45 protein-coding genes (2 of these 45 only partly in view) are annotated in these 57,671 nt (G+C 36.4%); 10 read left to right on the top strand and 35 right to left on the bottom strand.

Annotated elements, in window-relative coordinates:
* Positions 1 to 1,557, bottom strand: the 5' portion of a protein-coding gene (locus ODE14_RS01305; RefSeq protein WP_263602653.1) for a phage tail sheath family protein. Its footprint begins 165 nt before the window's first position; the window shows 1,557 of its 1,722 coding nt (coding positions 1-1,557); the start codon lies at positions 1,555 to 1,557; its stop codon lies beyond the left edge, outside the window.
* A gap of 137 nt (positions 1,558 to 1,694) precedes the next feature.
* Positions 1,695 to 2,282: a DUF4255 domain-containing protein gene (locus ODE14_RS01300; RefSeq protein WP_263602652.1), complete on the bottom strand. Its 588-nt coding sequence runs from the start codon at positions 2,280 to 2,282 to the stop codon at positions 1,695 to 1,697.
* A gap of 436 nt (positions 2,283 to 2,718) precedes the next feature.
* On the opposite strand from ODE14_RS01300, the gene ODE14_RS01295 reads away from it, so the two are divergent.
* The 3 genes from ODE14_RS01295 to ODE14_RS01285 all read left to right on the top strand — a co-directional run bounded on the left by ODE14_RS01295 (position 2,719) and on the right by ODE14_RS01285 (position 5,437).
* On the top strand, positions 2,719 to 3,039 hold the full coding sequence (locus ODE14_RS01295) for a hypothetical protein (RefSeq protein WP_248394071.1): 321 nt from the start codon (positions 2,719 to 2,721) through the stop codon (positions 3,037 to 3,039).
* Between the two features lie 41 nt (positions 3,040 to 3,080).
* Positions 3,081 to 4,556, top strand: coding sequence for a contractile injection system tape measure protein (locus ODE14_RS01290; RefSeq protein ID WP_263602651.1), 1,476 nt, complete (start codon positions 3,081 to 3,083; stop codon positions 4,554 to 4,556).
* Between the two features lie 434 nt (positions 4,557 to 4,990).
* Positions 4,991 to 5,437 (top strand): hypothetical protein, encoded by a 447-nt coding sequence (locus ODE14_RS01285; protein WP_263602650.1) that lies wholly within the window; start codon positions 4,991 to 4,993, stop codon positions 5,435 to 5,437.
* Between the two features lie 69 nt (positions 5,438 to 5,506).
* Here the strand turns inward: ODE14_RS01285 and ODE14_RS01280 are convergent, their stop codons facing one another.
* Both ODE14_RS01280 and ODE14_RS01275 read right to left on the bottom strand, forming a co-directional pair.
* Complete coding sequence (locus ODE14_RS01280) at positions 5,507 to 5,821, bottom strand: hypothetical protein (protein ID WP_248394075.1); 315 nt, start codon at positions 5,819 to 5,821, stop codon at positions 5,507 to 5,509.
* Positions 5,822 to 5,898: 77 nt separating this feature from the next.
* On the bottom strand, positions 5,899 to 7,335 hold the full coding sequence (locus ODE14_RS01275; RefSeq protein ID WP_263602649.1) for an NADP-dependent isocitrate dehydrogenase: 1,437 nt from the start codon (positions 7,333 to 7,335) through the stop codon (positions 5,899 to 5,901).
* 84 nt (positions 7,336 to 7,419) lie between these two features.
* On the opposite strand from ODE14_RS01275, the gene ODE14_RS01270 reads away from it, so the two are divergent.
* Positions 7,420 to 8,337: a LysR family transcriptional regulator gene (locus tag ODE14_RS01270; RefSeq protein ID WP_248394078.1), complete on the top strand. Its 918-nt coding sequence runs from the start codon at positions 7,420 to 7,422 to the stop codon at positions 8,335 to 8,337.
* Between the two features lie 256 nt (positions 8,338 to 8,593).
* On the opposite strand, the gene ODE14_RS01265 is transcribed toward ODE14_RS01270, so the two are convergent.
* The 7 genes from ODE14_RS01265 to ODE14_RS01235 form a co-directional block, all read right to left on the bottom strand.
* Positions 8,594 to 8,896 carry a hypothetical protein gene (locus ODE14_RS01265; RefSeq protein WP_263602648.1) on the bottom strand — a complete coding sequence of 101 codons (303 nt, stop codon included), beginning with the start codon at positions 8,894 to 8,896 and terminating at the stop codon, positions 8,594 to 8,596.
* 96 nt (positions 8,897 to 8,992) lie between these two features.
* Positions 8,993 to 9,469 carry a hypothetical protein gene (locus tag ODE14_RS01260; protein WP_248394082.1) on the bottom strand — a complete coding sequence of 159 codons (477 nt, stop codon included), beginning with the start codon at positions 9,467 to 9,469 and terminating at the stop codon, positions 8,993 to 8,995.
* Between the two features lie 4 nt (positions 9,470 to 9,473).
* Positions 9,474 to 20,168, bottom strand: a complete 10,695-nt coding sequence (locus tag ODE14_RS01255) for a polymorphic toxin-type HINT domain-containing protein (RefSeq protein ID WP_263602647.1) — start codon at positions 20,166 to 20,168, stop codon at positions 9,474 to 9,476.
* Positions 20,169 to 20,178: 10 nt separating this feature from the next.
* Entirely contained in the window at positions 20,179 to 21,558 is a 1,380-nt protein-coding gene (locus ODE14_RS01250; protein ID WP_263602646.1) for a T9SS type A sorting domain-containing protein, read from the bottom strand.
* Positions 21,559 to 22,044: 486 nt separating this feature from the next.
* Positions 22,045 to 22,962, bottom strand: coding sequence for a helix-turn-helix domain-containing protein (locus tag ODE14_RS01245; RefSeq protein ID WP_263602645.1), 918 nt, complete (start codon positions 22,960 to 22,962; stop codon positions 22,045 to 22,047).
* 9 nt (positions 22,963 to 22,971) lie between these two features.
* Positions 22,972 to 23,865 carry an SDR family oxidoreductase gene (locus tag ODE14_RS01240; protein WP_263602644.1) on the bottom strand — a complete coding sequence of 298 codons (894 nt, stop codon included), beginning with the start codon at positions 23,863 to 23,865 and terminating at the stop codon, positions 22,972 to 22,974.
* A gap of 158 nt (positions 23,866 to 24,023) precedes the next feature.
* On the bottom strand, positions 24,024 to 25,487 hold the full coding sequence (locus tag ODE14_RS01235; RefSeq protein WP_263602643.1) for an OmpA family protein: 1,464 nt from the start codon (positions 25,485 to 25,487) through the stop codon (positions 24,024 to 24,026).
* Positions 25,488 to 26,148: 661 nt separating this feature from the next.
* On the opposite strand from ODE14_RS01235, the gene ODE14_RS01230 reads away from it, so the two are divergent.
* The 3 genes from ODE14_RS01230 (at position 26,149) to ODE14_RS01220 (ending at position 27,997) form a co-directional block, all read left to right on the top strand.
* Positions 26,149 to 26,706 carry a hypothetical protein gene (locus ODE14_RS01230; RefSeq protein ID WP_263602642.1) on the top strand — a complete coding sequence of 186 codons (558 nt, stop codon included), beginning with the start codon at positions 26,149 to 26,151 and terminating at the stop codon, positions 26,704 to 26,706.
* 82 nt (positions 26,707 to 26,788) lie between these two features.
* Positions 26,789 to 27,511, top strand: coding sequence for an ABC transporter ATP-binding protein (locus ODE14_RS01225; protein ID WP_263602641.1), 723 nt, complete (start codon positions 26,789 to 26,791; stop codon positions 27,509 to 27,511).
* 48 nt (positions 27,512 to 27,559) lie between these two features.
* A complete protein-coding gene (locus tag ODE14_RS01220; RefSeq protein WP_263602640.1) occupies positions 27,560 to 27,997 on the top strand; it encodes a hypothetical protein in 438 nt (145 codons plus the stop codon).
* 29 nt (positions 27,998 to 28,026) lie between these two features.
* On the opposite strand, the gene ODE14_RS01215 is transcribed toward ODE14_RS01220, so the two are convergent.
* The 19 genes from ODE14_RS01215 to ODE14_RS01125 all read right to left on the bottom strand — a co-directional run bounded on the left by ODE14_RS01215 (position 28,027) and on the right by ODE14_RS01125 (position 49,185).
* Positions 28,027 to 28,824: a patatin-like phospholipase family protein gene (locus ODE14_RS01215; RefSeq protein WP_248394096.1), complete on the bottom strand. Its 798-nt coding sequence runs from the start codon at positions 28,822 to 28,824 to the stop codon at positions 28,027 to 28,029.
* Between the two features lie 226 nt (positions 28,825 to 29,050).
* Positions 29,051 to 29,665: a PH domain-containing protein gene (locus ODE14_RS01210; RefSeq protein ID WP_263602639.1), complete on the bottom strand. Its 615-nt coding sequence runs from the start codon at positions 29,663 to 29,665 to the stop codon at positions 29,051 to 29,053.
* A gap of 395 nt (positions 29,666 to 30,060) precedes the next feature.
* The gene (gene lpdA / locus ODE14_RS01205; protein ID WP_263602638.1) at positions 30,061 to 31,449 is read right to left on the bottom strand and encodes a dihydrolipoyl dehydrogenase; all 1,389 of its coding nucleotides are present in this window, start codon (positions 31,447 to 31,449) and stop codon (positions 30,061 to 30,063) included.
* Between the two features lie 170 nt (positions 31,450 to 31,619).
* Positions 31,620 to 31,892, bottom strand: a complete 273-nt coding sequence (locus ODE14_RS01200; protein WP_263602637.1) for a hypothetical protein — start codon at positions 31,890 to 31,892, stop codon at positions 31,620 to 31,622.
* A gap of 98 nt (positions 31,893 to 31,990) precedes the next feature.
* Positions 31,991 to 33,304 (bottom strand): PQQ-dependent sugar dehydrogenase, encoded by a 1,314-nt coding sequence (locus ODE14_RS01195; RefSeq protein ID WP_263602636.1) that lies wholly within the window; start codon positions 33,302 to 33,304, stop codon positions 31,991 to 31,993.
* A gap of 323 nt (positions 33,305 to 33,627) precedes the next feature.
* Complete coding sequence (locus tag ODE14_RS01190) at positions 33,628 to 33,966, bottom strand: nuclear transport factor 2 family protein (protein WP_263602635.1); 339 nt, start codon at positions 33,964 to 33,966, stop codon at positions 33,628 to 33,630.
* A gap of 163 nt (positions 33,967 to 34,129) precedes the next feature.
* Positions 34,130 to 35,221 (bottom strand): DUF5700 domain-containing putative Zn-dependent protease, encoded by a 1,092-nt coding sequence (locus tag ODE14_RS01185; RefSeq protein ID WP_263602634.1) that lies wholly within the window; start codon positions 35,219 to 35,221, stop codon positions 34,130 to 34,132.
* 55 nt (positions 35,222 to 35,276) lie between these two features.
* The gene (locus ODE14_RS01180; protein ID WP_263602633.1) at positions 35,277 to 37,940 is read right to left on the bottom strand and encodes a glycoside hydrolase family 3 protein; all 2,664 of its coding nucleotides are present in this window, start codon (positions 37,938 to 37,940) and stop codon (positions 35,277 to 35,279) included.
* Between the two features lie 249 nt (positions 37,941 to 38,189).
* Complete coding sequence (locus ODE14_RS01175) at positions 38,190 to 39,632, bottom strand: alpha-L-fucosidase (RefSeq protein ID WP_263602632.1); 1,443 nt, start codon at positions 39,630 to 39,632, stop codon at positions 38,190 to 38,192.
* Positions 39,633 to 39,966: 334 nt separating this feature from the next.
* On the bottom strand, positions 39,967 to 40,863 hold the full coding sequence (locus ODE14_RS01170) for a TIGR01777 family oxidoreductase (protein ID WP_263602631.1): 897 nt from the start codon (positions 40,861 to 40,863) through the stop codon (positions 39,967 to 39,969).
* Between the two features lie 416 nt (positions 40,864 to 41,279).
* Positions 41,280 to 41,765, bottom strand: a complete 486-nt coding sequence (locus ODE14_RS01165; protein WP_263602630.1) for an SRPBCC family protein — start codon at positions 41,763 to 41,765, stop codon at positions 41,280 to 41,282.
* Positions 41,758 to 42,165: a hypothetical protein gene (locus tag ODE14_RS01160; RefSeq protein WP_263602629.1), complete on the bottom strand. Its 408-nt coding sequence runs from the start codon at positions 42,163 to 42,165 to the stop codon at positions 41,758 to 41,760. Before ODE14_RS01160 ends, ODE14_RS01165 begins: the two co-directional genes overlap by 8 nt.
* Before the next feature lie 78 nt (positions 42,166 to 42,243).
* Positions 42,244 to 42,648 carry a hypothetical protein gene (locus tag ODE14_RS01155; RefSeq protein WP_263602628.1) on the bottom strand — a complete coding sequence of 135 codons (405 nt, stop codon included), beginning with the start codon at positions 42,646 to 42,648 and terminating at the stop codon, positions 42,244 to 42,246.
* A gap of 6 nt (positions 42,649 to 42,654) precedes the next feature.
* Positions 42,655 to 42,999 carry a hypothetical protein gene (locus ODE14_RS01150; RefSeq protein WP_263602627.1) on the bottom strand — a complete coding sequence of 115 codons (345 nt, stop codon included), beginning with the start codon at positions 42,997 to 42,999 and terminating at the stop codon, positions 42,655 to 42,657.
* A gap of 122 nt (positions 43,000 to 43,121) precedes the next feature.
* On the bottom strand, positions 43,122 to 43,625 hold the full coding sequence (locus tag ODE14_RS01145; RefSeq protein ID WP_066439641.1) for a GbsR/MarR family transcriptional regulator: 504 nt from the start codon (positions 43,623 to 43,625) through the stop codon (positions 43,122 to 43,124).
* A gap of 153 nt (positions 43,626 to 43,778) precedes the next feature.
* Positions 43,779 to 45,392, bottom strand: a complete 1,614-nt coding sequence (locus ODE14_RS01140) for a DUF4139 domain-containing protein (protein ID WP_248394125.1) — start codon at positions 45,390 to 45,392, stop codon at positions 43,779 to 43,781.
* 6 nt (positions 45,393 to 45,398) lie between these two features.
* Positions 45,399 to 47,387, bottom strand: coding sequence for a vWA domain-containing protein (locus tag ODE14_RS01135; RefSeq protein ID WP_263602626.1), 1,989 nt, complete (start codon positions 47,385 to 47,387; stop codon positions 45,399 to 45,401).
* Positions 47,388 to 47,548: 161 nt separating this feature from the next.
* Positions 47,549 to 48,655 (bottom strand): hypothetical protein, encoded by a 1,107-nt coding sequence (locus tag ODE14_RS01130; protein ID WP_263602625.1) that lies wholly within the window; start codon positions 48,653 to 48,655, stop codon positions 47,549 to 47,551.
* 11 nt (positions 48,656 to 48,666) lie between these two features.
* Entirely contained in the window at positions 48,667 to 49,185 is a 519-nt protein-coding gene (locus ODE14_RS01125; RefSeq protein WP_263602624.1) for an RNA polymerase sigma factor, read from the bottom strand.
* Between the two features lie 530 nt (positions 49,186 to 49,715).
* On the opposite strand from ODE14_RS01125, the gene ODE14_RS01120 reads away from it, so the two are divergent.
* Complete coding sequence (locus ODE14_RS01120; RefSeq protein WP_263602623.1) at positions 49,716 to 50,906, top strand: aminopeptidase C; 1,191 nt, start codon at positions 49,716 to 49,718, stop codon at positions 50,904 to 50,906.
* A 270-nt stretch (positions 50,907 to 51,176) separates the two neighbouring features.
* Here ODE14_RS01120 and ODE14_RS01115 read toward each other — a convergent pair whose 3' ends face one another.
* The gene (locus ODE14_RS01115; protein ID WP_263602622.1) at positions 51,177 to 52,238 is read right to left on the bottom strand and encodes an NADH:flavin oxidoreductase; all 1,062 of its coding nucleotides are present in this window, start codon (positions 52,236 to 52,238) and stop codon (positions 51,177 to 51,179) included.
* A 347-nt stretch (positions 52,239 to 52,585) separates the two neighbouring features.
* On the opposite strand from ODE14_RS01115, the gene ODE14_RS01110 reads away from it, so the two are divergent.
* Positions 52,586 to 52,975, top strand: a complete 390-nt coding sequence (locus ODE14_RS01110; protein WP_263602621.1) for a winged helix-turn-helix transcriptional regulator — start codon at positions 52,586 to 52,588, stop codon at positions 52,973 to 52,975.
* 12 nt (positions 52,976 to 52,987) lie between these two features.
* Here the strand turns inward: ODE14_RS01110 and ODE14_RS01105 are convergent, their stop codons facing one another.
* Together ODE14_RS01105 and ODE14_RS01100 are read right to left on the bottom strand one after the other, a co-directional pair.
* Positions 52,988 to 53,329, bottom strand: a complete 342-nt coding sequence (locus ODE14_RS01105; protein ID WP_263602620.1) for a hypothetical protein — start codon at positions 53,327 to 53,329, stop codon at positions 52,988 to 52,990.
* 83 nt (positions 53,330 to 53,412) lie between these two features.
* A complete protein-coding gene (locus tag ODE14_RS01100) occupies positions 53,413 to 55,845 on the bottom strand; it encodes a thiamine pyrophosphate-dependent enzyme (protein ID WP_263602619.1) in 2,433 nt (810 codons plus the stop codon).
* Positions 55,846 to 55,982: 137 nt separating this feature from the next.
* On the opposite strand from ODE14_RS01100, the gene ODE14_RS01095 reads away from it, so the two are divergent.
* Positions 55,983 to 56,276 carry a hypothetical protein gene (locus tag ODE14_RS01095; RefSeq protein WP_248394144.1) on the top strand — a complete coding sequence of 98 codons (294 nt, stop codon included), beginning with the start codon at positions 55,983 to 55,985 and terminating at the stop codon, positions 56,274 to 56,276.
* A 1-nt stretch (position 56,277) separates the two neighbouring features.
* Here the strand turns inward: ODE14_RS01095 and ODE14_RS01090 are convergent, their stop codons facing one another.
* Entirely contained in the window at positions 56,278 to 57,255 is a 978-nt protein-coding gene (locus ODE14_RS01090; protein ID WP_263602618.1) for a polyprenyl synthetase family protein, read from the bottom strand.
* Between the two features lie 188 nt (positions 57,256 to 57,443).
* On the bottom strand, positions 57,444 to 57,671 hold the 3' end of the coding sequence (locus tag ODE14_RS01085; RefSeq protein ID WP_263602617.1) for a hypothetical protein. It continues 651 nt past the right edge of the window; only the last 228 of its 879 coding nucleotides appear in the window; its start codon lies off the right edge, out of view; it ends in the stop codon at positions 57,444 to 57,446.

The following is a 57,671-nucleotide window of genomic DNA, read 5'->3' as shown; positions in this document are numbered from 1 at the left end:
GTTAAGGAAATTTTCGATCATTGTTTCAGCACGCAACCAGGTTTGGGAAATATTAGGTTCATTAATGAATTTTCCGTCTGTTAATGCTCTGTCTATTGAGAGTTTAATCATATCATAATAGCGACGTACGTTGATATATTTCCAGATATTTTCTTGGTCGTCTTCGGTTTTTTCTTTTGCATCCATCGTTCTTGCTCCCCAAACCAATGTTCCTTTTCCTGTGAAAGCTCTGATAGCATTTACTGATCCTGCATCATTGACATTCATATCTGATTGTTCATGATCCGAAACTTTTTCCGTGGGCCCCAGAACATAATTAAGGCTCACGTTGGCCGGTGCCTTCCAGACCCCTCTGGTTGCGTCTATTCTGCCATAGACACCTGCCATTGCTGCGGACGGCGGCAGGACAACCTTTAACGATGAGATTTCTTTTTTAATCTGATGATAAAGTACCGAATTGGACGATTCTAAGTTTTTCAGGGTTTTCCCGTTTGCAGCGCCTACCTCATCTTTTACGGCAAGAATCGCGTCTATTAATGCATCAAACTCTCCACTGAAAACAGGAGTACCTGCTTCCAGATCATCCGGGATCACAAAATCATCTATTGTTCCGTCATAGATAGCTTCCAGAACGGCTTTTGCTTCTTCAATAGCTTCTATTAAATCTGCTTTTGCATCTAAAGGCTGGCCGGAAGTTTCATCTGCAGTTTCATTAATTTCCTCTGCGATAGCGATAGCCTGGCTTAATAAATCAGCCAATACTAAAGCGTCAACCGATACGCTTTCTATTTCTTCGCTTGCCATGGCTTTTAATTCCTCTAAAGCTGCGATTTCACCGGCATAAAAAACGGCACTGGCCTGTCCTTCACTTTGTAAACCCGTATGCACAATAGGCGTATCGGTTTCATCAAAAGTATAATTTAAAATCGTGGTTAAATGAGGGAAATAAGCTGCAGCATGAGTTGTAAGTACTATATTATTTCTAAGATTAGCAATGGTATTACGATTATTGGATTGAGTTACAGAATTTCCGTAGTAGGTATCTATTATGACAAACCAGTTTTTTGCAGTGGATGTAATTTTGGCAATCGTCTGATTATAGATCGTATAAAAATCGGCTTCGGGTAATGATACGGCATCAGGGAAAACAATAAGTCTGGGTTCGTCTGAATGATTAACCCTATTCAGGCCTGCAATTAAATCAGCAAGCTCAACTGTTCCGGATGTATAATTTCCTGCTGACAGAATCTCACAAGGCCCGCCTCCGTTGGCAAAATACATCTGAAGGGAATAATACATTAAAAACTGTGCATCCGGTGTTATGATTTCTACACCTTTATCTTCTGTATCTCTAAGGAGGATACTTTCCTTTTTTGCTTTTCCAAAATGTTTTTCATATTCCAAAAGAGAACTGATATTCCTGGGACCGGTATGCTCTTCAGGAATCATTTCGGTATATCCAATAAATACCGGAATCGCTGTATCTATTAATGAAACCGAATTGGGAAGCCTGGTAATTTCTTCAACTGAAATACCTGGTGTAGTTGGATTTTGCATGTTTAAAAATTTAAGTTAAAGGTTATTAGTTTTTGGTTAGTTTTTTTTGCTGTGTTTATCGGTCATTATCCATATTATTTAGTTTAACATAGGTCACGCAATTTTTTTAATTATAAACATTACGGACAACCTATTGATTATTCTACTTTAATGCTTTTGATATTTACTTCGTCAATTAAATTAACATTCGTTTCTCCAATTGCTTCAATTTTTACAACGCTTACCTTGTACAATGCAGAGGGCATTACTTTTCCTCCCAGCAATCCCCAAATATAACTCAGCTGTTCAAAAGGAATAGAGTGCAGTTCAATTCTGAACCTGAAATTTTTATTCACATTGGAATCCGTATATTCCAGCACATTATTGGTTTGAAATATTTCGATAACTTTTGAGATATCCGATAAAGATTTGTCATAAGCATTACGGTTGGCGGCAACCATAAGATACAGGTTCAGATAAGCCGGCGGGTTTTGCTTTTTCATATCATACAAAAGAGGATCTTCACTTACAGTAGTTCTCGTATACCATGATCTGTTTTTCAATGTTGATTCTTCTTCAACATTCAGGAGTGTGATCACTACTTTATCATCAAGACCCGAGGTATCATCTTCATGTTTTGCTATATCATCTACTATGGCAATATCTCCGCTGTTCTGACCGTCTTTTAAACCATTTACCGGATCATTGAGCTTATTTTTTAAAATTGTCAATACTTCTTTAATCATAATTTTGCTCTTTATTATTACGCTGCAAACATACAATCCCACTCTGTTAAAAGACAAATATTTTGAGGGGTCAAACCTGTCTTTGCAGTAAATATTTTTTTGATTTTTTCATTATTTTTTTAAAAACAACAAATATAAAACATTAAAAATCAATATATTAAATATTTGAACTTAAAATAAAAAATGAAATAACAGATTGTCTAAATCCAGTTGCAGTGAAATTTTTTGATTTGATTTTCATCATTTCTTTGAAAGCAGAGTACACGAATTTCTATTAATCTTCTTTTAACGCAGAATACACGAAGTTTTTTTAAAAGAATATTTGTTTTTCAAGCTTTCCTTTTTACTGCAAAGACAGAACAGAGAGGTCCCAGAATTCGAAAAATGGGATTTCTTCTTCTAATTTTGACCCCAATAATCTAAAAACTTAAATCATATGAATATCAGAAAAATCTTTGGCAAGCGCAATGAAATCATTGGCGGCCATTTTAATGAATTGCGTGCAAAAATAGGCATGGCGAATCAGGATGAGGAAGCAATTTTTTCTTTACGGGAAGAAATATGCAATGCCTGCCCCTTGAAAAACGGCAACAACTGCAATGCCATGAAATGGATGAATCCAGAAACCCTTGAAGTTGCAGATGCTCCCAAAGACCATTTCATAAGAGGCTGCGGATGCAGGCTGAGCGCAAAACAAAGATCAAAGCTGAGCCTTTGCCCGGCAGGTTTCTGGGGTGGAGAATTTGACAGGAAATAAAGCGTTGAAAATTAAAACATGGCCTAATTAAATCTATCGAAGTGAATCATAATCATATTATTCAGAAAGTTTTTATTGAAATTACCGTGAGCAATAAAGAAAAAGCACATCATATAAAAGATGATATCAACAGCTTTTTGTCTATTGATGTTTTCCCGGAAATAGAAAAATACATCAATAATTTAGAGGCTCAACTGCAAGGTCATACAGTGCAGATTCCCCGGCTGAAACTGGATCTTGATGTAAAAAACAGTTCGCTTGATTCTGAATTAAAGAATAAAATTACAGAACTTTTTAAAGAGCAACTTTCAGAAATAATTCGGCCAGGTGATGTATCTGATGAAAAAACAGAACATCGGTCCAAGCCATATTGGGTTAATAATGAAGAAAAGATGCTACAAACTTTTATCTATTTTTTAGAGAATGGATTGATGCCATGGTGGAATTCTGGGAAAGAAAGTATGGACTTACTGGAAACAACTGTTTTTGCCGATCTTATTGCTACTCCGGGTTTTCAAAAAAATATAATTTCCGTTTTGCCTAAACAATATGTACAGGAACGGATCATCAATCAGCTTTCGAATGAACAGATTGCTCAATTATGTTTAACCATTTTAGAAAACAAAGATTTACAGATTAATCTAGATGTTGTGAAGAGCCATTATCTATCAAGTCTGAATCCCGCTGAAAGAACTTTTATATGGCGCCTGGTTTTCCTTGCATTGATAAAATATCTGCACTCCTCAGAGGCTTATCTCCGGGAATATCTTTCAGAGCATGTTTCAAAAGAAAATCCGGAATTGTTCAGGAAAAAAATAAGCCATAAAACCCGTAAAACTTTAGCCCAAATCTTTCCTTTTATTGAAGAAAATAAAATTTTTGAAGGGGGTCAAAATCAGGAAGACAACAAAAACACTGAAATTATTTCAAATATCCTTAAAGATGATGAGGAAAATATCTTAAAAACACCCAGAACAAAAGATCAGAAGCCTAAAGAAATTGGTAATGACGGAATTCCAGATGACGGACAGTATGTGCAGAATGCAGGACTTGTCCTGATACACCCTTTCATTAAAACTTTCTTTGAACATTGTGATCTTCTGAACAAAGAAACCCAGGAACTCACTGATCCTGAACTGTGTGCACATTTGCTTCATTATGTTGCTACCGGAAATATCAACGCTCCTGAATACGAAATGATATTTGAAAAATTTTTATGCAATATACCGATGCATCAAAGTATCAACAGGCATATCAAACTTTCCAGGAAGCATAAAAATGAGGCCAGAAATGTTATAGAAAGTGTGCTTCACAACTGGAGTCCGATGAAAAAATCATCCCCGGCACTATTACAAAATGAGTTTTTTCAACGGCCGGGCAAACTTGTTGTTACCGACTATGATTATACGCTTACGGTAGAACGAAAAACTCAGGATATTTTGATGGACAAACTTAGCTGGGGAATTGGTTTTGTAAAATTACCGTGGAAGGAAAAATTTATGCTGGTAAATTGGTAATTTTTAAGTTCAAAAAGCTTTGACCTTTGGAGTTAAATTTTCCCACGGATCGCAAGGATCTTCACAGGGAAAATAACACATGAGTCACAGAGAATTTTTTGATAATCTTGAAAATATTTCAGGACATATTAGAAAAATCAAAGATTTTAAACTTTGTATACTTTTTTTAACATCAACCATTAACACCTTTACACAGCATAAATTTCTTTTGCTGCTTTTGTGGTTAAAAATTAAACCACGGATTGACGCAGATTTTCACAGAAACGTTAACATATGAGTTACAGAGATTTTTTTTGATAATCTTCTGTGGCTCATGTGTTCAAAACTTTGACCTTTTTGCGGTTACATCTAAATTGGCCGAATAAACTTTTATATAAAACAGAATAGATTAAAAGAAAATGGCGAATATTCCGTTTAATTCTTAAATTAGTCTCATGAAAAGGAATCTTTATCTCATCATCATATCATTTTCTCTTGTCAGCTGCTATACCTATCAGGTAAAAAAACAACCTGATCCGATGGCAGCAAGTAAAGATGCGTCTAAAAACAACGGAAAGCAGGGAAGCATGCCTCCTCAGAATATGACCTCGCAGCAACCGGCACCTCCGGCACCTGTAAATGTTCAGGAGAAACTGGCAGCCGGCAAAAATGTGAAAATAGATGTTGACGGCAAAAAATACAAAGTAATTGTGGACAAATGGGAAAGAGACAGTCTTGTCGCGCATCCTGTTCATAATGCAAAAAAGACACTGAAATTCCATAAGAATCAGATCAACGCAGAAAAGATTGCAGAAAAACGTTTTTCACAACCGATCGCGGATATCATTACCGTAGTTGCTTATGCCGGAATTGGAGTTGCGATCTACTCTCTTCTGCAATAATGCAAAATATAATAATAACAACAGACCCATATTTTAATGGGTCTGTGTTGTTTTAAGGCTTATATAAAATTATGTTTTTTCGCAGAATGATATTGTGATCTCTGCATTGATACGAATCTTTCGGTTTTTGGCTTTACCAGCATCAATTAATTCTTCAATTTTTGCTTTGTCATTTTTTAATTTCGGGATTCGTTTCTGAGAATTCTCATCATCGACTCCAAATCTTTCCAAAGAACGCCAGTTGTTTAAATTGTGATAATTTATTTTGAAACTGTAAATCTTGGAAAGTATTTCTTTAGCATCTTCTGGAGAAAATACGCCCTTGATCAGAAAAAATGTATTGTCTGTTTTGATGTTTGTATTTTTAATCGTGTTTGTTTTCATCTTATTTAGAAATGAAATTGTAATAAAAATTTTTAAATCAACAATAAAATCCTCAACTATCTCTGAGATGTTCTATATTACTGCCCCTGCGCTAAAGAATAAGCCACTTTCCCGTCAAAAGAATATAGATTTTCGGTTTTTATGACATCAATATCTTCCTCTATAGCTCTGGTGAGTAACGTGGCAATATCAATTTTACTGATTTCCAGGCTTTGCTGAGGCCTGAATCTGCAGCGCCAGTGATCGGTACAGAAAGTCTCTTTGAAACCATCCGGCCAGACTTTGATTCCCCTGTTAGTAATTACATTAAGTTTTATGCCTCCTATTTCCAGGCGCTGTAATTTACCGGCCAGCTCATTGGCATCCGTACCGTTCCAGTGTACAAAAAGATCCACTCCGTCCAGTACTTTTTTAGCTTTGGCTCTGCGTCTGTACTTCGGAAGGTTAAGGGTATAATTATTCAGGTGCTGAACGGATTTTAACACTGATGGTTTTTTACCAAGATTAAGCACAACCGCTTGTGCAAACTCCTGTGTTCCTACTTTTTTTATACTTATCCCTTCTTTAAATATATCAGCGGTATGAATTCCGTCTTCCAATGTTTTCAGCCATGCGTTATGCACTTTTTCAGCCACCTGGTTTTGTCCGATGTGATTCAGCATCATAATCGCTGCCTGAATAAGTCCGGAAGGATTCGCTACATTCTGTCCGGCTATAGCAGGAGCAGACCCGTGAATCGCTTCAAACATGGCACATTCTTCTCCTATATTTGCTGAGCCTGCAAGACCGACTGAACCTGTAAGCTGTGCTGCAATATCACTTAAAACATCACCATACAGATTAGGCATTACCACCACATCAAACAGTTCCGGTGTATCTGCCATTTTCGCAGCTCCGATATCAATAATCCAATGTTCATTTTCTATTTCAGGGTATTCAGCCGCGATTTCATTAAAAACCTGATGGAACAATCCGTCGGTCTGCTTCATAATATTATCTTTGGTGAAGCATGTTACTTTTTTTCTGTTCTGCTGTTTGGCATATTCAAAAGCATAACGGATGATTTTTTCGCATCCCGGTCTGCTTATCAGTTTTAAACATTGTACTACCTCATCCGTCTGCTGATGCTCAATTCCTGCATATAAATCTTCTTCGTTCTCTCTTACGATCACAATATCCATTACGGGATGTTTGGTTTGTATAAAGGGATAAAAGCTTGCACAAGGCCTTACATTGGCATACAAGCCCAGAAATTTTCTGGTGCTGACGTTAAGGCTCTTGTATCCGCCACCCTGAGGGGTTGTGATGGGTGCTTTCAGGAATATTTTATTACGCCTGATTATTTCCCAGGATTCATCGCTGATACCTGATGTGTGTCCTTCAAGGTAAATTTTTTCTCCGATTTCAATTTCATTAATTTCAATTCTCGCACCTGCTGCTAAAATGATCTTTAGCGTTGCATTCATAATTTCGGGACCGATGCCGTCACCTTTGGCTACTGTAATTGTTGTCATAATACTTTTTTTACATGACAAAGTTGTGCATTTTAATTCATTTATTTTTATTTATATTTGTAATTGATAACATAAAATAATTTTATGAATTATACGCTTAATCAGCTTCAGATTTTTTTAAAAGTTGTACAAACAGGAAGCGTAACCAAAGCGGCGGAAGCGTTATTTCTGACACAGCCTGCAGTTTCAATCCAGCTGAAAAATTTCCAGGATCAGTTTAATATTCCCTTAACGGAAGTTGTCGGCAGAAAGCTTTATGTAACCGACTTCGGTAAAGAGATTGCGCATGCAGCGGAAGAAATTGTGAACCAGATTCATTCCATCAACTATAAAACGTTGGCATATCAGGGACAGGTAACCGGAAGGCTGAAAATTTCGGTTGTTTCCACCGGAAAATATGTAATGCCTTATTTTCTTTCGGGTTTTATCCGTCAGCATCCCGGAATTGAACTTGTAATGGATGTTACCAATAAGGAAAAAGTGATTGAAAGCCTGGAAAACAATGAGGTAGATTTTGCCCTTGTATCAATCTTGCCAAGTGCATTAAATATTGAACGGATGGATCTCCTTCAGAATAAACTTTACCTTGTAGGGAATTCCCAAAACAGCGAGCAAACCATCACGCTGGAAGATTTTGAGAGCATTCCTTTAATTTTCAGGGAAAAAGGATCCGGAACGCGAACAACTATGGAAGGCTTTATCAAACATAAAAACATCTCTGTTTTAAAAAAAATGGAACTCACATCCAACGAGGCCGTAAAACAGGCATTACTTGCAGGATTGGGCTATTCTATCATGCCGCTTATCGGAATCAGAAATGAACTGTACAATCAGGAGCTGAAAATCATTCCCATCAAGGGTCTTCCCATAAAGACCATGTGGAGTCTGATCTGGATGCGTGGTAAAAAACATTCCCCGGTTTCTGAACTGTATTTACAGTATCTTCAAAAAGCCAAGGCAGAGATTATTGAGGAAAGGTTTAGCTGGTGTGAGCAGTATTAGGATGTTTGCAAGTTTCTTGAATAAATACAAATCGGGCTGCCTTTTCAAGGCAGCCCGATTGTTTAATGTTGAATTGGTGTAACCTTTTCAGTATTACGATAATTTATTATTAATTCATTTCCTGAACATAAAAGCTAATTGTATCCAGTTTAATATTAAATGCTCTTGATTCACCGGTTGTTGTAACAGCATTTTTTGCATTTGGAAAATATATACTGTCGTTTTTAATGATAAAAACTCGTTGGAGAATTTCCCATTAAATTTCAGATTCTTTTCCGCAAGAGGTTATTACAAAATACGGATTCGTTATTACACCACCTTTTGATTCTACATTGCATTTACAATCTTTTTTCAAATTATAGCATTCTGCAAGCGGTGGTGAATACCAGTCAACAGTATCACCTTCTGCATTTACAACAGGTGGTGTTTTATAATGGTAAACATTCTCGAATTTATTTCTAACATCTAACGGAAGATCTTTATAGGTTATTCCTTTTTTTTCCGGCTGCGAGCAGCTGTAAAGAAAAAATAGCAAACATATTGTGAATAGTGGCTTCATACTTCTGTAAGTTTTTTTAACAATCAATGCTATATAAAAACTCCCTTACAAATGCAAGGGAGAAATATTTAATAAAAATTATTTTTAATATAATTTCTATTTGTTAACTTTTTTCGTTGCTTGTATAGCATCTCTTTCAAGTTCTTTTTTGTAAATAAATTTTTGAGAAAAATCATCTTTCATAACAAGATAATGTGACTGGAGTTCCCAAATATCTATTTCATTTTTATAGAAATCAAGGCTTTCAATATAAAAGTTATGCTCCGAATCAATTTTAAACCATTCAGTTACTGTTTTATCAGAATCATCATAGATATATAAAATATCAGAATTATTTTTAGAATTATTCCAAAATTTAATTATTCTTCGATAAATACTTTTGTCACTTTCTATAGTAAGCATAATCTTTTCTATTAATAATTTATCAAGATTAAGATATTCGTATGGATGTATATATCTTGGTGTAGATCCAAATAAGAAATCTTCATTATCATCAAAATAAAAATCGGGATCAAGTTCTACTGTAAAGGTAGTAGAATCACCATATAATGTATATTCTATATTAATTCGCATATCTCTATTGTTTTTTACCTAAATTTCCTCCAGTAGATCTGGTTTCAAATGCTTTATTAAATGATTTCATGAATTTTTGGGCAGTTGCTTTATTCACTGTACCTTTTTCAACTAATCCTCCCAAATGTTCAGTTAATTCACCTTTATTCCACGAAGGTAATGAACTTAGGTCAATTCCAGGAATTTTAGCATTAGCTAAGCCTGGATTTTTTGTAATATTTGATACAGGATTTCCAATCTTTTTTAATTGTGCAGAAAAAGTTTCTATATCATTTATATTATTAGCAAATAATTTTCTAATGAAATCACAATTATTATGTACTAAAACAGCCTGATCTGAAACAAAATAGTTATGATTATCTTTTACCTCAAAATTATACACTTCTTCATCCCTTACATATAATTCTGTTGATAGTATCTTTAATTTAGAACCATCTTTTAAAAATAAATGATCACCCTTTTTTATTTTGCTTGCTGCCACCCAATTTTTATTAATATAAAATGGATGAGTAGGTGTACATTCAATAATTACTCCATCTGCAGTAATCTTGATTATTTCAGATGTGTTATTATTAAATAGTGTTACAACTTCTTTTAGTTCATTTAATTGTTTAGTTTCATTATATGACCATACCCTATCTCCAACAACTACTTCTTCAATTGGTTTAAATCCTTTCTCAGTAGATATTAATGTACCTTTAACAAAACAAAAACTCTCTAAAGTTTTCATGCCCTTTACAATGCTTGAATAGTTAGTTCCTATTTTTGGAACAATTTCTTCTTCCATTTTTGATGCCATTTTCATTTCTCCTTGAGGTGCATGTATCGCAGCAACCGGATCCCATATCATAGATTGGTCAAATATAAAGAACTCTATATTTCCTAAAAATTTGTCCGAAGCTTTACCATTATTTAGAACTCTTGCGCCCATGGTGTAAGGAGCAGCTTTACGGGTAACATTATCGACAGCAATCAATACTTTTGCAAATTGCATTGCTAATTTTTCTTTATAGCTACTTTGGCTTCCCTTACTTTGTTTACCATTTGGATCTATATAAACGATAGGGTTTTGATACGTATAAATATAAGGATTCAAATTTCCCAAATAGAAAACTCCACCGTTATGCTGACCATCTCCATAAAATTCACTTTCCATAGAAGGATTATAAACAGCCAAAGGATCAACACCATACCAAACACTTACTCTTGGATTATAATATCTTGCACCATAATAATAAAGTCCAGTTTCTGAATCTAATTCTTTAGCATTGAATTTATATGGATTATCATATACGCCGGACTGCTGCTCCATCATAGTCTCTCCGAATGGCAAATTCAGGAAAAATTGTGTTGTTTCAGAGTTATCATCTGTAACAAAGCTTGCTGTCCCCAAATGATCGGTATGAAGATAATATAATCCCGGCTGTCCTCCCATTCCTGGAGGCGCCTTTGCAGTTCCTAATTCGGACGAAACCGCTCCATCAATTTCCATTTTCTGTAAATAATTCCTGAAATCTTTCGCAGGATCAATTTCCTTCACATCTTTATTCGGAGCCTTTATGGTTGTTGGAATAAAGATATCATTATGAGGTTCGATACGGCTTGCAAAACGGGTTGTACCTTCAAAATAATTTTTGGTGTACTGTCCATCGGAAGTTACCACTACATAAGGGTTGGGATACAATTTGTAATGATCAATACCTATACTTCCCGGATCTACCAAGGCTCCGTTCTGATACAATTGTGAACCTCCGGTTAGACTGTATTTAATCGTTCTTTCCCCTTTATCGTCATACATATAATACTGGTAAAGCCCATTATCTGGATCTGATAAAGCTTTCAATCGGTCCTGCTCATCCCATGACATTTCATGTATTCTGTACTCATCCTTATGCATGATGGTATTTCCATTACTATCATACTTAAAATCCTGTGTATTGCCAAAATAGCTGTCACCGATCTTTTGAATCATGTGAGTACCATCAATATACTTATATTGGTTATAGTATGTATTTCTCTGGTTTACTACCTGGTCCACTGAATGTTCCTGGTTCTTTTCCAAAATACCTCCGGCATCATTATACTCCATATGCAGTTTGAATCCTGAATTACTTTGTGCATATGGTGAAGTACCTGGTGTGATTGGGTTTCCTGCCTTATCGACCAATCTGGAACTTCCTTCTGTCCCAATAAGCCGGTTTAAGGTATCATAATTATAATTGAATACATACTGTCCTCCCATTCCGTTTGGCGAAACGTCTGAATGATTTTCCAGCTTGGCAATATTACCTCTGTAATCATATCGGTAGCTATTGGACAAAAATCCAATTCCCGAAGCATTTGCAAGAGTAGAAAAATTTAATCTTCTGTTTGTAGGTACGTATCCAAATCTGTTCACCACTCCATTTCCGTACGTCACTTTTGTTTTCTGCTCATACAAATCGTAGGTGATTTCTTTAATATAATCCTGATAATCATTTCTGACAGATTTTAAATTTCCTCCCATGTTATATCCATAGTATACATTTTCACCATCAGGATACGTAATTTGTTTAATACGGTTCCAGCTGTCATAATTAAAAAATGTCTGGAAGTTCATCGTTGGGATATTATACCCAAAAACAGTCCTATTTTCAGAAACGATCTCACCCATCTTTCCATAGCTATAAACGGTATATCCTGTACCATCACTCTTTGTATACATTCTTCCTGAGTTGTTTCCATAACCTCCATTTAAATATCCGTAATGAACATTATTTGGATTTGCAGAACCGTCAGGAAGATTTGGTAATTCAATATCCGTAATTCTGTTGTAATCATATACATAATGAATATAATGCGTACTGATATTAGGATCATTGGAAAGGTTAGGCGTTGAAAGTATGATAAGGTTACCAGCCTGATCATATTGATATTCGGTTTGCCCTTTATCTGGGTGATTCATTCCAATTCTTCTCCCTGCCATATCATAATCATAATAGGTAGATATATCTTGCGGATCTGTTACCGTTACAAGCTCTCCCGAAGGGCTGTACTTGTATGATGTAGTTAGTGGAACATTACCCAAATAATCTATTTTATTAATAATTTGTCCTTCAATATTAGCAAGGGTTTCAGACTTCATTGTATCAAATTCTTCTATCGTTCTAAAGAAGCTTCCATATATTTGATAGCTTGTATATTGAACCTGATTATCTTCATCAATTACCTGAATTACTCTATCCTGATTATCATAAACACTCGTAGAAGAATACATTGCCAATGATAAATTGATATTGTTGTTGGTAGAACTGATGTTTTCCACAACAGGCTGGTATTGCCTGATCGTTCTTCCGAATTTGTCAAAAATAGGGCGTCCTGATACCGACCTCATTTCAACTCCATCTATTTCCACATCCTTTTTAACCTGAATAATTCTTCCCAACATATCTGCATAGGTTTCCGTTTTAATAGGATTGGTTGGTGTTTCTGCTACATAATGAGAAGTAGATGCTCTAAAAATCTTAACATTGGTATTGGTATTCGGAATACCAAAATTTTCATAATAATAATTGTAGTTAATCGTCGCATGATTTGTCCCATAATCGTACGGACTGGTCACACTGATTACTCGTCCACAGCCATCATAAGCATAAGTCATTGTATTACCCGTCATATCAATGCTCTTTTTAACAACATCAAACTGTGGAATGTATTCTGCAGTAGAAGTCAATCCAAAATTATTGGTAACGCTTGTTACATATTTTGCTGTCGCACTATAGTCATACTGATAATTTAAAGTGTATCGTTGTCCAAATTCATTGGGAGGGTATTGTACACTCAAGATATTTCCGTAAGAATCATACGCATAATCCGTCTGAATGTCATTCGTTCCGTCAAAAACAGAAACCGTACCTATCTTACCCGTATTAGCATTGATGTTTGAAGTCTTTCTTTGTCTTAATAAAGTGGAATTTCCTGTTCCTTCATAAACTAAAATTTCCTTAGGTATTTTCATAAGATTATTATTCAGCCCACTCCAATAATCTATTACAGAATTATACGCTCTTGTAGGGCTCGTGTACTGAAACTTCTTAAGATGCCCTTTTGTACTGTAGAACATTTCTTCAGTAGTCTGAATACTACCTCCTGTTTCGTATGCTATTTTATCTTTTTTAGCAAGAAGTACAGTTGCCATTCTTCTTCCTTCTTTTCCGCCCGTATCATACACGCTTGGATTCAAAATCGCATTATTAATATCAATCTCCGAAACACCGTTGATAAACTTGTAAAGCTTGTATGTATTGAAATGTTCAGAAAGTAAATTTCCTGATCCATCAAACTTTTGACTGCTTCTTAACAAACCGTTGAAAAAATAGCTGCTGTTGTAATACGTATCCACAGTTTTTCTGTACGCATTATTGGCATCAAGCATTTCTTCGGAAATTACCGTCTCAAACCCAAAATTATCTCTTTCACGTCTGTCATATCTGGAATTCTCAAAGGTGTACCTTGTCACCATGTCTTTAGATGCATCTGTATTGGTATAATTGGTGTCAAAAAGATCCGGATTCAGCACTTTTACCTCTTTTACTACCAGTTTTGCACGAGAATCCTGGTAATTCGGTGCGGTAAACTGATAATCTATTGTGTATTTTCCCTGCGTAATTTTGCTGGTTACCTGCTTCAGTTTATTGGTTCTTCCAATTCTTGAATAGTTTACCGTGAAAGCATTTCCGCCATTATCCATTACCAGATCGGCATAGCCGTCACCGTTCATATCTTTGAAGATCTTTTTCACCTCGGAAACATTGATCCCGAAATTGGCATTGGCCCCCGCTCCTGCTTTGATGTACAAGATCAGGATCGGAAGGATCGGAACAATGGTAATCGGCCCGATATTCACCATCAGATTCCCTCCGAAAGATAATGATCCGTTGTAAGATTGGTTCTCTTCTGTAAAGTCTATTGCAGAATTGGATCTTAACAAAGGTCTCGCAATATCAAATTTATTTCCTAAGTTATAACGTACTGCAGTCGTTTTATTTGTACTGTTAATTTCCAGGATATCAATAAGGCCGTCGCCGTTGATATCTTCATACAATACATCAGAAGATCCTTTCGATGCAGATGCTCCCGCACTTGCACTGATCCCGAATCCGAAACTTGACAAAGATTGCAGATTGGCAGAAAGACCTCCTCCAATGGATACATTGACTCCACCTACAGGGTGAGATCTGTAAGAGATAAGATTTTCGAATTTATCATTTCCGGAGAAATTTTTACCTAAGTTCAGACTGTAAGTTATCCCGGAAGTACCTCCGTTTCTTACTCTGTCCGGCAGTCCGTCACCGTTGATATCCAGATAATATTCCTTGGCATAATCCGTAGAATTAAAATATTTATTAATTCCGGCACTCACTGAAATCCCCGCAGACCATGTCAATGACATATCCGGTTTCGCAGATGAGGTTGATGGCCCGAAAGCATCGATTCTTCCACCTACGGAATAGGCATTATAAGAGAATCCTACGGAATTCATTTCCTGTAAGCTGAAAGAATCTGTCGGATATCCGAAAACAGGGTTGCTTTCCGTATCTTTCAGTCCTCCCGTACTGTTGGTCATCTGTCTTGATTCCGCGTACACCATATCTGGGTACCCGTCACCATTCATATCCATGAAATCCTGTGTAACCACACTTCCCGGATAAAGAAGCTCCGTAATAGAGTTGGCAGAATTCGTATTAATTTGCGAAATAGCAACTCCGTCCGTAGTATTTCTTGACGTACTGCGTGTTTTCTTATCAATCGCCTTCATCGTAGTGTCCACAGAAATCTGTGCCGAACCCATTGATTGAATTGGCGCAGGAAATGGATCCGGATTAGGATTATTAAAATAAGCAGGCTGTGTATCATCATCTTTAAAAGACAATGGTGTTGTAAACTGCTCTAGTGCTGTACCGATCCATCTTGGTACAAAACGGTTTCTCTGCCTCAATAGATACGGCTTCATCGGTGAAATGACTACTGCCGTTGCGTTTCCATTACTTGGATTCGCCATATTGTTTGCAATACATTCAGCTAAAAGCTGCTGTTGATTCTGATTCGGATATAGCTGTGAACAAGTGCTGTATAAAGGCTGCAAAGGCGGATTATCCGAAAGTGCTTCCGGAGTAATCATGGCACCATAGTTATCTATTGTTCCCTGGATGGCAGGATAAGCCTGATCCTGATTGTATAAAAACTGGCCCCAGTTATTGAAAAATTTAACTTTCGAGCTGTACATCGCCGAGTTTATCGATGTATGTGGTGTATCAGTAATTAAAATATCATTATCATAATAGATATTAAATGGTTTATTCTGGAAATAAGCAGAATATTTCTTATATAAAGCATATTCGGCATCAGTATTACAATATACCTGAATCGTAATCAACCATGGTTTTAAAAGAGTACTTGTTGTAGATCCGGTATAAAATGTTGCCGGAGAAATTCCGGAAACAGGCTGATTTAAGATCATATCCTGCTCTTCTACAGAATTATTGGTATTATCTACAATAACCTTTCTTTTGGCAACTGTTGTATTTCCTCTTTTAATGATATAGTAGAAAGAACCAACGCCTAATGTAGAAAAATTGGTAATATTCTTTTTGATCTGTGCCTTATAATCATGAGATCCTGAAAGACTAATATAATTTTTTACATTGAATTTTTCAGAAAACTGAGTAATTACATAAGACGGATATTGCGGTACCGTATTAAAATCTACAAATGTTATAGCATTCGGATTCGTTGGTGTAGGCGTATTTGCTGTATAAGTAACCCCAATTTTTCCCTGCCAGTTGCTGGTTAGGGATGCAACATGAGAATCTGATTCTACCACAAATCTCAGATAGACCGGTTCACCGGGGTTTACCGTAATAAATTGTGAAACGGCATTGGTTGTAAATGCAACATCGCTTTGAGGACGGGATTCAGAATAAATTTCCTGTGTGGTATTGGCATTAATATTATCCTTGTAGATCTTGAATTTAAAATCACTTACAGAATACGCAAAACTTACTGGGGCTACATCAATTTCAGCAGTACCTGGCGTATCCAGATAAATTGGCGCCATTTCATTGTTTAAGAAGAAATTATCAGAATAGCTTCCATTATTAACCATAAACAAATCCTGAGAATAGTCGGAACTATTAACAATCTCATTTCCGTTTGCATCAATATAAGTGATCTTTGGATTGGAATTGATTTCTACATTATAATCCTTATTCTTATGAAGCCTTATGTATACTTTTTCGCCACTTTTTACATACAGACGATTGGTATTATTGATTCCAAAGTGATCCACATTGTTAGGCAGCATACTCTGGATCTGGGAATAATAATCATTATATCTCTCAATATAAATTGATGCGCTAGAGGGACCATTAGAATCCAGCTCCGTCATATAAATTCTACCATGTTTTGTTACACCTGTAACGATCGGATTAAGAATCTCAACAGAATACAATGTTTTGAAATTCGGATTTGTAGTTCCAACAAAATAAGGTCCTATACTGATATTATCCGTAAATTTAATATATCCGTCTTTAGGTGCCACCCATACTTTTACTACGTCAACAACAGGGGTCATTGGTTCCTGTAACGGTGGATCGGTTTTAGGATTAAACGGAGGATCAATGGCTTTCGCCTTTACGATCATGTTTTCCGTGTACTCACTATGCTTGGTCATTTCCGGTTTCCCCGTAGACGTATTAAACTTGTTAAACCAGACTTCACCGTTGTGAACAATATCCATCAAACCATCAGAATTTCCATCTGTAAGGTAAGTAGATGTTGTACTGGAAGCCTTAGAGGTGATCATACTTCTGCTCTTGATAAAAAGTCCCATGTCCCATCCGGAACTGCTTGTTTTACTTTTTGTAAAAGAGAAGTTGCTGTTGAAGTTCAATAACTCTGTAGGCTGTCCGAAAGATAACGCACCATTGGACAGTGATCCCTGGCTGAAATACAGTCCGGAATTGTTCTTATAGATCATATCCTGGATTCCGTCGCCATTGAAATCAATCAGCTGCTGCATGGTTTTAGCTTCCGTATCTGAAAATCCGAAAGGAAGACCGAACATGATATGTCCGTAAGCATCATTGGAAGGATAATATAAGTTTAATCCTGCTGCAGCCCTGAAATTGAATCCTGTTTCCGTCGCACTGTTTCCACTGATTCTTGAAGGGGTTAATAATCCCTGAACCAAACCACCAAAAACATTGATTGAATTGTTAACAGGTACCGTTACGTTTCCTCCAAAGATAGAACCGTCTGCAACATCGTCATAATACTGGAAATCGTAATCTCCTAAAAGACTGTATTTACCCGGCGAATCTCCCCCGTCAAGATATAATCTTTTCAACCTTGTTTTAGAAAACTGTCCGGTTTCGTATTCCATACCATAAGTACGGATTAGCTGCCCCTGATAATTTACAGTAATATTTCTTAATAAATAAGGTTCTACTCTTTTTACGCCCTGCTTTGCATTGATGTTCAGATCAGTTCTGCTAAGTCCCGTTTCCGCATTAAAATTAACAGTATAGTCACCATTCTTCCCATAAGAAATCTGTCTGATATGAAAATAAACACCTCCATTCAGGTTACTGTTATTATTATTGGTTCCGAAATTTACCTGAGAATAATAATAGGTGAAATTCATAGAATTCCCATGAACATCTTCAATTCTTCTCAACGCCCAATGCACAATCTGATTGGCAGAATTTTTAATCACGAACTGATCTCCACCTCCGTAATAACTCTTCGTACCATCTGTTGAGGTAACTTTCCATGAATAATTGGTAGGATTATCTCCTATTCTTTCTATGATAGAAAAGTCATGGTTTTTTCTTAAGTAAAATTTCTTTACACCTGTATTTCCCGGCGTTGCATATGAAGTTCTCGGCTGTTTATCTGTTGTAAAAGCCGTATTGGTTTCGCTTACATCATTATGCCTGTGAGGAAGATAATTGTTAGGATACACCAACATTTCGCCATCCATTGAGTACAGTTCGGTTTCGGTAGTGCCGTCAAACTGCGGAGCTCCCCATCTTGTATCAATGCTGATGGCAGAAAGTCCCTGCACATCCCATCCTTCACCCATCCAGCCATTGCTGCCTCCACTGCTGTAACCAATCGACAAAGAGGGCTGGAGACCGCCCAATCCTGATGGTACCGTAATCGGATAGTTCATATTGGCATCTCCTTTCTGACTAGCTGTCGGAGGACTCATCAGCTGAATGGCAGCCATAGGATCTCCTGCCTTTAGCCCGCTGATACTTGTTGGAGTAAAAGCATTCAGCTGCGGGGATTCCGGAGTGGAAATAACCCCGTTGATATAATCCGTATCTCCGTCCCCTTCTACGGTAACCGTTTTGGCTTTGGTATCCACCATCGCAGATTTGTCCATCGCCCATTGCTTTTTAGCATAATCGAAATGGAAAATTTTGATGTCTTTCGGTGAGATCAGTCCTAAACGTTTTTCGTCGTAAGGAATCGTAATCTTTATTTTTTTGTTTAATTTCCCTGAGATTAAAGATATTCTGTACGCAGAATTATTTGCCGTAACATTTTTCAGTCCCTGTGAAGTTGAAGGAAAATCTTTAGCTCTCAGTTTTAAAACCTCAAAATAGGCTGATTCCGAAGTTTCTTTTTCAATCTTGATATTGATTCCCTCATAATCTACACTAAATTCCTGATCTTTTGAAACAGAAATTCCTTTGGCATTATAATAGGAATTATTTACTGTTCTGAAAGATGTAGTTTCTGCAGGAATTTTATAACTTCCGGTAGTTCCGTTTGCCGTAATTAAAAAGCTTCCTTTTGCTTTATCAGTTTCTGTTAGCTGAATTACTTTTTCAAATTCTCCGTTTTTAACAGAAACAGATTCATTATTAATCGTGGCAGATGCTCCGGTAACGTTATTTCCTTTTACATATAATTTATCTCCTGAAAGAACAGAACTTACCACCACATGGTCATAAGATCTCTTTTCTTTATCGAAAACGATTTTCAGGTTTTTAATTTTATATTTCACTCCGTCAGACGGCGAAGTAAATAAAATCGTATTCTGTCCGTTTTTAATAAGCGCAGCGCTCAGTACTTCTTTTTGATGGCTCCATTTTGCACTTGGCACAACAATGTCTCCCCCTATGGCTACGTTATTATTAATTGATCTTGATACAGACTGATGAGAAGCAAGTCCGAAAAGATCATATTCCAGATAAGCAATCGCACTTTTGCTGTTGCCGGCAGGCACATCAATGGTGAAAAAGTTGTCTGAAATCCGGTCTTCCTCTTCTTCAGAAAAAGTACCGATGGTTCCTTCCCTTTCTTTTGAAGGATAAGAAATGACATCAGCCGAAACATTATTCATTTCAGATAATTCAGCATCTCTTGTTCCTGTAGTGAAAGGATTATTTTTTGATAAAATATCCGGAGAAATATTCTTCTCACGGTTTGTGGCTAAAGATTTTTCCGAAGATTTCTCACTGGAAGCTTCTTTGAGTGAATCGACGTCTTTTTTATCGGTCAGCTTACTCATCAAATCTTTTTTAAACGCCCGCACCTTCTGCCTGTCTTCCCTTGTAAAGCTTGCAAAAACAAACATACAAGCAAAAAAGAACATCAGAAGGCATGACTTCTTCGTAAGAGGAAGCCGTTTCATGTCTATTTTCATGGGTGTGGTTTTAATCGACGATTAGTTTAAAAGTTTTAATAATTTTTCCGTTCTGGGTAAGATTGATCAGATATGAACTCTGGACAGGCAGGTGATTGACATAAGATTTTGCCTTTTCATCTACTTTATCTAACGTTACCAATCTGCCGCCGCCGTCATAAATAGAGATGATAAGATTCTCCATAGGCGGGAAGACAATGGTAAAGTTTTGATCTTTTTTCACCGGATTAGGGTACAATGAAATCTTTGTAAGGTCCAGAGAAATATCTTTTTCACTGATTGTATTTGATCTCGGGTCCTGATTTCCGGTTTCAGGTTTCGTATTCTTCAAAGGGCTTACGGCAAACGTGAAATGCGTGGTATTTCCCGTATCGAAAGGATCGATGAAATCAACTTTACTGAAAGTAACATAATTCCCGTTTTCAACCCCTGCAATCTTTTGAATTTCCCCGTTGTCTTTTTTCAGAAGCATCCAGTAAGAAAGCGGTAAAGCCTTTGGATTCACAGTTTCTTTAATAATTCTCACTTGGTAACCGGTCTTAGGAATTTTATTTCCGATAAAACCAATTTCCCAGTTTCTATCAAGCACATCCAGAATTCTGTCATTTTTTAAAGACATATCTTTGTTGTCATCAGACCACATGACAAAATTATTATTGTCCAGAACGGTTGCATTTTCAGAATTTGTTCTGAAGATATTGTTCATTCCGATAGCTAAAAAAGGATCTGCCTGGTTGGAAGACTGTTTCTGATACAGTTCGTTTCCATCATCTCTTCCCAGACCCGTTGGCCTGTAACTGTAATCTTTGTGTTGTTCAGGATCCCAGATTACTTTTCCGTCGCTTCCGTAATATTTACCTTTTTCTAAAGATATTCCGTATTTAATAGAAAGATAGGAATGAATTTTATTAAGATCCGTTGTTTTTGCTTTTCTCGGCAGGAAAATCATTTCATAAAGATTCTGATCTTCAAATCTGATCTTTAAGCTGTCAGTTTTCTGCTTGTCCGGATCTGCAGTTCCGGTAAAGGAAAAAATACTCGGCTTTTTACCGATTTCTTTTGCCTCTTTACCTTTGTTATAGACTGTATTTCCTAAAGAAACTTCTTTGTCCGGATTCATCCAGATCATTTCATCTTCTTTTGAAGCATGAACCAGACTGAGCGTATGGCTCTTGTTTTTACTGTACTTGATGTACTTTTTGAGAGACTTGTCCTTGATACCGCAATGGAAATTCAGCAGATTTTCATCCCGGCACCTGGTCGCTTCCCGCAGAGTAGGATTGGTTTTTTCCCAAAGCTGGACATCGGAGCCTACCAATTGGGCATAAGCCGAGAATGAGCACGACAGCATAAGCATCGTAACAATCCTCGATTGTCGAAGGTGTAGCATAAGTGGATTTTGTTTGTGAAAATTGAAAGTGTGTTATTAGTTTTTACCCTAAATTCGGTTGACGTATTTTAGATAAAATTGTATGTATAGTATTTCTGATGTTTCAAAAAAATTGAAAACGTATGAGTTGTCATGGTCATTAGTTTTTATAATTCACAAAACTAAGAAAAATATCATATCAATTATTAAATTTTCTAAACTTTAACATTTAAATGAAAATTTGTAACTTAATTTTAATATTAGACGAATAAATTATATAAATCACAATATCTTTCTTTAATCTGTGCAGCAAAGATCACATGGAGAGACGACAAAACATGACGTTTGAAAAAATAATTTTTAATGAATTATCGTGAAGTAAATAAAAACGGGTTTTACAGGCATCAATTTTTTCAGTTTTAATTATAACAAAATTGTTCCCGAAGTCCAGTTCCGGGAACAATTTGTGATGTTTATATTAATTAATAATTTAAATTACCTGTCAAACTAATCAAAGGAAGCACGAAATTCCAGAGGCGAAAGATCAGTCTTTGTTTTGAACAGTTTGCTGAAAGACTGCGAATGTTCGAAACCCAGCTCGTAAGCAATTTCACTTATCGAAAGATTGGTAGTGGATAATTTTTCTTTGGCTTTTTCAATTAATTTCCCATGAATATGTTGCTGTGTCCCCTGCCCGGTTAATGTTTTAAGCAAACCACTGAGATACTTGGGAGAAATATTTAAAGCATCTGCAACATATTGTACGGTAGGCAGTTTTTTGGAGATTAAATCATCTGCAAAATATTCATTTAGCAAATTTTCCACCTTATCCAGAATCTGGTGATTCGCTTTTTCCCGGGTTATGAACTGGCGGCTGTAAAATCTCTCAGCATAACTTAGTAACGTTTCGATATGAGAAATGATGATTTTCCTGCTGTATTTATCAATGTTTGAATGATACTCTTCCCGGATGTTTTCCACTATTTCGTTAAGTATGTTTTCTTCTTTTTCAGAAAGAAATAAGGCTTCATTTACCGAATAATCAAAATATTCATAACGGCTGATGGTTTTTGCAAGTGATGTATTCCAGAAAAAATCTGGATGTATAAGCAACATCCATCCTGAACGCTCCATCTTTGAATGATGATTGACGCGTATATTAAAAATCTGGTTCGGAGCAATAAAAAACATCACCCCATCATCAAAATCATAGTCCAGCTGTCCGTACTTAAATTTTCCATCAATTCCTTTTTTAACGGAAATCTGATAAAAATCAAACATCCAGCTTGTTTCTTCCATTTCAGGCTGGTGTTTTATAGAAGCATAATCTACAATACTAATGAGCGGATGTGCAGGTTTTGGCAAACCTCTGAACTGATGAAATTCGCTGATTGATTTTATCCTGATTATTTTTTTCTGCTCCATTAGACAAATTTAAAAATAATTCTTTTCAATATCTTTCAATAAGCTGATATGCATTGGCTCCCAGTCTAATTGTCTTTTTGTTTTAAGATTACTTACGGGACAATCCATAGTAATAAAGTGGGCCAGCCATTCAAAATGTTTGTTTAAGTCTTCTCCGGACACAGCTTTCAGAGGGACATGTAATTTCTCACCGATCAGTGCTGCCAATTCTTTCAGTTCAATACTTTCATCCTCCACACCGTTATATAAAGCACCGCGCGCACCTTTTTCCAACGCGAGACGGAATAATCGTGCGGCATCCAGTCGGTGTATTCCTGTCCATCGGTTATTTCCATTTCCGGGATATGCAGAAACACCATTTTCCTTTGCCTGCGAGATCATAAAGGGGACAAAACCATAATCACCCACGTCGTGAACAGAAGGGGCTAACCTGATTACCGAAGTATTGATCCCTCTTTCTGCAAGCTTCAGTGCTGTTGTTTCAGAAGCCCGTAAAGAATTTTCGGCAACACTTTCTTCCGTTATCTTTCCGTTAATAAGAGGTAAACCCAGAAGTCCGGCAGTGACAATAAGTGGTTTATCAGTAGCTATTAACACTTCACCCATTGTTTCAATAGCTATACGATCCATTTCTGCTGCTTTAGGAAACTGCGAAATATCCTTTGAAATCATAAAGTCATGAGAAAAGGCCGTGTGAATAATACCATCTGCATACAAAGCATGTTGTTTCAATATTTCCACATCCGCAAGGCTGCCTTCCACAGCTTCTGCCCCTGCCTGCCTGATTTTTTCTGCTGATTTTTCCGAACGTGCCAAACCGGTGACCTGGTGTCCCGCATCAATTAATTCTCTTACAATTGCGGAACCTATAAATCCTGAAGCTCCTGTTACAAATACTTTCATTATCTTTTATTTTGTTGATACAAAGTTGCGTACATTCGTAAATATTAATGTATCCTAAAGTAAGATTGTTGTAGCCAAAAAGAACCGGAAATATTTGTGCTGTCAACAAAAAAGGCTGCCGTTACAACGGCAGCCCTCCAATTAGAAGTTATTATAATTTATTTTGCTTTAAAATACACTCTTCTATTCGCTCTGTTTTTCCATTCAGGACATTTTGAAGCAGGATCACATTCAGGATATTTCAGGTCTGTTTTACCATTTCCCTGAGCATCAAGTTTTCCTGACTGCACACCATTCTGCATCAAATAATTTTTTACATTATTAGCTCTTCTTTCAGACAACATTTTGTTGTAAGCTTCAGTTCCTCTTGTATCAGTAGCCCCAACAACAGTATATGAACCGTCTGATGAATTGATATAGCTTACTGCGTTATTTAAGATCGGCGTGTTTGAAGGTAAGATTCTGTCTGAATTAAGGTCAAATTCAATACCTTCAAGTTTTGTTTCTGTTTCGGCAACAGCACCCTGTCCCTGAGTCTGATCCGGACATCCGTTATTTTCCACACTTCCCGGAACGGTTACACATTTGTCGTAAAGGTCGATTACTCCGTCAAGATCTACGTCTAAAGCAACTCCTGATCCATCTACTCTTGCACCTGCAGGAGTATCAAGTTGTCTGTCCCAATCGTCACAAACACCGTCATTATCAGCATCTCCATTTTTACAAACTACTAAATCTGTAACTTTAGATTCCAAAACGCTAATTTTGTAATAAGCTTCCTGCAAAGGATCATGCCACATCAGGTGAGATTCATGTTTTCCTAAATTAACAGTAAGCCCTAAAGTTGTATTGATGAAATTATCAGAACTTTTATTATTTCTTCTGTTGATTGCACTGTACTGCTGGCCTCCACCATCAAATGCATCATCTGTCGTTACAACATACATTACTCTTCCTTCCAGATCAAGGCGGTTACTGATTTTATATTTCAAACCGGCACCAGCCTGTCCAAAAAATGAATCAAATCTAAATGGTTTGATCTCAGTCATTAACCTTTGTCCTGTTTCATCTTTTAGGTAAGCTCTGTATGATAAAGTACCAATACCTGCATAACCGTGTAATGCCCATCTGAATGGTGATTTGTTATCAACTCTTCTTAAAAGATTAGAGAAATTAATATCTCCTAAAATAGAGATCGCATCATATTGTGTTCTTGCTCCATACTGATTATTAGCAGCAGCGTTTGCAGGTGCAGCATCTTTGGTATTAAAATACCCCTGTCTTGTTTCACCTCGGTCATATTGTAGTTTTAATCCGAAAGCATGTGTAATGGCTTTATCTACACTCACATATGCAGAATAACCAAATAAATCTTTTCCGTAACCGTCTTTTGTTTTATAAGATACAAGATCAGCACTTTGTAGCCAAGGCACACCAGCACCAAAAGAGATTGACCAGTCATTGAATCTCTTTGCAGAGTTTGTAAATGGTTGTACATCTGCAGATCCTGAAGAGAAAGTATTCGGATACTGTGTGTTATTCATAACCTGTAATGAATCCTGAGCAAAAAGGCATGTGGGTAATGCTATTGCCAACGATAAGATTGATAGTTTTGATTTCATATGATTTTTTTTAATGTTTATTAACAAATAACCTGTCCTGTTTTTAAAAACAGAACAAATTAAAATCAGAGGTTTCAGCTCGTGCTCTTCATTATTCAATTATTATACCATTTACACCAATAAAATGTTTGACAACGCGCTTCAGAAACAATAATTTAAAAATATGTGGTACCTAAACAAAGTTGCTTATCAGCTATTTAAGGTGTTTTATATGCATAGCATATATGTTTTTTATACGCTTTAATTTTTATAAAATTTAACATTAAAATTTAACTATGTCATACTTTATTTTAAAATTATTATCAACCAAAAAAACATTTATGAATTAAAAAATTACTTATCAGATAAGTAGTTTTTAGGGATAAACAGCAACTTATTACGCCGACGTTTTTTTTCCAATATAATATTGATTCTTATTATAAAAATTTACAGTTTCCTGAAATTCAATATCAAACATTGAAGAATTAAACTTCATATCTGAATTTTTATATTAACTATATCTTAAATTTAATTGCAATAACACAGATACAGCATGTATTGCCATTTTTACCGAGAAGCCGATATGGATTTTTTTTTTTACATTTGCTTATATAATATCAAACTGCTTCTGCATTCGATATTTAAATAATACCAAGTTTATAAAGCATTAAAAAATCAAGTAATGAGAAAAATTATTCTACTATTTGCATGTTTGTTAGGTTTTTCGGCTTTCTCACAAATCAAAGTGCTGAAAAATGAAACTGTGGTAGAAATCGGTAAAGATAATTCTGTTGGTTTATATAAAAAGGACAATAAATTTACCATAAATTATCAGGATCTGAATACTGCTAACCTAAATACATTCCGCTCTTTTTCCTTTGAAAATCTCAATAAAGATGTTTCAGGTTTATATGAGCTTATCAGCAATGGATTTATTGATATACCTGTTAGCAACATTGTCCTGGAACTTCCTAATGATATCATTGAACTTCATTTTGAGAAGAATTTCGGGCAGCCTACGGTTCAGTTTATTCAGTATATTAATAAAAACAGAAAGTACGTAGGAAAATCGCAATTTCTGAACAAAAAACAGATTGATAAAATTTTCGGAAGACAAAACGGAAAATCTTCTCTTTATGAAAAGCCGGCTGCGGCTGCAATAGGAAATACCGGAAACAGGCCTGCGAATAATGTTACAGCATCAGAATCCGGAAATAAAGATAAGAAAACTAAGAAATAATCAATTATAGAAAATATTAACCAGGCTCATTCACCGGAATGAGCTTTTTTATTTTTATTTTTGCAAAAAGATCATTACGAATATGTCTCTTCAGATAAATAATTTAACTAAGAAATTCGGTGAACAAACTGCACTGAACAACATCAATATTTCCATAGACAAAAATGAGATTATAGGGCTTTTGGGACCAAACGGCGCCGGGAAATCCACGTTAATGAAATCTATTGTAGGAGCTTTAAAAATTGATGAAGGAGAAATCATCTTCAACGGTAAAAATATTACCGAAAATGAGATAGAAAGCAAAAAAAAGATTGGCTTCCTTCCGGAAAACAATCCGCTTTATCTTGAGATGTTTGTAAAAGAATACCTTCAGTTTGTAGCTAATATTCACCACATCCCCTCTTCCAGAGTAGATGAGGTTATAGAACTTGTAGGGATTACTCCTGAAAAGACAAAGAAAATCGGGCAACTTTCCAAAGGATATAAACAGAGGGTAGGTCTTGCCCAGGCCATTATCCATCAGCCGGATCTTTTAATCCTGGATGAGCCGACTAACGGACTTGATCCAAACCAGATTATTGAAATCAGAAACGTGGTGAAAGAAATCGGACAGCAAAAGACCGTATTGCTTTCCACCCACATCATGCAGGAAGTAGAAGCGCTATGTTCCCGCGTAATTCTTATTCATAAAGGTAATATTCTTCAGGATTGTCCTATTAATGAATTTAAAGGTAAATTCGGAAGTCTGGAGGAGGCTTTTGCAAGTTATACCCAGGCATCCGTCGTCTCTGAAATGAATCCTTAATTGGCTTTAAATTTGATAATTTTAAGACACTGACAAAATATTAAAATTATGATTAAATCAATTGTATGGGGAGCATTATGCATGATGAACATTAGCATATTTTCAGCTAAAGATCTGCAACAGCCTGTAATTCCGCAAAATGTTACGAAGCAGGTTTCACAGAAAATTCCAAAATCCGTGATCCTAAAAACGAAAAAATTTAAAATTAAAATTGATCAGCAGCCGGATGGAAAATATCTTTACCAATCATGGCCTGCCAATGGAAAAATCACTTCCAAGCCGAGCATGATTATCAGTGGCGGAGAATTGATTCCTGACGGAACCGGAGGAAATTATTATTTTGAATTTGGTAATGAAGGATACACCTATCAGGTTTGGAGGAACTACCTCACCGATTCTCCTAAAAAAGCTCCTTATACACTCACCGTAGAAGATCAGGACGGAAAGACGATTGTAAAGCAGGATGCAGTAGTTGTAAAAAATTAAGAAAAAAAGCTCGCTTCAGTGAGCTTTTTTTATGTTCCGGCTTTTTTTAACAGATAAAAATTACTTTCATTAAAGCTTTCCTTTGCGGCCTGGTACCCAATTTGAAATATTTTTTCGAGGCGGTCTTTTCTTCTTTCAAAAGTTCCGTATGTTGAGAGTTCCTGTGAGGAAATAAACCAGTCGCAATAATCAAATTTTATTTTCTCGATTCTGTAAGATAGAAGATCGTATGATCTTGAGACAATTGCTTTGATTGATTTAAGATCATTAATTTTAATATCATGAGGCGGGGAAACAAAGACCCCGATCAGTTTATCACATTCACCTCTGATGATATCTGCAGGGAAATTATTCAGCACTCCTCCATCGCAGTACATTTCTTCGTTAATAATGTAAGGCGTTGTAATCCCCGGTATGGAACATGAAGCGATAATGGCGTCCACAACTTTAAAATTTTCATCAAAAATTTTTTCCGTTCCGCTTACCAGTTCTGTAGCTACAATTTTCACCTCTTTTCCGAGATCTTTCAGTTTCATATCTCCGAAAATGGGGTTCAGATAATTCCTGAAAATCACCGAAGAGACCAACCCCGGCTGATTGAATGCAAAATGTTTCCAGTTGAAAAAATATACCGAATTAAAGAATTCCAGAATTTCTTCCGGACTTTTTCCTACGGCGTACATACATCCTACAATAGAGCCTGCACTACAGCAAGACAGAACATGAACATCAATATCTTTTTCTCTCAGGAATTTTAAAACTCCTGCGTGTGCAATTCCTTTTGTACCGCCGCCTGATAAAACAAGACCTACTTTTTCAATATTCATTGAATAAATGTAAGAAAATACCACAAAATAGAATGTCTGTTTTTACTAATTTTTTGTTAAATAGTAGTAGATAACATAGATGACCGGTGGGTAACAATTGATAAATACTTTTAATATTTCTCAATAACAGATTATCTCTATAAAACTTTAATTTAAATATATAATTACTAAAAAAAAGTGTCATTTAAAAAAAACCGACATTACGGGCTTTTAAAGTTTTATCGTATTAATTATTAATATATTTTTCGAAGATCTTTGAAAAGTCTTTCTGATTATACTTATCAAAGCTGGTAGTATTCCAGGCAAAAATGTATTCGTTAACGGTTCTTAATTCCTGACTTTTCGATACATTTTCCTGTTTTCCTGATGCTACGGTAGTGATCGCTTTTTGCAGACTGTCATTCGAAAAATTAAGCAATGACTGATTATGATGCACTGCCTGCTGAATCGCCAGAAGCGCTTTATAAAGATCTTTTAACTGATCAATCTGACTTTTTGTGACACTGATCATAAACGGAACATTCCCGATATTAAATGAAATTTCAACATCCAGGTCGATGGTTCCTGCCGTCTGCAAAGCAATATTTGAGAAAGGAAACTGATAATATTCATATCTTCTCAATACTCTTTTTTTATCCAGGGCACTTGCGCCGTCAATATGGATCAATGCTCTGTTGGTAAAGCAATATTCATCTCTTTTGGATTTGATGAGGAAGAAAATCTTTTCATTATCTTCCGATAAAATGTAATCATCAGAATCTACTTTATCATAATCGTGAGAAGGAATAATTTTACCAATATCTCCAAGTCCTAATGCTTCTGCAGCTAATTTTTTGAACATAATTTATTTTAATTTGTATTTTGTTTAGTGAATAAAATTAAGAAAATAACTGAGATAAAATCAAAAAAAATTATCCTAAAGCTCGTTTAAATTTGATTAATTATTCAAAAATTTCATTCATTTTTTGACGCAAAGATCTAATTTAAAGACTTAGTTATTTAAGTAAGCAAAGCAGAATCAACAAGTTGATTTGATAAAGCTATTTCTTCAAGCTTTGTGAAGCAAATTTTATTTGCCTTTGCTTTCTAAAAGTAATGTGTAAAGTTGAATTAAATCTTCGCGTTTAAAAATAATAGAATTTAAAAACTTTAAATGTCAATTTAAACAGGCTCTTTCAAAAAGAAAAACCACAGACAAAATCTGTGGTTTACTATATTTATAATTTAATTATCAAATTAAATATGGATCACTTCTCCATAAGCAGCAGCAGCAGCTTCCATAATCGCTTCGGATACTGTTGGATGCGGATGGATCGATTTGATGATCTCATGACCGGTAGTTTCCAGTTTTCTGGCAACAACCGCTTCTGCAACCATATCCGTAACACCTTCTCCGATCATGTGACAACCTAGCCATTCCCCATATTTAGCATCGAAAATCACTTTGATGAAACCATCCGTATTTCCATTGGCAGTTGCTTTTCCACTTGCAGAAAGAGGGAATTTTCCAACTTTAATTTCATATCCTTTCTCTTTAGCCTGCTTTTCGGTAAGCCCCACAGAAGCAACTTCAGGGTGACAGTAAGTACATCCAGGAATATTGCCATAGTCTATTTTTTCAACATGCAATCCTTTGATTTTCTCAACACAGGTAATTCCTTCCGCAGAAGCAACGTGTGCTAAAGCCTGAGTTGGAATGATATCACCAATCGCATAATATCCCGGAACTGAAGTTTCGTACCATTCGTTTACCAGCACTCTTCCTTTATCTGTCTGGATTCCTACTTCTTCAAGTCCGATATTTTCAATATTGGCAGCAATACCAACAGCAGACAATAAGATATCAGCTTCAAGCGTGATATTTCCTTTTGCTGTTTTTACATTAGCTTTTACGCCTTCTCCGGTGGTGTCTACACTTTCAACAGAAGCGTTGGTCATGATCTCAATCCCTGATTTTTTAAGGGATTTTTCTAAGTGTTTAGAGATTTCTTCGTCTTCTACAGGAACGATATTCGGCATAAATTCTACAACCGTTACTTTGGTTCCCATGGTATTATAGAAGTCGGCAAATTCCACCCCGATCGCTCCGGAACCTACAACGATCATCGATTTCGGTTGCTCAGGAAGAGATAACGCCTGTCTGTATCCGATTACTTTTTTACCATCCTGAGGAAGGTTTGGCAATTCTCTTGAACGTGCACCTGTAGCGATGATGATGTGCGTCCCTGTATATTCAGTTACTTTCCCTTCTTTATCAGTAACGGAAACTTTTTTACCTTTCTGAATTTTGGCAGTTCCCAGAATAACATCGATCTTGTTCTTTTTCATTAAGAATTCGATTCCTTTGCTCATTTTATTGGCAACACCGCGGCTTCTCTGAATTACGTTCGGAAATTCAAAACTACCTTCCACTTTATTCAAGCCATAATCTTCAGCGTGATTGATATAATGAAAAACCTGAGCAGACTTCAGCAAAGCTTTCGTAGGAATACATCCCCAGTTAAGGCAGATACCTCCTAAGCTTTCTTTCTCGATAATTGCAGTTTTGAAACCCAATTGTGCCGCTCTGATTGCAGTAACATATCCACCGGGACCACTTCCGATGACAATAATATCGTAATTCATTAGTTTAAAATTTTATGCGAATTTAAGGAAAAATATTGGATGTTCAGTGTTTCTTGCTTTAACATAGATGAGGAATAAAACAGATTATTTGTCAATTAAAAACATAAAAAGGAAAACACTCAAGTGTTCTCCTTTTTTGATCCGGAAGTTAATTCCTTATTGTATTTAATTTATCTGGTAGCCCTTAACAGTCGTTTTTCATTTTGATATCGCAGATTCAGGGCTTTCAGCTGATCGCTCTTCATTTTTTTGGTAGCAAGCGGATGATTTAGAATCAATCTTTTTTCGGTATTGTATTTTTTATCCAGCTCTCTCGCCTTATTGTTGTACATCTCACTTCTTGAAGGGTGAGGCGGCGCAGGAGGACGTGGCGGATGTTTCTGTGCAGAAGCTTCTGCAGATAAACCCAAAAACAAAAGTGTGGTAATTAAAAACTTTTTCATGACTTTTTATTTTTGAATGATTGAACTTTAGCTCACATATCATTCTGGTTTATCAAATATTTGCATATATCATACCACAATTAGATAGCAATTCCAAATTACTTTTTATTGTAAGAAACTCTCCATACAATTCCGCTTACATCATCGGCAACAAGTAAGGAACCATCGGCAATCTGCAGTACGCCCACCGGTCTTCCGTATACATCGCCTTTGGCTTCATTGGCAATAAATCCGGTAAGAAATGGCTGATACGGAACTGAAGCTTTACCATTAGCAAAAGGAACGAATGCTACCTGATAACCGACCAGTGAAGACCGGTTCCAAGATCCATGCTGACCGATAAAAGCTCCGTTTTTATATTTCTCCGGAAACTGATTTCCAGTATAGAATGTTAATCCTAATGATGCCGTGTGACTTCCCAGCGGAACATCCGGAACAATAGTTTTTGTAACCAGATCAGGCTTTTCTCCTTTTCTCCTCGGGTCTTCATTTTTACCGAAATAAGCATAAGGCCAGCCATAAAAAGCGTTCTGCTTTACACTGGTCAGATAATCCGGAACCAGCTCGTCCCCAAGCTCATCGCGCTCATTGACAACTGTCCATAGTTCACCGGTAACAGGGTTCCAGCTCATGCCTACGGGATTTCTTAAACCCGCAGCATAAATCTTTTCCCCCGTTCCATCAGGATCTACTTCAAGAATGTTGGCTCTCCGTACTTCATTTTCCATTCCGTTTTCGCCGACGTTACTTCCGGAACCTACGCTGATATAAATTTTAGACTGATCTTTATTGGCAATTAAATTCCTGGTCCAGTGATTATTGTATCCTCCTGCAGGAAGGCTGACGATCTTTTTACCAGGCTGGGTAATTTTTGTATCTCCAGACTTATAAGGATATACCCAAAGTCCGTCGGTATTGGCAACGTAAAATTTATCTTTTATGATAAGCATTCCGTAAGGCTGATTGAGCTTATCAATAAATACGGAAGACGATTCGGGAATGCCATCTTTATTGGTATCACGATACAGGATGATCCTGTTGGCCGATTTGCCTCCGACCTCAGCATCACTTTTCCCGCTGATGTCATTTTTTATTTTTTCCGTTGTGGAACGTTCTGAATTGGAAAGGACAACAAAAATATCACCGTTTTCAGCCTGAATCATATTTCTCGGGCTTTTTATATTATCAGCAAAACGCGTCACAGTAAATCCTTCCGGTGCAACAGGAGTTTTTCCCTGCGGCCACCCAATGACATTGCTGAATTTATTTTTGGAGTTTTTCTCGTCGGGAGCGGGTAACTTCAATGTATCTGTTTCCGTGACAACCTCTTTTCCGATTGCTGTACTCTCCTTTTTATTTTCTTTACAGCTGAAAAAGATCAGCGCAAAAGCTGGTAGAAGATAATTTTTCATAGATTTTTAGTGATTATGGTTGGTAACAGACTTGCAAAAACCATTCCTTAAGAATCTGCAGTGTTTCTGATGTTTAAGAATCTATTATTATAGAATGTTTAGCTTGTCATGTATTTTTATACTAGAATTAAAGCTGTTTAAACTATTTTAAATTTAACCACAAAAGAGGCAAAAGGCTATTTTAAAGTTTTTATTAGAGAAAACAAAGTTCTCAAAAGAATAAAAATCAAAGATTTAATGTTATGAACTTTAATTAAAAGTATCCAAATCTTTTGCCTCTTTTGCGATTAATAGAAAGTTTAAAGAAGTAAATTAAGTTAAAATCAGCTGACTACAAAAGCCTTCAATTCAGCTAACTTTCCGTCTTCAAATCTCCAGACGTCACAGTATTCATAATCGACCCATTCCGAATTTTCATTGAGTAAACTGATGGTTCCCATAGCGGTCAGATAATTACCTTCTTCAATCATTAATGCAACTTCAAATTTTGGAGGTTCCTTGTATGCTTCATGCATATAGGCTCTTACCTCATCAATTCCTTTAAGCGTACGGTCACCAATAAAAGTCCAATAAGTATCTTTTGTACAAAATTTTAAAAATCCTTCGTGGTCGCCTGCAGCAATACAGGCATTAGCTTCCTTTAATATCGACTTTAAATTCATAATGTTTATTTTTCATGTAAAGTTGATTCTACTGCTGCTAAAAATGTGCCGACGTATGTGATGTCTGCGATACACTTATGGCTTTAATTATCCGGAAATCACCCCACCTCAATATACTTATTAAAAATATTTTGAAGCTTGGGAAATTAAAATTGATTATATTCTACTGATGTCGCACAATATGCGATTTAGGCCTGTATTTTTTATCAAGATCTTGTATCATGGCAATGGTCTGATCAGAAATTACATAGGCATCTTTAGTCCTCTTTGCTGACTTATTATACAGATATACAAAATTAAACGGATCCTCAATATGTTTGATCAATTGTTTCTTATACCCTGCCTTTTCAATAATATTAGCCATATAATATCCCGGGATATGTCCGCTTGTATTCCATCCTTTAAACAGCTTATTTAATTTTAACTGTGATTTCTCCAAAGGTTTTACAGAAAGTAAAGAATCAATATTTTTTAATGTTTTGTAACCGTCAGATAGAAAACTCTCGGGATATCCGCGCTGAAATTCCAGCAAATTTTTAGCATCCTCTCCCTGATATCTTTTGTCTATAAGGTCAGCCGACCCTTCATTCAGAATTCTTTGCAGCATACTTACGATGACAAGATCATTTTGATCAACATCAAAATCCATTCTTGGCCGCAACACATGCTGAAACTCATGGCCACCCAATACCCCCATTTTATTATAGTCATTGAAATAAGCAGCCAGTAAAGTGTAAATCATCCAGCCATTTTCAACATGCGCATCATTATGAATAGGGATAATCGTAATTTTATATTCCGGAGCTCTTTTATGATCTTTTTTAGGCAGCATCTGATAACTGTACTGATAAGAAAGATCAAGATATTTTTCCGGCTGTTGTTCAATGTTCTTAAGATAAGCTTTCATCTTATCTTCATTAACCTTGTATTCGTTGATGATGTAGGTCCACCAATTGTTATAGGGATCTTTGAGCCTTTGTTGGAGTTTTGCTTCATTTTTTGGCATGTAGACTGTTTCCATGATTTTCCTGTAATTATCGGTATAAATACTGTCTACTCCCTGATCTTTAAGGTAAACCTGTATGGCTTCATTTTTCATGAGATGCTTCCATTCCAAAGGATCAACCGGCTGGTCTTTTTTTAATTTATCCGTAATCCTGAAATACTCCCAACATACAGAATCATCAAATTTTTGTGAATATAAGAATTGAGATGCCTGTAAAATACAAATTATTAAAAGTAATCGTTTTATCATTATTTATAACCCTTATTAATGCAGCAAATATAATTAAATAAGCAAATACAATTTATTACTCCACCTCGATATTCTGTTTCAGCGGAAGGTTTTTTGAAGAATTCCCGACAAAAATCCGGTAGGTTCCCTTTTCAACAATCCAGTTCATTTTCTCGTCTAAAAACTGTAATTCTTTCACCGGAACTTCAATCGAAACTTGTTTTGATTCTCCAGGTTTTAAATATATTTTTTGAAATCCTTTCAGTTCAATAATCGGTCTTGAAACCGAGGCTAGTAAATCTTTCACATAAAGCTGTATAACCTCACTGCCCGCTTTTGAACCTGTATTCTTTACATTGACTGTAGCAGTAATCGTATCTTTTGTTGTAAACTGTAGTTTATTTAACTGTAAATCCGAAATTTCAAAAGTCGTATAGCTTAATCCGAAACCAAAAGGATACAGCGGTTCGCCACTCAGATCATAATAGTCATTTCCACGTCCGGTCGGATGATGATTGTAAGACAACGGGAGTTGCCCCTCTTCTACCGGAAAAGTAATTGGTAATTTCCCCGAAGGATTTTCAACCCCGAAAAGAACTTTGGCCACCGCATTTCCACCTTCTTCTCCCGGATACCAGATGTCTAAAATAGCACCTACTTTATCTTTCCAATCCGTAGTTTTTATAGCAGAACCACCCACCAGCACAACCGTTACCGGTTTATTTAATTTTGAAACTTCATGAATAAATGATTCCTGGTTTCCTGGAAGACTGAGCGAAGACCGATCCTGAAATTCCCCTTCGTGAATTCCTGCGGTTATAATGATATAATCTGCTTGCTGAGCGAGTTTTACAGCTTCATTAAAATCCTTTTGGTAGTCTGGCAAACCATAATTCCAGATCAGCTCAATATTCGCTTCTCCCCTGTTTTCATGAAATTCCACGACAATGTCATATTGTTTTCCTTCCACAAAATCAAGTTCGATCGTTTGGGTTGAATAGCTTAACTTTTCCCAGTGGTCGATCAGCAGTTTTCCATTCAAAAACAATCTGAAACCATCATTTCCACGCAGTCCCAGCTGATATTTTCCGGAAGCGGGCGCTTTAAGCTTTCCTTTCCAGCGTACACTATAGTTATCAGGCTGCAATTTTTCAGGGTCGGGGGAATACAATGTCCATTTAAAATTCAACTGTTCGTCTTGTTTTTCAAAAACGGGAGTCCCTTTTAAATCGGAATTGGAAAAATACATTCCTTTTAATCCTTTCTGATTTTCAAAAGATAAAAAATCAGCAGGAACGGTGACAAACTTCTTCAGATTCCAGTCGATTCCTTTTGAATAAGTAATTTCGATATTTTTATTTTTAACGAAATCTTTAATTCCATCCAGAATGCTGACCTTCTTATTTCCGGGACCTGAATATCCGCCCAATCTTGCATCCACCGCATCAGTCCCGACAATCAGAATCTTTTTCATCGTTTCTGGAACCGGAAGTGTTTTATTGGTATTCTGAAGGAGAACAAAAGATTCAACGGCTGCTTTTTCGGCTAGAGCTTTATGATTGATTTTCTTTAATTCCTGAATTTGTTGATCCGAAACGTAAGGACTTTCGAACAAGCCTAATTCAAATTTTGCCTTTAAAACCCTTGCTACCGCATCGTCAATTCTCTGCTGAGAAATCCTTCCGTCCAGAAACGGCGGGATGAAAAGTTTGTAATGCTTATATTCAGTCTGAAAGATAACGTCTAAGCCTGCATTCATCGCCTGTGCAGAAGCATCTTCATAATCTTTCGCGGTAAAATGCAGTACATTGGCACCGCCTACTGCACTCGCATCACTGATGACGAAGCCTGTAAAATTCCATTCTTTTTTTAATTTTTCTGTCAACAACCAGTGATTGGCTGTCGAAGGTCTTCCATCCAGCAGATTATAAGAGGTCATTACCGAGCGGCTTTTTCCCTGATGAAAGGCTTTTTCAAATGGAATTAAATGCGTTTCCTCCAGATATCTTCTGCTCCAGTGGATCGGATACGAATCCCTTCCCCCCTCTCCCACATTTGCTAAAAAATGTTTCGGAGTGGTAATAATGCCCTGATTTTCAAAAGAGCTGACGAAGCTTACTCCCATTACCGAAGTAAGAAAAGGATCTTCACCGTAGGTTTCTTCCGTTCTGCCCCAGCGAACGTCACTTGCCAAATTAACAACCGGTGTTAAAACCTGGCGAATTCCTCTCAGCTTTGATTCTTTGGCAATCGCCGTGGAAACATCTTTCATCAGTTCCGGATTAAATGTGGCCGATAAACCGATCGCTTGTGGAAAAGCCGTAGCACCTTCCCGCATCAATCCGTGCAAAGCTTCATCAAAAGGGATGATCGGGATTCCCAATCTTGATTCTTGAACAAAATATTTCTGGATAGCATTGATTTTCCTGGCCAGTTTTTCTGCATCTTCATTGGCATTATACGTTAACAACTGACCTGCCGCTCCGCCTCCCTGATTTCCCGCGCTGACCTGCAGCCCAAAAATTCCGTGTGCATATTGATCTTTAGGAACATGATCCAAATCTCCGGGAATCATAAAGCACTGCCAGAATTTTTCTTCGGGTGTCATTCTTTTTAATAAGTCCTGTACCCTCGCTTCAACAGGTTGTTTTGGGTCTTTGTATAACGGTTTTTGAGCAAAAGTAATTACAGTACCCAATAAGAATATTCCTATAATTTTAAAACGAAGTTTACAACGCATCACGAAAATAATTTAGTTTAAATAAGTTCTTTTGTCTTAAAACAAAAGAACCAAAAGTTCAAGACTTGGAACTCTTCGCTAAAAATAAAATCTGTTATCTAAAAATTCTAAAACTCGCGCGAATTTAATATTTGTTCTTCGGTTCAATATTGTTAACGCGCTCAAACAGTAGAATTTTCTTAACGTTCACATATTTCATTTTCTTAAAGCTCCGATTTCCTATGTCGTTTTTGATATCTACAATTTGAACTATTGTGTAATTTGAATTACGGTTGAATATTTCAATTGATTTCTTTCTTCCGGCAAATCAACTTTAATTACATTTCCTGATTGTTTCCATTGAATTTTATTTTTTAATCCTAAAACTTTCAGTGATTTTGATTTAAAATTCTCCGGAATGGTAAAATGTAATGTTGATGGAGATTTATAATTTGTTTTTTCGTCCAGGTGAAAAATATTCATTGTTTTTCCGTCTTTGCTTTGGGTGTAGTAAAAGTTTCCGTCGTGATAAGGCGCTACACTTCTTGTCGCAAAAACGGCAGACTGGTTTTGATCCATCCAGCCGGAAATCTCTTTTAATTTTTCATAAACAACAGGATCATAATCTCCGGTTGGCCCGGGAGCAATATTCATCAGGTAATTTCCTCCTCGTGAAATAATTTTCACCAATGTTTCAATAATTTTCTGCGAAGATTTGTAGTTATCGTTCGGGACATACGAAAATGAATCACCCATCGTAATGCAGCTTTCCCACGGAATAGAAAGCGGTTTTTCCGGAACGGCCTGCTCCGGCGTTACATAATTTTCCCATTTTCCGGGAACCGTACGGTCTACGATGATGATTCCGGGTTGATTTTTCCGGGCCATTGTCCCTATTTTATCCATATCAATATCCTGTTCTACTTTGATGGTTCGTTGCCATTCGACGTTGGGATCAATAGTATTGAATGGGCGCACCCAGCCTCCGTCCAGCCAGAGAATATCAATTTTTCCGTAATTGGAAGTAATTTCATTCAACTGATTAAAAGTAAAATTCTTAAAACTGTTCCATTTCTCAGGATATTTTTTCGGATCATAATTCACATTACGGTCTTTTGGCGGAAAGTAGGACCACCAATAATCGTCGGAATGCCAGTCGGGTTTTGAAAAATAGGCCCCGATCTTAAATCCTTCTTTGCGGAAAGTATTGAAAATCTCTTTGGTAACGTCTGCTTTCGGATTTTTGGAAAAAGGTGTTTTCGGAGAGGTTATTTTGTAATCCGACTGTTGTGTATCGAACATGGCGAAGCCATCATGATGTTTTGTTGTGAACACCACATATTTCATTCCTGCTTTTTTTACAGCATCCGCCCATTTTTGCGGATTAAACTGTACCGGGTTGAAAGTAGTCTGGAGGTTTTCGTAGTTTTTCAGGTATTCATAGTATGATGTTCCGTGTTCGGGTTTTCTTTGGGTCCAGGATTCATCTTCCGGGCAAAGGCTCCAGCTTTCGACAATTCCCCACTGGCTGTATGTTCCCCAATGCATGAACAGTCCGAATTTCAGATCCTGCCAGTTTTCAAGATTTTTCTCAACCAAAGGATCGTCCGGTTTCTGATATCCTTCTGAAACATTGTGTGCCTGTGATAAAAATATCGATGAGGTGAGTAAAGCGGAGAGAAATACGGTTTTCGTTTTTAGCCTGATGAACATGAAGTTTTCGTTTTTTGCTAAATTAATATTTAGCAAGAAAATTTTAACAAAAAAGATATAAAAGTTTGAAATTTTCCTTTTGCTGAATTAATCACGTATCAACTAAAATGGTTTTCTGTTTTAGTTTAATCCGACGGTTTAGACTGAAATAATTTTCTGTTTTTATCTAATCCGGCAGTTTAAACTTAAATAATTTTGTGTTTTTGTTTAATCCGACAGTTTAGACTTAAAGAGTTTTGTGTGTTTGTCTAATCCGGCAGTTTAAACTTAAATGTAATACTATTAGGATTCCATCTGATCATTTATTTTAACATGGAAATCTTGAAAATGTAAATTAATATATTAAATTCTCAAATGCTTTTTCAACCTGAGGATATTTGAATTCAAAACCATTCAATATTAGTTTTTCGGGATAGACATTTCTGCTTTTCAGTAATAATTCGGTTTGTGTTTTTAGAAATACGGACGCTATTTCCAATTGCCAGACCGGCGCGTTTAAACCGAACGGTACCTTCATTGCTTTTCTTAATTTCATCATGAATTCTTCGTTGGATAATGGTTCCGGAGCGGTTATGTTGATTGGACCGGAAAGATTTTCATGCTCCAAAATAAACTCAACAGCTTTGCAAAAATCATCAATGTGAACCCAGCTTACGTTCTGGTCTCCTCTTCCCTGTTTCCCGCCCAGCCCGAGTTTTGTTAACATTTTTAATTTAGGAAAAGCGCCTCCATAATTTCCTAAGACAATAGAAGTTCGTAAAGCAACTTTTCGTACATTTTCTGTTTTTACTTTAAAAAATTCGCTTTCCCAGCTTTTGCAGATATTCATTGAAAAATCATCACCGATTACTCCGTTTTCCTCTGTATTTAAATGTGTTTCTGAATGAATATAAATTGTTGCTGAACTTGCATTCAGCCAGACTTTAGGCTTACTGATACATTCATTAACTGCCTGCTGAAGAACTTTTGTACTTTCTATCCTGGATGAATAAATTTCCTTTTTGTTTTTGTCTGTGTAACGGCAATCGACTGATTTTCCTGCAAGGTTGATGATGACATCAGCATTTTCAAGGATCCTTTTCCATTCGCCCAACGTTTTTGCATCCCAATAGATTTCATTTTTATGTTTTGGATTACGGGTTAAAATATATACCTGATGACCTTTTCCGGTAAAGTAATTTTTAAGGTTTTTGCCGAGAAACCCCGTTCCGGCTGCAATGATTATTTTCATTTTATGGTTGGTTTTTGATGGTAATTTGTTTATTGTTTAACAGGATTTATCCTGTTTTCTTCCAAGATGCTACTTAACTACGCCAGATTCTGACAACTTTTAATATTATACAGATCATTAGTAGCGTAGTAATTATGCATTCTATAATTACAATTGTGATAAAATAACCTGGTAAAATTTTTATAATATTTTGCTGGAATAATAAAAAAGCCGAGATAAAAAATAGATTTAAAATGTATCTGAAAAATAATTTCATTTGAGATTTTTCAAAAATCATATTAATAACAATCAAGACAACTGTTGGAAAAACAATTGATGAAATTATAAGTAAGAAAATAACCAAACCTAAATCAATGGGATATCCAATCATATTATCATTTTAAGCTAAATATTGTTTTGAGTTTATATTTCCACTACTAACTGTTTTGACGCTCGCTTCGCTCGCGCTCAGATCGTTTCTCTGCAGTTGATTTAATCAATTGATTTCTTTTCAAAAGAAATTTCTTCATATAGTTTTTAAGAAAAATCCTGTCAAATATCTTCCCGATAAATCCGAAAGGTGATTGAAATTCGAAAATATCGATCATGATTGTGTTTTTACCTTCCTGCCTGAAAATATGCTGATGTTTCATAGATTTAAAAGCACCTTTTTGCATAACGTCTGTGAAATAAAAAGGCTTTTCCATACTTGTAATTTTAACCGTTAATGTCTGATAAATTCCCAGATGTTTTGCTTTCCATGTTACCGTTTCTCCTTCTTCGATGAGTCCGAAAGTTCTACCTGCGATGGCTTTTTCGTTTGTTTCTGAGACTGATTTCTGATGGAAATCAATATTTCTTGACAAATCAAAAACCTTCTGAATGTCAGATTTTATCACAGTTTTCAATTGAATTTCAGGCATAATCTGCTATTTTACCATTTTCTTTATCATAAAAACTGATAACAAGGGACTGAATCATAAGAACAGGCGATAGTACGATCCAGGATACAAGAATCCATTCAAGAAAACCATAATGAAAGTCTATTTCAATATACCGGCAAATAATAAAAATTAAGAATGTGACAACCACATATGTTGAAACCAAAATATATAACTTTCTTGAATCTTTTTTTGCGTATTCTTTAGACAAAAACTTGATCATATTTAAAGAATATTGAATAAAAGCAATGAGAAAGAATTCTACAAAGATGCTGATGTATAAAAATTCCTTATGCATCACGGCTGTTGCAATAATTGTGGCAAGAAACAGGATAAGTAATGTCTGCTGAATCCTGAGATCATAGGTTAATAAAGTTTTCATGGATATTAATTTTAAAGGTTTAAAAAATCTCCTCTTGTTCTTTTGTTTTGCATTTTGAATGTAAAATACATCCAGATTTTAAAGATGAATGTTTTCATTTTTAGTGATTTTATTTTTGTTCATAGCGTGTTTACGGCCTTTCAGGAAGAGAAGGAGATTAAGGAGCATCATGATTCCGAGGTAAATAGAAAATTTACCGATTTTCTCGCTCATATTTACCACTAGGCTTTCCACTGTTTCTATTCTGTAAAACTCAATGATGCATAAGGCAAAACCAACATTCAGAAGGTAAAATCCGATTTTGAAAAGGGAATTCGTGGCCATGGCGATATCTTCTTTCTGGTGAAAAATATCAATCATAAAAGTCTTTGAGTTTTTGAACAGAAATTGTGAAACAAAAACAGTAAGTGCAATTACAATAGGCAAATAGATCATGTACGCTGAAAAATTGTACGTTGCTGTGGTAAGGATTGTTGCTGTCATAATAGTTTATTTTATGGTTAAATTTTTTCTTAGAAGATAAAGGGTAAAAATATTGATGTAGTGTAATACACAAAGAATCAGCATAATATTCCCGATGCGTATTGCTGTTATTGAAAATACCTGCTCCAGGGAGGAAATCCTGTCCCAGCTTGTAAGACTGATGGCAATATATCCGAGGTTAATCAGATAATAACAGCCTAAAAGTATCCTGTTGATCGTAAGGCAAAGATGCTTGTCGTAAATGAGGTATTCCAGATAGAATTTGCCTGCCTGATAGCATCTTCTTCCCACATCAATGGTAATGAATGAAGCGGCTGCGAGAAAAATCAGATATGAGACAACATTAAACATTTCGTAGTTTTTATATTTTCAATAATTTTTGAAAGTTAATTTTAAATAAAAAAGGAATAACTCCTTTTTATCTTTCTTTAAGATTCTTCACACCATATTGCCAGCGTTCAGAATGACATATTTTACTTCAACAAATTCGTGATTTTCCCAACCAGCCAATGATCATCACTTTTTATCGCGAGATCCATGATATTGTTGATTTTACCTGTTACTGAGCTGAAGTCTTCCATTAATTTTATGAATTCTTTTGCTTCTTCAGAATCTTTATCTTCAATATTTTTTAATTCTTCCAGAAAAGAAATCACCGGTTCTATTTCTCTTTTTCTTCTTTCTTTCGTGATCTGTTTGAATAAAAACCATACATCTTTTTCAGCAACAAAATATTCTTTACGGTCACCTTTTATGAATTCCTTTCTAACAATTCCCCAGTCCATCAAAGCACGGAGATTCATATTGGCATTTCCTCTTGAAATTTCAAGCTGCTCCATCACCTCATCGGTAGAAAGCGGTTTCCCGGTTGCCAAAAGCAAGGCATGAACCTGCGCCATTGTCCGGTTGATTCCCCAATTGGTAGCAAATGTTCCCCAGGTCTGAATGTATTTTTCTTTTGCTTCTGAAAGTTTCATCTTATTCATTTCTTTTACAAATGTAATTATATTTATTGAATTTTCAATAATTTTTGAAAATTAATTTAAATAAAAAACAGACATCCCTTAAGAATGCCTGTCAGCACTAATTTTAATTTCACTTTTATTATGAAATATTTATATGATATTCTGTCAAAGTCCTAAGATCACTTTATTTTTTAATGAATTTACCTTAAATGAAAACTCTGTTTTCTTTGTTTCATTGGCATTTAAAACCATATCCCAAATCAGTTCTCCTGTCTCTTCATTGTAAGATGCACCCCCTTTATTTACGAGCGTTATAATGATCTGCTTATCCTGCGATACCGGAATTCTATCTATAATTCTGAGTTTTATCTTTTCACTTTTGTTATTTCGAATCGTAAACTGGTAGGCAAACTGCTGTTCCTTGTTGGACGAAGAGATACTCTTTTCCATTGTTTTATCCTTAATAACTTCTCTTTTCACACTGATCCTTTTATCATCGCCAAGTGTGAGCAGAAGCTTACTGTCGGTACTTTCTGCATTGAGCATTGTCTTTCCTACATTGGTATTTTCGAAAATGATATTTGCTTCAGCATTAATAAGATTATATTTATCAAGATTATCAAGTTCTGCAATCAGGTAAACGGTTCTGTCTACTTTCGGAACGGTGTAATAAGTATAAGTGGCAGGAATTTCCGTACGATCAAGGTTAATACTGTTGTCCTGATTATTGGACAAAATAGTGTAAAGATCTTTCAGGTCGTAGGCTACATTCAGTTGATTTCTGGAAATACTGGAACCTACAACCGCAACCTCCGCAATACTGACTTCCTTTACAGCAGACTGTGACCGTACGGAAGCATAATTTTCAACACGATCTGTCTGCACTCCCGGAATAACAGCCGCCACAGGCTCCTGATAGAATAAACTCCATGAAGATAAGGAAGGAATCTGCTTTCTCACGTTTGGGTATCCGGAAACCAGGTGAAGTTCGACGTTTTTCCAATCCAGTCCCGAATTTTGTCTTACCATCGCCTTGTAAAGCAACTGGGCTTTAGAATTTATATCCGGAATAACAACGTCATAATAAGGCCTCCAAAACGCTTCACGAATACCATATTTAATATCCAGATTGACATCTTCCGAACCATCGCTGGAAATCTGCAGCACCAATTTTCCCTTAGGATATTTTTCTAATTCCTGATTATTGAGATCAAACTTGGTACGCAATTTATCCAGCTTCTCTGCCAAAAGAGCAGATGATGTTTCAGCTTTATCAAGCTCAATACTTAGTTCAGTTCTCTTTTTCTGATAGTAATCAATCAGTTTTTGCAATTCTTTGGAATAAGAAGCGGAACCGGAATTAATCGTCTGATTTTTATCTAAAATAACAATACTGTTTGCTAATGCAGTTCTTTGGAAATCAAGATCTTTAATTTTTTTCTCTAAAAGAGAGATGCTGTCCAAGACAACTTTATGTTGAGGATTCTTCTTATCCAGTTCTACTTTATAAAAATTTTCATCTGTAGTAAAACGGTAGGTTAATACTGAAACTTTAGATTTAGAGCCTATTTTTATACTGCTTTCATCAATGTTTTGTGCAATATTGGTGATCACAACTTCAGAACTTCCTTTCGGAATTTTAAATGAAGCATTGCTGTAAAGCTCCGCAGACTGTTCGTACAATGTGACCGACTTTAATTTTGCTTCTGCGAAGACAGGTTTCTGCCCCAGAATAATGATTGAGAAATTGCATAAAGCAATGATGATGAGTTTCTTCATATTTTTTTAACGTTTAGCTATTTTTATCTTTTTATAATTCCGGATCATTTCTATAAATCCGTTTCTGTAACCGTCTTTATCCTGTCCTTTATTTTCCTTCGCCAATTTTTCGATGGCATCTAAATCTCTCCTGGTAATGAATTCAGAATCTCTTAAAACTAACCCGAACCAGGCTACCGAAGAAGCAAATCTGAAATCTGTACCGGACTGCTGAGCTGAAGAATTCTTTATTATATGAACAATTTCAGAACTTTTTGATCCCTGAGGTTTTTTATATCTGAATTTTACGGTGCCCAGCTCATTACCAAAATTTGCTTTGACTGAATTTACAGTATATTTAGTTTTATTTTGTTTCGGTAAAAATTTAGAATTAACGTTGGCAGGAATTATTTCGTACAAAGCAGTTACGGTATGCCCGCTTCCTAATTCTCCGGCATCAATTTTATCGTTTATAAAATCTTCATTTCTCAGTTTTCTGTTTTCGTATCCTATCAATCTGTATGATTTGACGAGTTTAGGATTAAACTCAATCTGAATTTTTACATCTTTCGCAATAGTATAGATATTTCCGGCAAATTCTCTTCCTAAAAACTTATTGGCTTCCTGAAGATTATCGATGTAAGCATAGTTTCCGTTTCCTTTATCTGCAAGAGTTTCCATTTTGTTGTCTTTATAATTTCCCATCCCATACCCCAGACAGGTAAGAAAAACGCCGGATTTTCTTTTTTCTTCAATCAGGCTCTCGAGGTCTGCTTCCGAAGAAATACCTACATTAAAATCTCCGTCCGTTGCCAAAATCACCCGATTGTTTCCGCCTTTTATAAAACTTTTCTGTGCGAGTTTGTAAGCAAGCTCAATTCCTGCGCCGCCTGCTGTGCTTCCACCCGCCTGAAGTCTTTCCAGAGCTTCTGTAATTTTTCTTTTCTCTGCCACTGAAGTCGAAGGCAATACCACACCTGCACTTCCGGCATATACGACTATTGCCACTTTGTCTACTGGTCTCAGCTGATCCAATAATATCTTTAAAGAGGATATCAGCAGCGGCAGTTTGTTTTCGTAAGCCATAGAACCTGAAGTATCAATCAGGAATACCATATTGGATGGCGGAAGATTATTCATCGGGATGTTTTTTCCTTTCAGGCCGATTTTAAGCAATTGATGATCAGGATTCCACGGACTTTTCCCTATTTCCGTATTGATAGAAAAAGGCTGATTATTTTTGGGCTGAGGATAATCATATTTAAAATAATTGATCATTTCCTCCACTCTCACTGCATTTTTGTCGACCCCGCCGTATTCTATCATTCTTCTTACATTGGAATATGAAGCATTATCGGTATCGATAGAAAAAGTTGAAAGCGGTTGGTTTTTCGTTAACTCAAATGGATTTTCAACTAAAGCATTGTAATCTTCATCATTATAATCAATATAATTTTTTGAAACTTTTTTTACTGTTTTTTTATCAAACTCACCATTGTCATATACTTTTCCCAGGTTAGGTCTGAATGAAGATTCAACTTCCATAGCCACGATTGCTTTCGGTTTTGGACAGCCATTATATTCCGGCATTCCAGGGACGGTAGGACATGCATCATCTTTATCCAGAATTCCGTCGCCATCGGTATCCGGCCAGGGACAGCCGTTATTTTCTGCCGGTCCGGCAACCGTAGGACAAGCGTCGTCTTTATCGATTACTCCATCTCCATCGGTATCAGGAAAAGGACAACCCTTATTTTCCAACGGCCCCGAAATATCTTTACACTGATCATCTTTATCCGGAATACCATCTTGATCCAGATCCGGCCACGGACAGCCTTTATTTTCCTCCGGTCCGGCAATTTCAGGACATTTATCCTTTCGATCTTTAACGCCGTCCTGATCTTTATCTTTTTTAATGCTTATTTTCCCCGAATCTTTATCCTGATCTGTTGCTGTTTTGGTTTTACAAGCCATCAATAAGCCTAAAGCAAGTATTGTAGTTCCTATTCTTTTCATGTTTATCATTTAAATTGTAACTTCTTTATTGTACTTTATATGAAGATTCAGTTTTATTAAAAAGTTGCAGTAAAAAATCCAAAAAAAGAAAAGGAAATCTTTGAGGAAATTTCCTTTCTCTGATGTATGATAAAATGGTTATTGGTTTTCAATATTTTAGGTTATTTTCCAGGAGCTTTTTCCTGAAGCATTTTTTTTAGTCTTTGTTTTTCCGATTTAGAAATATCTTTTGTGATGACTACGATTAAGCCATTCTTTGCTTTGCCGCCAAACAAGCCTCCGGCTTTTTCTTTACTAATTACAGAAATATTGTCAATTTTTACAGGATCCAGTTTTTTTAGGGTTTCTACATCAGACACAGCTCCGTTGATAACAACCAGCGGTTCGGCTCCCGGCTGAGTATTTGACAGATATCCCACTGAAATATCCAATCTCCCTGATCCTGCCGCTCCCGAAATAGAATTTATGCTGAGGCCCGGCGCAAATCCATTCAGAGAAGTTACAGCCTGTTTTTCACCCAGTAAAGTTCTTTTCCCACCATTTAATGCAAGAGGCGTATACTCTTTTGTGGAAGATTTTTTATAAAGTATTTCCGGTTCCTTCTGTTTTTCCAGACGACCGAATCTTACATCCGGATAATCATAATCTGCAGTATCTGCAATGGTGCTGAGCTCAGAAATTTTCTTGTTGGAAGCCATTGCATTCATTGAAGCTTTTTCTTTTTTTATTCCCATTGCAATAACTTCTTCTATATTATGCCGTTGTATACTGTCCATAATCGCATTTTCTTCAGCAATCTTCGATATCTCCTTATCAGAAAAAGGCGGAGATGTAACTTCGTAAGCCGGAGGCGTTAATGAAGGGGTATAAATTTTTGGTGTTTCGTTTCGGGCTAATTTTACAGCAGCAGATGGTATAATTGTTTTTTGAATATTGGCTTTTACAACACTGTCTGTCTTTTGGATATGTTCAGAAATCTGTGGAGCGTAGGTTTTTTGAATTTTATTGTTGTCTGCAATAACCGGCTGGCTAATCTTCGCAGTATCTGCTGTTGAGGTAAAATAAAAAATTCCGGAAGCCATGATCAGACTGGCGGCAATTCCGTACGGAAGCCATGCAGGGATTTTTCTCTGTTTCTTTTCTTCTTTTTGATCCAGCTTTTCTTCTACTCTGCTCCAAACCTTATCAAACCCCGGAAAAGTTACAGGTTCTTCTAAAGACTGAGAAGCCTCGTTGAAAGTTTTATCGATATCGTGATTATTTTCCATTGTTGTAAAGTTTAAACATTTTGATTCACCAGAAGTTCCTGAAGTTTTTTTCTTGCAAAATTGAGCTGAGATTTTGACGTTCCCTCACTTATGGAGAGCATAGCCGCTATTTCCTTGTGAGGATAGCCCTCAATGGCAAAAAGATTAAATATCGCTCTGCAGCCTTCCGGAAGAAAGTTGAGGAGATGCAGAATATCTTTTTCAAAAGAAACACTTTCACCTGATGCATCAGAACTGATAACATGATTTTCTTCCAGTGAAATATGCAGACACTTCGCTGTTCTGAGCTTTTGAAGGCATTCGTTAACCGTTATTTTTTTGGCCCAGGCTTCAAAAATATCAGGATTGTGAAGCTGGTCTATTTTAGTAAAAATCTTATAAAATGTATCTGCCAGTGCTTCTTCGATATCTTCATCATTTTTAAGATATCTTCTGCAAACCGAATATAATTTCCCTGCCATTTTTTCATAGACTTTCCGCTGCGCATTGCGGTCGTTCCGCTGACATTGTAATAGTAACTCTCGTTCCATAATCAGACTTTATATCTATACAGATGCAGAAAGTTTCAAAAAGGTTGGAAACATGATAAACTTTTTTTGAAAAGTAATGAAATCTGATGAGGGCGACAAATGAAAGCACAAAGTAAACGGAGAATTTATTACAATTTTCCTGCTGATCACAAAGCTTTACACAGACCTTATGTAAAAAGCTGATACAAATTTATGATGTGGGAAGGCATTTAAACTAAATTATAATCTCTCAATTTGATTATTGTTACCACGGATTTTCGCGAATTTGCACAGATTTATGAATGTTTATAATGATAAAATATACCAGGTATTGTTGAAAGTTGTAATGGAAGACTCTACTCTAGCCGCGATTGAGCGGCATGTTTGAGCTCTTTTTCTGTTTTCGGCGGCAGCTTTGCTGCCGAAAACAGAAAAAAGCGAGTAGCGAAAGCGCGAAAAAGCTTCAAAAAATTCAACAATGCATTTAACCTTTAGAGCTGTAACAAATCTTTATTATGAACGACTATTCGTATAAATAATCTTTTATAGTAATGAAAAATACCAAATTTATATCATTACTTTTTGTTTTGTCTGCAGGAAGTATGATGTTTGCTCAGGATGACTTAATCAACAAGTTAAAAAACAATCAGTCTCAAAATGCCAATTTCCAGTTTACCACGCTAAAAGACGTTGGGGCAACTTCGGTAAAAAACCAGGGTTCTTCGGGAACATGCTGGAGCTATTCAGGAAATTCTTTCCTGGAGTCTGAAATGCAGAGAATGGGTAAAAAGCCTGTTGATCTTGCAGAAATCTTCACGGCAAGGAATTCTTACCACGACAAAGCAAAATTATATGTATTAAACAACGGCGCAATAAGCTGGGGCGACGGCGGAGAGCTGCATGATGTCATCAACATGTACAAAAAATACGGAGCTGTTCCGCAGGACGTTTACACCGGGCTTAGACAGGGACAGACGCTAAATAATTTCTCTGAAATGCAGGGTAAACTGAAACCTGTTCTTGACAGTCTTGTACAGGCATCATCTAAAGGAAAGCTATCTGATAACTGGATGTCTTCCGTAGATGCTATTCTGGATCAGTACTTAGGAAAAGTTCCTTCCAATTTTACGTATGAAGGAAAATCTTACACGCCACAGACTTTTGCCAAAGAAGTGGTAGGCATCAATCCTGAAGATTATGTTGAAATTTCTTCATACAAGGATTATAAATTTGTTGTTCCGATTCCGGACAACTGGAGCCACGATTCCGACTGGAATGTTCCGATGAAAGATCTAACGGCAATTATTGATAATGCAGTAAACAAAGGCTATTCTGTAGGTTGGGCAACGGATGTTTCCGAACCGTATTTTTCTTATAAAAACGGGGTGGCGTATGTTCCGGATATGAATCTTGACCAGATCAATAATGAGAACAAGGGAACTTTATTTACCGAACCTAAAAAAGATAAAACCATTACTGAAGATATGCGTCAGCAGGCTCTGAATAACCTTTCCACAACCGATGACCACGGGATGCATATCGTAGGGCTTGCAAAAGACCAGAGCGGAAAAGAATATTATATGGTAAAAAATTCCTGGGGTGTAACAAATGATTTTGAAGGATATATTTATGTGACAAGACCGTATGTGGAGTACAAATCTACCGCAATCCTTGTTCACAAAGATGCGCTTCCGAAAAGCATCAGAAAACAGCTGAAGCCCAGTAAAAGTATCGGTTTGTAAACGATCATTTTTTGTCAGGATAATCTGACATTTTAGATATTTAAATCTGTTAAAAACCACTTTCTTATCCGGAAAGTGGTTTTGCTTTTGAAAAAAACCGCCTTTGAAATATCCTCAGGCGGTTTTGGAAAAAAATTTAAATAGGTAATCAAGATATGGTAAAATCATCAACAGTGAATTTTACTTCGTTAGTGAATAGCAATTGCCCGTTCAGAAAAGTTGTAAAAATCAAACGGGCAGCGAAGCAGACCCACTATTGACAATTAAACTTTAGTATAATACGCCGAGGCTTTCTGCTGAAAAGTCAAGAAGTGCTTCGGTATTTTGTTCTTTTACTTTTTTAGCCCATTCCGGATCCTGAAGCAATGCACGTCCAACGGCAACCAAATCGAAATCTCCTCTTTCCAGTCTTTTCGTTAGTTCCGTTAAATCTGCTTTTTCCGTTCCCTGTCCTCCGAAGGCAGCCATAAAATCGCCTTCCAGTCCTACAGATCCTACGGTAATGGTTGGCTGACCGGTAATTTTCTTCGCCCAGCCTGCAAAGTTGAGGTCGGAACCTTCAAATTCCGGTTCCCAGAATCGTCTTTGTGAACAGTGGAAAATATCGACTCCCGCATCTTTTAACGGCAACAGCCATTCTTCCATTTCTTCAGGAGTGTGGGCTAATTTTACCGAATAATCCTGTTGTTTCCATTGGGAAAGACGAATGATAATCGTGAAATCTTCGCCCACCGCAGCTCTTATGGCTTTTACAACATCCACTGCAAAACGGCTTCTTTCTTTAATGGTTTTTCCGCCATAATCATCGGTTCTGGTATTGGTTCCTTCCCAGAAAAACTGGTCAATCAGATAGCCGTGAGCGCCATGAATTTCCAATACATCAAATCCAAGATCTTTAGCCGATTTTGCAGATGCTGCAAATTGAGCAATCGTATCCTGAATATCTTCCAGAGTCATGGTAGAAGCCTTTTCCATCTCAACAGTCGGATAATCCGCAGAACTCCTTGTATCTCCAACGTGCCAGATCTGAGGTCCCATTTTTCCGCCGTTATGGTGTACAGCATCAATTACGTTTTTCCATCCGTTTAATGCTTCTGTTCCGTAGAAATCAGGGATATTCTGCATATTTTTCGAAGCCGGGCGATTGATTACCGTTCCTTCAGAAAGAATTAATCCCACTTCTGCAGCTGCTCTTCTGGCGTAGTAATCAGCGATTTGCTGTGTGGGTACTCCGTTGTCCGATTGTGCTCTTGTCATCGGAGCCATGACAATTCTATTTTTTAGTTCTAAATTTTTGTACTTGAAAGGTGTAAATAATGATTCTGTGCTCATTTTAGATTTACTTTTTTATATTTGTTACACAAAGTAACTAATAATAGTTCACATTTGTATCTTACGAAGAAAAAAAGTAGTAACTTTGTGGTAACTTACATTAGTAACTTTGAAGTAACGTTTAAGGCTCTGATCTAAGTTATTTTTTACCACAAAAGGCACAAAAGATGATTATACATTATTTTAAGTTGTTTATAAAAACGCGGATAAGAATACATAAGTTTAAAAATCTTGTGCTCTCATGTAAGTAGAGCGGCTTTGTGAAACTAAAAAGGTAATCAGGTTAAAATTCTTGTGAACTTCGTGTTTACAAAAAGATTAATAAGTCAAATTAGAAATAAAACCTTATGAAAAAGAACGAATTAATGCAGTACAGCTGTCCTCTCGGTAAAGCGATGTCTGCTTTGGGAAGCAAGTGGAAACCGATTATTGTTCTGGTAATAAAAGACCGGAAACTGCGGTTTGGGGAACTTGCGGTGCGCATTAATGTCATTTCCAGAAAAGTACTTACCGACCAGCTTCGGGAAATGGAATCGGACGGACTGGTGATTCGTGAAGAGTTTAAAGAAATTCCGCCGAGGGTTGAATATTCTTTGACAGAGAAAGGTTTAGCATTGCTTCCTATTTTATATCAACTGGAAGAATGGGAAATGAAATATCATGTTTATGATCCGGAAAAGGAGAAGGCTTGTAAGATGATTATGGAAGGAAAGAAAGCGCAGAAGAGTGTAGTTTAAATGGTGTGTTAATTATTTATTAGGTAACATTTTATTTAATTTTATTTCAATCCGTTCAGGATATTTTCCTCCAAAATAATGTACGAAACCATTTGATATTATTGCCTTTGAACCAGCCTTTGGAGCTAACCCTTCATATTTGAAATAAACTGTATCATTCTCTAATTCGTATGTTCCGGGATATTTGTCACCACCTCTTATTAGTCCACTAGATATAAATTCAAAACTTTTATCATCATACATCTTTAAATATATCCAACCTAAAGGAGCTTCTCTATCAGCAAGAAGAACCTCTTTTTTTTGATTTTTACAGCTTAATGTTAATAATAACAGGAGCAGCAATATATACTTCATGGCTTTTAAGTTTGAATTACACACAAATATAAAATTAAACCGCTCCCAAAAGAAGCGGTTTTAAAATTTATCTAAAATCCAGATTAAAATATTGCTGGATATTTTTGAGGATTTGTTTCGTTAAACATCGCATAGATTCTTTCTACCATATCGTCTGCAGATGGCTTAGAGAAATAATCTCCGTCACTTGCATACGCCGGTCTGTGATCATTGGCAGAGATTGTCAACGGATCAGAATCCAGGAATCTGAAGGCTTTTTGTTTTTCTAAAATCTGCTGTAAAATAAACGCTGAAGTTCCGCCTTCCACATCTTCGTCGATTACCACCAATCGGTTGGTTTTCTTCACCGATTCAGCAATTTCGTGAGTTAAATCGAAAGGAATCAATGACTGAACATCAATCACTTCAGCAGAAATTCCTAATTTTTCAAGCTCTTCCGCTGCTTCCATAACAATTCTCCACGTAGAACCGTATGTTACTAACGTCACATCATTTCCTTCTTTGGTAACTTCAATTTTTCCTACAGGAACAGTGAATTCTCCTAAGTTATCCGGTTGTTTTTCTTTTAATCGGTATCCGTTCAGACATTCAACAATTACAGCAGGATCATCGCTCTGAAGCATGGTATTATAGAATCCGGCAGCTTTTGTAAGGTTTCTAGGAACCAAAACTAAAATTCCTTTGGAAAGATTAAGAATACCCGCCATCGGAGAGCCTGAATGCCAAACCCCTTCCAGCCTGTGGCCTCTTGTTCTGATGATTACCGGAGCTTTCTGACCACCTTTTGTTCTGTACTGAACGGTAGCAAGATCATCGCTCATTCCCTGTAAACAGTACAAAATATAATCTAAATACTGAATCTCAGCGATTGGTCTGAGACCTCTCATCGCCATACCGATTCCCTGTCCGAGAATCGTAGCTTCACGGATTCCCGTATCTGCTACACGAACTTCGCCGTATTTTTCCTGCATTCCTTCGAGTCCCTGGTTTACGTCACCGATATTTCCGGCATCTTCACCAAATACTAAAGTTTCAGGATATTTTTCAAAAATCTTGTCAAAATTATTTCGTACCACTACTCTTCCGTCAACGTCTTCGGAGTTTTCAGAGTAAACAGGTTTAATTTCTTTTACATTTTCCGCTTTCCACTGAGACTGAGAATATAAGTGAGACGAATAATTGTCTTTTTCCACCTCAAAAATCTCATTGTATTTCTGCATCAGCTGATTTCTTTCTGCAGAATTAGTTCCTCTTGTTGCCAGTAAAGATTTTCTCACCAAATGGAAAACATCTTTTTTCGCTTTGGAAACCAATTTATTAAACTGACTGATATAGTTTTCAATTTCAGAATTTTGTCCTTTCAGGTTTTCAACAAAAGGTAACACCGAATGAATTAAATCCGTAATGGTTTTCTGGTAATTTTCCCAGGCTGCCTTCTGCCCGGCTTTTACCATTTTTTTGGCTTCTTCATCAATAGCATCCAATTCTTCAGCCGTTGCCAGAACTTCTTCTTTTCCATCGATTTCGATTGAATAATTCAAAATCCATTCTTTGAATTTCACCAAACCGTCGAATTGAGATTCCCAGGCAAGACGCTCTTCGTTCTTATATCTTTCGTGAGATCCTGAAGTGGAGTGTCCCTGAGGCTGTGTCACTTCTATAACGTGTACTACCACGGGAATGCTTTCCATCCTTGCAAACTGTTCTGCTCTGGCATAGGCATCCAGCAATGAAGGATAATCCCAAGCTTTCACCTGAATGATTTCACATCCCTGAAATTCACCTTCTTTTCTCTGGAAACCGCTGAGCATTTCAGCAATATCTGCTTTTGCTCTCTGCTTCATGGTAGGAACGGAAATCCCGTATCCGTCGTCCCAGATTGAAACAATCATCGGAACCTGAAGTGCACAAGCAGCATTCAGCGTTTCCCAAAAATGGCCTTCTGCCGTAGAAGCATCACCAATTGTACCGAAAGCAATCTCGTTCCCGTCTTTTGAGAATTTCTCAGAACCTTCAAATTTTACTGATTTATATATTTTGGAAGCCTGCGCCAATCCTAATAATCTTGGCATTTGTCCGGCAGTGGGAGAAATATCGGATGAAATATTTTTCTGAGCTGTTAAATCTTTCCAGCTCCCATCTTCATTAAGACTTCGTGTAGCAAAATGCCCGTTCATCTGTCTTCCTGCAGAGGCTGGCTCTCTTTCAACGCTGGTATCTGCATACAGCTGTGCAAAGAAACTTTCAACAGTCAGCGCATCAACAGCCAGAGCAAAGGTTTGATCTCTGTAGTATCCTGAACGGAAGTCTCCATCTTTGAAAACTTTCGCCATTGCAAGCTGAGGAAGCTCTTTTCCATCCCCAAAAATACCAAATTTAGCTTTTCCCGTAAGAACTTCTCTTCTGCCCAAATATGACATTTCGCGAGAAACCCTTCCTAACTTATAATCTTCAAGTATCTGATTTTTAAAGTCTTGAAAGGAAATTTGCTGTGTTTCAATATAGGTTGTCTGCATAGCCCGATAAAAAATTTTATAATTCTTGAAGTATTTTGCTAATATACACTTTTTAAATTAATTTTAATTTTTAATAATCTTTTTTAAATATTTGATAATAAAAAAAATTGTATTTATATTAGAAAAAAATTGTAAAGATGGAGAAGAAATCCACCCATATTCTGAATGCTTCGAGTAATCTGCTGGGCTTTTCACTGGTGATCATAACGTCTCTGAAGATTACTAAAATGAGCCCCAGCACTCATTTGGACGAATTTGCGGGTGTAGCCTGCCTGTTTTTCGCATTCAGTTGTTTCTTTTCCTTTCTTGCGATAAGATCTACGCATGAAAAGCGTGGACACAGATTTGAAACTATTGCGGATTATTTATTTTTAACAGCTTTATTTTGCATAGTTTTAGCCGTTATTATTGTAACAATGAAAATAATTTAATTTAAAATTTTCGCTCAATTACGTAATCCAGCATAATATGTAAAGATTTTCTGGCTTCGGAATCGGGAAATTCGTTAAGGATATCTTTAGCTTTTTGTTGAAAATCTTTCATTACTGAAATGGCATAATCCAGCCCACCGGAACTTTTTACAAAGCTGATCAGCTCTTTTACACGTTTCTGATCATTATTGTACCGTTTAATAGTATTAAAATAGTACTTCTTGTCTTTTTCGTTGGCGTTTCTCAGGGTAAAAATCAATGGCAACGTCATCTTCTGCTCCTTGATATCGATTCCTACGGGTTTTCCGATGACATTAGAAGTCAGGTAATCAAACAGATCATCTTTAATCTGAAAAGCCATTCCGGTATAAGTTCCGAAATCCATCATTTTTTTTGCCAAATCTGCATCAGCATTATTCGACAAAACTCCGATTTCACAACAGGCTGCAATAAGGGTGGCGGTTTTCTGACGGATAATTTCGTAGTACACTTCTTCTGTAATATCCAGTTTCCTGGCTTTTTCCAATTGGAGAAGTTCTCCCTCAGACATTTCACGGATTGTTCTGGAAATAACTCCCAGTAAATCGTAATCTTTGTGATCCGTTGAAAGTAAAACCGATTTTGACAAAAGGTAATCTCCTACTAAAACAGCGATTTTATTTTTCCACAACGCATTGATCGAAAAAAAGTTGCGTCGTTTAAAACTTTCATCCACCACATCATCATGTACCAGTGTTGCAGTATGAATGAGCTCAATCATGGAGGCACCACGGTAGGTCTTTTCATTAACGTCTCCCACAAGCTTGGCACAAAGAAAAACGAACATCGGCCGCATCTGCTTCCCTTTTGTAGTAACAATAAAACGTGTGACTTTATCTAATAAAGGTACTTTACTCTGCATGGATTCATAAAACTTCTGCTCGAAAAGTTTCATTTCCTCATTGATCGGTCGCTTGATTTCTTCTACAGTGTTCGCCACAATCTTTGATGATGGATAAATTATTAATTACCACAAAGATAATTTTTTTCAGTCAATTTTAAGGTAATTTAATACGAATATCATTTTTTTAGTTTTAACGCAAAGTCGCAGAGAATTATATAATTATTTGAATATTTTTACGTGCACAAAGGCGCTTAGCTCGGCAAGTGATACAAAAGTTTAAATTATTAATCTTTGAGCTTGTCAGTTGGAATAAAATACAGACTCTGCTTTGCAGTTCCCAAAGGTGAATGAAATTTTTCTCCGGAAATATAAATGCCGGTTTCATCTACAGCAATGCCTTCAATCTGTCCTATTGATAGTGCGCTTCCTAAATAATATCTATCCGGAGTTCCGTTGAAAAAAATCCCCGGTTCTGTTTCCCTGAAAATATTCAAAAAAACTTCCGTTTTCTT

Source organism: Chryseobacterium sp. PET-29 (assembly GCF_025736815.1).
Classification (GTDB): domain Bacteria; phylum Bacteroidota; class Bacteroidia; order Flavobacteriales; family Weeksellaceae; genus Chryseobacterium; species Chryseobacterium nepalense.
The sequence above is the reverse complement of the archived record's forward strand: the minus strand, read 5'-3'. Positions and strand labels throughout refer to the sequence as shown.

Coding starts and splice junctions, on each gene's coding strand:
- ODE14_RS01265 (WP_263602648.1), bottom strand. CDS start 8,896: ATGAAGCCACTATTCACAATATGTTTGCTATTTTTTCTTTACAGCTGC.
- ODE14_RS01175 (WP_263602632.1), bottom strand. CDS start 39,632: ATGTTCATCAGGCTAAAAACGAAAACCGTATTTCTCTCCGCTTTACTC.
- ODE14_RS01270 (WP_248394078.1), top strand. CDS start 7,420: ATGAATTATACGCTTAATCAGCTTCAGATTTTTTTAAAAGTTGTACAA.
- ODE14_RS01195 (WP_263602636.1), bottom strand. CDS start 33,304: ATGAAAAATTATCTTCTACCAGCTTTTGCGCTGATCTTTTTCAGCTGT.
- ODE14_RS01185 (WP_263602634.1), bottom strand. CDS start 35,221: ATGATAAAACGATTACTTTTAATAATTTGTATTTTACAGGCATCTCAA.
- ODE14_RS01250 (WP_263602646.1), bottom strand. CDS start 21,558: ATGCTACACCTTCGACAATCGAGGATTGTTACGATGCTTATGCTGTCG.
- ODE14_RS01300 (WP_263602652.1), bottom strand. CDS start 2,282: ATGATTAAAGAAGTATTGACAATTTTAAAAAATAAGCTCAATGATCCG.
- ODE14_RS01215 (WP_248394096.1), bottom strand. CDS start 28,824: ATGAATATTGAAAAAGTAGGTCTTGTTTTATCAGGCGGCGGTACAAAA.
- ODE14_RS01120 (WP_263602623.1), top strand. CDS start 49,716: ATGAAAAATACCAAATTTATATCATTACTTTTTGTTTTGTCTGCAGGA.
- ODE14_RS01095 (WP_248394144.1), top strand. CDS start 55,983: ATGGAGAAGAAATCCACCCATATTCTGAATGCTTCGAGTAATCTGCTG.
- ODE14_RS01225 (WP_263602641.1), top strand. CDS start 26,789: ATGTCTCTTCAGATAAATAATTTAACTAAGAAATTCGGTGAACAAACT.
- ODE14_RS01260 (WP_248394082.1), bottom strand. CDS start 9,469: ATGCGAATTAATATAGAATATACATTATATGGTGATTCTACTACCTTT.
- ODE14_RS01125 (WP_263602624.1), bottom strand. CDS start 49,185: ATGGAACGAGAGTTACTATTACAATGTCAGCGGAACGACCGCAATGCG.
- ODE14_RS01230 (WP_263602642.1), top strand. CDS start 26,149: ATGAGAAAAATTATTCTACTATTTGCATGTTTGTTAGGTTTTTCGGCT.
- ODE14_RS01160 (WP_263602629.1), bottom strand. CDS start 42,165: ATGAAAACTTTATTAACCTATGATCTCAGGATTCAGCAGACATTACTT.
- ODE14_RS01140 (WP_248394125.1), bottom strand. CDS start 45,392: ATGAAGAAACTCATCATCATTGCTTTATGCAATTTCTCAATCATTATT.
- ODE14_RS01145 (WP_066439641.1), bottom strand. CDS start 43,625: ATGAAACTTTCAGAAGCAAAAGAAAAATACATTCAGACCTGGGGAACA.
- ODE14_RS01115 (WP_263602622.1), bottom strand. CDS start 52,238: ATGAGCACAGAATCATTATTTACACCTTTCAAGTACAAAAATTTAGAA.
- ODE14_RS01135 (WP_263602626.1), bottom strand. CDS start 47,387: ATGAAAAGAATAGGAACTACAATACTTGCTTTAGGCTTATTGATGGCT.
- ODE14_RS01190 (WP_263602635.1), bottom strand. CDS start 33,966: ATGAATTTAAAGTCGATATTAAAGGAAGCTAATGCCTGTATTGCTGCA.
- ODE14_RS01200 (WP_263602637.1), bottom strand. CDS start 31,892: ATGAAAAAGTTTTTAATTACCACACTTTTGTTTTTGGGTTTATCTGCA.
- ODE14_RS01150 (WP_263602627.1), bottom strand. CDS start 42,999: ATGTTTAATGTTGTCTCATATCTGATTTTTCTCGCAGCCGCTTCATTC.
- ODE14_RS01295 (WP_248394071.1), top strand. CDS start 2,719: ATGAATATCAGAAAAATCTTTGGCAAGCGCAATGAAATCATTGGCGGC.
- ODE14_RS01155 (WP_263602628.1), bottom strand. CDS start 42,648: ATGACAGCAACAATCCTTACCACAGCAACGTACAATTTTTCAGCGTAC.
- ODE14_RS01285 (WP_263602650.1), top strand. CDS start 4,991: ATGAAAAGGAATCTTTATCTCATCATCATATCATTTTCTCTTGTCAGC.
- ODE14_RS01280 (WP_248394075.1), bottom strand. CDS start 5,821: ATGAAAACAAACACGATTAAAAATACAAACATCAAAACAGACAATACA.
- ODE14_RS01255 (WP_263602647.1), bottom strand. CDS start 20,168: ATGAAAATAGACATGAAACGGCTTCCTCTTACGAAGAAGTCATGCCTT.
- ODE14_RS01220 (WP_263602640.1), top strand. CDS start 27,560: ATGATTAAATCAATTGTATGGGGAGCATTATGCATGATGAACATTAGC.
- ODE14_RS01105 (WP_263602620.1), bottom strand. CDS start 53,329: ATGAAGTATATATTGCTGCTCCTGTTATTATTAACATTAAGCTGTAAA.
- ODE14_RS01110 (WP_263602621.1), top strand. CDS start 52,586: ATGAAAAAGAACGAATTAATGCAGTACAGCTGTCCTCTCGGTAAAGCG.
- ODE14_RS01130 (WP_263602625.1), bottom strand. CDS start 48,655: ATGGAAAATAATCACGATATCGATAAAACTTTCAACGAGGCTTCTCAG.
- lpdA (WP_263602638.1), bottom strand. CDS start 31,449: ATGAATTACGATATTATTGTCATCGGAAGTGGTCCCGGTGGATATGTT.
- ODE14_RS01165 (WP_263602630.1), bottom strand. CDS start 41,765: ATGCCTGAAATTCAATTGAAAACTGTGATAAAATCTGACATTCAGAAG.
- ODE14_RS01180 (WP_263602633.1), bottom strand. CDS start 37,940: ATGCGTTGTAAACTTCGTTTTAAAATTATAGGAATATTCTTATTGGGT.
- ODE14_RS01210 (WP_263602639.1), bottom strand. CDS start 29,665: ATGTTCAAAAAATTAGCTGCAGAAGCATTAGGACTTGGAGATATTGGT.
- ODE14_RS01275 (WP_263602649.1), bottom strand. CDS start 7,335: ATGACAACAATTACAGTAGCCAAAGGTGACGGCATCGGTCCCGAAATT.
- ODE14_RS01170 (WP_263602631.1), bottom strand. CDS start 40,863: ATGAAAATAATCATTGCAGCCGGAACGGGGTTTCTCGGCAAAAACCTT.
- ODE14_RS01235 (WP_263602643.1), bottom strand. CDS start 25,487: ATGAAATCAAAACTATCAATCTTATCGTTGGCAATAGCATTACCCACA.
- ODE14_RS01240 (WP_263602644.1), bottom strand. CDS start 23,865: ATGAAAGTATTTGTAACAGGAGCTTCAGGATTTATAGGTTCCGCAATT.
- ODE14_RS01245 (WP_263602645.1), bottom strand. CDS start 22,962: ATGGAGCAGAAAAAAATAATCAGGATAAAATCAATCAGCGAATTTCAT.
- ODE14_RS01100 (WP_263602619.1), bottom strand. CDS start 55,845: ATGCAGACAACCTATATTGAAACACAGCAAATTTCCTTTCAAGACTTT.